The sequence below is a fragment of the Sinorhizobium sp. 7-81 genome (assembly GCF_030124405.1).
Classification (GTDB): domain Bacteria; phylum Pseudomonadota; class Alphaproteobacteria; order Rhizobiales; family Rhizobiaceae; genus Sinorhizobium; species Sinorhizobium psoraleae.
In genome coordinates, this window is record NZ_JASKLT010000005.1 from 115,344 (window position 1) to 173,014 (window position 57,671).

Annotated in this window: 38 protein-coding genes (2 of these 38 cut by a window edge); 25 read left to right on the top strand and 13 right to left on the bottom strand. The window is 63.1% G+C overall.

Annotated features, from left to right (window positions below):
* Positions 1 to 2,024, bottom strand: partial view of an NAD-glutamate dehydrogenase gene (locus QN224_RS18480; RefSeq protein ID WP_283977872.1) — the beginning only. The gene continues 2,764 nt to the left of window position 1, outside the view; 2,024 of the gene's 4,788 nt are visible here — the first part of the coding sequence; the start codon lies at positions 2,022 to 2,024; its stop codon lies beyond the left edge, outside the window.
* Between the two features lie 282 nt (positions 2,025 to 2,306).
* Between QN224_RS18480 and pdxY the strand changes: the two genes are divergently transcribed.
* Positions 2,307 to 3,188 carry a pyridoxal kinase PdxY gene (pdxY, locus tag QN224_RS18485; protein WP_173508637.1) on the top strand — a complete coding sequence of 294 codons (882 nt, stop codon included), beginning with the start codon at positions 2,307 to 2,309 and terminating at the stop codon, positions 3,186 to 3,188.
* A 73-nt stretch (positions 3,189 to 3,261) separates the two neighbouring features.
* Entirely contained in the window at positions 3,262 to 3,903 is a 642-nt protein-coding gene (locus QN224_RS18490; protein ID WP_283977873.1) for a carbonic anhydrase, read from the top strand.
* A 69-nt stretch (positions 3,904 to 3,972) separates the two neighbouring features.
* Here the strand turns inward: QN224_RS18490 and QN224_RS18495 are convergent, their stop codons facing one another.
* Together QN224_RS18495 and QN224_RS18500 are read right to left on the bottom strand one after the other, a co-directional pair.
* Positions 3,973 to 4,794, bottom strand: coding sequence for a lytic transglycosylase domain-containing protein (locus QN224_RS18495; RefSeq protein WP_173508639.1), 822 nt, complete (start codon positions 4,792 to 4,794; stop codon positions 3,973 to 3,975).
* A gap of 176 nt (positions 4,795 to 4,970) precedes the next feature.
* On the bottom strand, positions 4,971 to 6,005 hold the full coding sequence (locus QN224_RS18500; protein ID WP_283977874.1) for an aspartate-semialdehyde dehydrogenase: 1,035 nt from the start codon (positions 6,003 to 6,005) through the stop codon (positions 4,971 to 4,973).
* A 550-nt stretch (positions 6,006 to 6,555) separates the two neighbouring features.
* On the opposite strand from QN224_RS18500, the gene QN224_RS18505 reads away from it, so the two are divergent.
* Positions 6,556 to 8,445 carry an MFS transporter gene (locus QN224_RS18505; RefSeq protein ID WP_173508641.1) on the top strand — a complete coding sequence of 630 codons (1,890 nt, stop codon included), beginning with the start codon at positions 6,556 to 6,558 and terminating at the stop codon, positions 8,443 to 8,445.
* Positions 8,446 to 8,554: 109 nt separating this feature from the next.
* Here QN224_RS18505 and QN224_RS18510 read toward each other — a convergent pair whose 3' ends face one another.
* Together QN224_RS18510 and leuB are read right to left on the bottom strand one after the other, a co-directional pair.
* Positions 8,555 to 9,247 (bottom strand): phosphatase PAP2 family protein, encoded by a 693-nt coding sequence (locus tag QN224_RS18510; protein ID WP_283977875.1) that lies wholly within the window; start codon positions 9,245 to 9,247, stop codon positions 8,555 to 8,557.
* Positions 9,248 to 9,401: 154 nt separating this feature from the next.
* Positions 9,402 to 10,514, bottom strand: coding sequence for a 3-isopropylmalate dehydrogenase (leuB, locus tag QN224_RS18515; protein ID WP_283977876.1), 1,113 nt, complete (start codon positions 10,512 to 10,514; stop codon positions 9,402 to 9,404).
* A 278-nt stretch (positions 10,515 to 10,792) separates the two neighbouring features.
* Between leuB and QN224_RS18520 the strand changes: the two genes are divergently transcribed.
* Positions 10,793 to 11,434, top strand: a complete 642-nt coding sequence (locus QN224_RS18520) for a LysE family translocator (RefSeq protein ID WP_173508644.1) — start codon at positions 10,793 to 10,795, stop codon at positions 11,432 to 11,434.
* Between the two features lie 83 nt (positions 11,435 to 11,517).
* Complete coding sequence (locus tag QN224_RS18525) at positions 11,518 to 13,605, top strand: M3 family metallopeptidase (protein ID WP_283977877.1); 2,088 nt, start codon at positions 11,518 to 11,520, stop codon at positions 13,603 to 13,605.
* Between the two features lie 211 nt (positions 13,606 to 13,816).
* Here the strand turns inward: QN224_RS18525 and QN224_RS18530 are convergent, their stop codons facing one another.
* Positions 13,817 to 14,989 (bottom strand): dihydrodipicolinate synthase family protein, encoded by a 1,173-nt coding sequence (locus tag QN224_RS18530; RefSeq protein ID WP_283977878.1) that lies wholly within the window; start codon positions 14,987 to 14,989, stop codon positions 13,817 to 13,819.
* A 320-nt stretch (positions 14,990 to 15,309) separates the two neighbouring features.
* On the opposite strand from QN224_RS18530, the gene QN224_RS18535 reads away from it, so the two are divergent.
* From QN224_RS18535 to QN224_RS18555, 5 genes are read left to right on the top strand one after another with little or no spacing between them, the layout of a single operon-like run.
* Entirely contained in the window at positions 15,310 to 16,353 is a 1,044-nt protein-coding gene (locus QN224_RS18535; RefSeq protein WP_173508646.1) for a LacI family DNA-binding transcriptional regulator, read from the top strand.
* Positions 16,350 to 17,351, top strand: coding sequence for a Gfo/Idh/MocA family oxidoreductase (locus QN224_RS18540; protein WP_283977879.1), 1,002 nt, complete (start codon positions 16,350 to 16,352; stop codon positions 17,349 to 17,351). The genes QN224_RS18535 and QN224_RS18540 overlap by 4 nt, the downstream gene beginning before the upstream one ends.
* Positions 17,352 to 17,356: 5 nt before the next feature.
* On the top strand, positions 17,357 to 18,970 hold the full coding sequence (locus QN224_RS18545; RefSeq protein WP_283977880.1) for an acyl CoA:acetate/3-ketoacid CoA transferase: 1,614 nt from the start codon (positions 17,357 to 17,359) through the stop codon (positions 18,968 to 18,970).
* Entirely contained in the window at positions 18,963 to 19,742 is a 780-nt protein-coding gene (locus tag QN224_RS18550) for an enoyl-CoA hydratase/isomerase family protein (RefSeq protein WP_173508649.1), read from the top strand. Before QN224_RS18545 ends, QN224_RS18550 begins: the two co-directional genes overlap by 8 nt.
* A complete protein-coding gene (locus QN224_RS18555) occupies positions 19,742 to 21,250 on the top strand; it encodes an aldehyde dehydrogenase family protein (protein WP_283977881.1) in 1,509 nt (502 codons plus the stop codon). Before QN224_RS18550 ends, QN224_RS18555 begins: the two co-directional genes overlap by 1 nt.
* Before the next feature lie 106 nt (positions 21,251 to 21,356).
* Here QN224_RS18555 and QN224_RS18560 read toward each other — a convergent pair whose 3' ends face one another.
* On the bottom strand, positions 21,357 to 22,427 hold the full coding sequence (locus QN224_RS18560; protein WP_283977882.1) for a LacI family transcriptional regulator: 1,071 nt from the start codon (positions 22,425 to 22,427) through the stop codon (positions 21,357 to 21,359).
* Between the two features lie 343 nt (positions 22,428 to 22,770).
* On the opposite strand from QN224_RS18560, the gene QN224_RS18565 reads away from it, so the two are divergent.
* The 9 genes from QN224_RS18565 (at position 22,771) to QN224_RS18605 (ending at position 32,767) form a co-directional block, all read left to right on the top strand.
* A complete protein-coding gene (locus tag QN224_RS18565) occupies positions 22,771 to 24,003 on the top strand; it encodes an ABC transporter substrate-binding protein (protein ID WP_246299513.1) in 1,233 nt (410 codons plus the stop codon).
* A gap of 212 nt (positions 24,004 to 24,215) precedes the next feature.
* Complete coding sequence (locus QN224_RS18570) at positions 24,216 to 25,097, top strand: carbohydrate ABC transporter permease (RefSeq protein ID WP_173508653.1); 882 nt, start codon at positions 24,216 to 24,218, stop codon at positions 25,095 to 25,097.
* On the top strand, positions 25,094 to 25,975 hold the full coding sequence (locus QN224_RS18575) for a carbohydrate ABC transporter permease (protein ID WP_269280203.1): 882 nt from the start codon (positions 25,094 to 25,096) through the stop codon (positions 25,973 to 25,975). Before QN224_RS18570 ends, QN224_RS18575 begins: the two co-directional genes overlap by 4 nt.
* A gap of 4 nt (positions 25,976 to 25,979) precedes the next feature.
* A complete protein-coding gene (locus QN224_RS18580) occupies positions 25,980 to 27,092 on the top strand; it encodes an ABC transporter ATP-binding protein (RefSeq protein ID WP_173508655.1) in 1,113 nt (370 codons plus the stop codon).
* An 8-nt stretch (positions 27,093 to 27,100) separates the two neighbouring features.
* Positions 27,101 to 28,609 carry a GMC family oxidoreductase gene (locus QN224_RS18585; RefSeq protein ID WP_283978047.1) on the top strand — a complete coding sequence of 503 codons (1,509 nt, stop codon included), beginning with the start codon at positions 27,101 to 27,103 and terminating at the stop codon, positions 28,607 to 28,609.
* The gene (locus tag QN224_RS18590) at positions 28,606 to 29,379 is read left to right on the top strand and encodes a 3-ketoacyl-ACP reductase (RefSeq protein WP_283977883.1); all 774 of its coding nucleotides are present in this window, start codon (positions 28,606 to 28,608) and stop codon (positions 29,377 to 29,379) included. The genes QN224_RS18585 and QN224_RS18590 overlap by 4 nt, the downstream gene beginning before the upstream one ends.
* Positions 29,380 to 29,466: 87 nt before the next feature.
* Complete coding sequence (locus QN224_RS18595) at positions 29,467 to 31,122, top strand: GMC family oxidoreductase (RefSeq protein ID WP_283977884.1); 1,656 nt, start codon at positions 29,467 to 29,469, stop codon at positions 31,120 to 31,122.
* Between the two features lie 51 nt (positions 31,123 to 31,173).
* The gene (locus QN224_RS18600) at positions 31,174 to 31,491 is read left to right on the top strand and encodes a Dabb family protein (protein WP_283977885.1); all 318 of its coding nucleotides are present in this window, start codon (positions 31,174 to 31,176) and stop codon (positions 31,489 to 31,491) included.
* A 4-nt stretch (positions 31,492 to 31,495) separates the two neighbouring features.
* Complete coding sequence (locus tag QN224_RS18605) at positions 31,496 to 32,767, top strand: glycerate kinase (protein WP_283977886.1); 1,272 nt, start codon at positions 31,496 to 31,498, stop codon at positions 32,765 to 32,767.
* Between the two features lie 78 nt (positions 32,768 to 32,845).
* Here the strand turns inward: QN224_RS18605 and QN224_RS18610 are convergent, their stop codons facing one another.
* Entirely contained in the window at positions 32,846 to 34,183 is a 1,338-nt protein-coding gene (locus QN224_RS18610; protein WP_283977887.1) for an aspartate aminotransferase family protein, read from the bottom strand.
* A 145-nt stretch (positions 34,184 to 34,328) separates the two neighbouring features.
* Here QN224_RS18610 and QN224_RS18615 point away from each other — a divergent pair, with 145 nt between their 5' ends.
* Complete coding sequence (locus QN224_RS18615) at positions 34,329 to 34,877, top strand: cupin domain-containing protein (protein ID WP_269280225.1); 549 nt, start codon at positions 34,329 to 34,331, stop codon at positions 34,875 to 34,877.
* Between the two features lie 195 nt (positions 34,878 to 35,072).
* Here the strand turns inward: QN224_RS18615 and QN224_RS18620 are convergent, their stop codons facing one another.
* The 4 genes from QN224_RS18620 to QN224_RS18635 all read right to left on the bottom strand — a co-directional run bounded on the left by QN224_RS18620 (position 35,073) and on the right by QN224_RS18635 (position 40,772).
* A complete protein-coding gene (locus QN224_RS18620) occupies positions 35,073 to 36,305 on the bottom strand; it encodes a pyridoxal phosphate-dependent aminotransferase (RefSeq protein WP_283977888.1) in 1,233 nt (410 codons plus the stop codon).
* A gap of 16 nt (positions 36,306 to 36,321) precedes the next feature.
* Positions 36,322 to 37,854: an aldehyde dehydrogenase family protein gene (locus QN224_RS18625; RefSeq protein WP_283977889.1), complete on the bottom strand. Its 1,533-nt coding sequence runs from the start codon at positions 37,852 to 37,854 to the stop codon at positions 36,322 to 36,324.
* 85 nt (positions 37,855 to 37,939) lie between these two features.
* Positions 37,940 to 39,361: an FAD-binding oxidoreductase gene (locus QN224_RS18630; RefSeq protein WP_283977890.1), complete on the bottom strand. Its 1,422-nt coding sequence runs from the start codon at positions 39,359 to 39,361 to the stop codon at positions 37,940 to 37,942.
* Between the two features lie 10 nt (positions 39,362 to 39,371).
* Complete coding sequence (locus QN224_RS18635; RefSeq protein ID WP_283977891.1) at positions 39,372 to 40,772, bottom strand: VOC family protein; 1,401 nt, start codon at positions 40,770 to 40,772, stop codon at positions 39,372 to 39,374.
* A gap of 113 nt (positions 40,773 to 40,885) precedes the next feature.
* On the opposite strand from QN224_RS18635, the gene QN224_RS18640 reads away from it, so the two are divergent.
* The 3 genes from QN224_RS18640 to QN224_RS18650 all read left to right on the top strand — a co-directional run bounded on the left by QN224_RS18640 (position 40,886) and on the right by QN224_RS18650 (position 52,288).
* Positions 40,886 to 41,779, top strand: coding sequence for a LysR family transcriptional regulator (locus QN224_RS18640; RefSeq protein WP_173508666.1), 894 nt, complete (start codon positions 40,886 to 40,888; stop codon positions 41,777 to 41,779).
* Between the two features lie 373 nt (positions 41,780 to 42,152).
* Positions 42,153 to 50,765 (top strand): cyclic beta-(1,2)-glucan synthase, encoded by an 8,613-nt coding sequence (gene ndvB / locus QN224_RS18645; protein ID WP_283977892.1) that lies wholly within the window; start codon positions 42,153 to 42,155, stop codon positions 50,763 to 50,765.
* Between the two features lie 422 nt (positions 50,766 to 51,187).
* On the top strand, positions 51,188 to 52,288 hold the full coding sequence (locus QN224_RS18650) for an OpgC domain-containing protein (protein ID WP_283978048.1): 1,101 nt from the start codon (positions 51,188 to 51,190) through the stop codon (positions 52,286 to 52,288).
* Positions 52,289 to 52,510: 222 nt separating this feature from the next.
* Here the strand turns inward: QN224_RS18650 and QN224_RS18655 are convergent, their stop codons facing one another.
* Entirely contained in the window at positions 52,511 to 54,268 is a 1,758-nt protein-coding gene (locus QN224_RS18655) for a glucan ABC transporter ATP-binding protein/ permease (protein WP_283977893.1), read from the bottom strand.
* Positions 54,269 to 54,655: 387 nt separating this feature from the next.
* Between QN224_RS18655 and QN224_RS18660 the strand changes: the two genes are divergently transcribed.
* Together QN224_RS18660 and pyc are read left to right on the top strand one after the other, a co-directional pair.
* On the top strand, positions 54,656 to 55,396 hold the full coding sequence (locus QN224_RS18660; RefSeq protein ID WP_136505318.1) for an autoinducer binding domain-containing protein: 741 nt from the start codon (positions 54,656 to 54,658) through the stop codon (positions 55,394 to 55,396).
* A 239-nt stretch (positions 55,397 to 55,635) separates the two neighbouring features.
* Positions 55,636 to 57,671, top strand: partial view of a pyruvate carboxylase gene (gene pyc, locus QN224_RS18665; RefSeq protein ID WP_283977894.1) — the 5' portion only. Its footprint extends 1,423 nt past the window's final position; only the first 2,036 of its 3,459 coding nucleotides appear in the window; the start codon lies at positions 55,636 to 55,638; its stop codon lies beyond the right edge, outside the window.

The following is a 57,671-nucleotide window of genomic DNA, read 5'->3' on the forward strand; positions in this document are numbered from 1 at the left end:
GTGTCGGCGATATAGCCCTGCGAATAGGTAATGCCCGCCTGGCGCAGATAACGGGCATAGGCGCGCAGCACCGTGACTTCGCGCGCGGTGAGGCCGGCAAGCAGGATCAGCCGGTTGAAGGTGTCGTCCTCGATCGTGCCGTTCCAGGAAGCCAGAAACGCCTCTTCGAGCGCCACACCGGTCTTGGCGAGATTGAGCGCATGTCCATCGCGGTGGACCAACTCCATGTCGTGCAGCACGACAAGCCGCTGTTCTTCCGCATGCCCGCTGACGCCGATGTCGTAGGTCTGCTCGCTGATGACGCGGAACCCGAGATTTTCAAGGAGCGGCACCCGACGCGAGAGCGAGACGGGATCTTCCGCGTGGAAGATCTTCAGTTCGAGCGTGTCCGGCCGTTCTTTCTGCTTATGATAGAACGAGATGCGGATTGGGTCGTCGCGCCGGCAGGCGGCGATGTCCTGAAGATCGTCATAGGCTTCAGCCGGCGTGAAGGCCGCCTGATAGGCTTCGCCGACCGAGATCTCGATGCCGTCCTTGCGCGCAAGCAGGTTGAAGCGGTCGGTCCAGCGGGTGACGATGCTGCGAACCGCCTCCTCGAGCTTGGCCTGCGGAACGCGCGGCGTCTTCCCGCCATAGCGGCCGATAATGAAATGGACGCGCGCCAGCCCGCCTTCGGGGAAAGCGGGATAATAGGCAGAAACGCGACCGTCATAGACCGTTCTCAAATAGTTGCCGATCTTCTCGCGGACGTCCGAATCATATTGCTCGCGCGGCACGAAGACGAGGACCGAGACGAAACGGTCGAAATGGTCGATGCGCGGCAGCACGCGGATGCGCGGCCGGTCGCTGAGCTCGTTGATCTGCTCGCAGAACGCAGCCAGCAGCCCGACGTCGATCTGGAAAAGATCGTCACGCGGATAGGATTCCAGCGTGTTCGCCAGCATCTTGCCCGAATGGCTCTGGGGATCGTAGCCGAAATGATCGATGATCTTTTCGATCTTGTGTCTCAGCAGCGGTATTTCGGACGCCTGACGCGTATAGGCCGTCGACGTGAAGAGGCCGACGATGCGCAGTTCCCCGATCACGTTGCCGGAGGTGTCGAAGCGCTTGACGCCGATGTAGTCCATATAGGCGCGGCGGTGGACGAGGGATTTCACATTGGCCTTGGTGACGATCAGGAACTCCGGCCCTTCGAGGAAGGCGAGGATCTCTGGCGTCGTCAGCACGGCGTCCTTGCCCTGGCGCAATACCCGGACATCCGGATTGGAGAGAAGGCCGAGGCCCCTGCCCTTGCCGCGTTCGACCGTCGCCTTCTCGCCCTTGCCGGAATAGGTGTATTCCCGCATTCCGAGGAACGTGAAATTGCTGTCTCTTAGCCAGCGAAGGAAAGCGAGCGCCTCGTCACGATCGCTCTTCTTGCGCGAAGCATTGTAGTCTTCCAGTTCCTTCATGGCCTGGTTGAGCAATGTCGTCATCGCCGGCCAGTCGTGAACGGCTTGATGGACCTGGTCCAGCACGTCGGTGATGCGCTTGCTGAGCTGGCGCGCTTCGAGCGGTGCGAGCTTGTCCAGGTGAATCTGGATATGGCTCACCCGGTGCGCCGGATCGCTTTCCTCATCCGGATCGTACGCCTTGATGGGCTTGCCGGGTTCCCTGACGAGAATGGGATGGATTGCGAGATGGATGTCGCGGTGCGTGCTCGTCACCTCGCCCATGATCGAGTCGTAGAGGAAGGGCATGTTGCGTTCGGTGATGGCGATGATCGAGACGTCCGTGCCGCCGGGCGCAACGCCCGGCACGGTTTCGACCGAAACCTGCGGCTTGCCTCCGTCCCAGCGTGCGAGTTCGTTGCGTGCATGTGCGGCGGTCAATGCCAGCATGTCGGCGGTGTAAAGATCTAGGTCGTCGTTGCTCGCCCCGCCGAAGAGGATCTCGGGCGCCAGCGCCTCGGCGCCGATCTTCTCCGCAGCCGCCTTGGCCGCGTCGATATGCCTGTCCCGCTTCGGATTGTATTTCACGCCCATGAACTGTCTCCCCGTACGTGATAGATGAACCTATCAGAACCATGGCCAATGGCGACCGTTTTATGCCCGTTTTCGGCAAAATCGAGCTGAATTTTGGAGAAATTCGCGCGATTTCGACCTAAATCCATTTAAATCGAAGGCGATTTTGCAAAAATTGCTCGAAAAACGGTGGAAACGCACGAAAACGCCGAAGCCCGGTTTCGGGCATCTCTGGCATCCGCTGTTGACAGGCCGGTGACAGTCGGGCGATCACACCTCGATTCGAAGGAATGGGATTGCCCGATGCCCGAAACGCATGCCGCACCCGGCGCCGTCATCGTTATTTCAAGCCATGTGGTTCGCGGCACCGTCGGCAACCGGGCCGCGGTCTTCGCGCTGGAGACGCTCGGGCACCGCGTCTGGGCCGTGCCGACGGTGATATTGCCGTGGCATCCGGGCCACGGCCCTTCGACACGGGTGACGATCGCCGATCAGGAGTTCCAGTCGATCATCGAGGATCTCGTCAATGCGCGTTGGACCGGCGAGGTGCGGGCGGTTCTCTCCGGGTACCTGGGTTCGCCCGGCCACGTCGAAGGCGTTGCTGAGCTCGTGACGGCATTACGTCAGCGCAATCCAGATCTTGTATACGCCTGCGACCCGATCATCGGCGATGGCAACGGCCTCTATGTCTCTGCCGAGATTGCCGCCGCCGTTCGCGACCGGCTGCTGCCGCTGGCGACACTGGCGACGCCCAACCGCTTCGAGCTTTCGTGGCTTGCCGGTGCCGCGCTTGAAACGAATACGGCGATTCTCGATGCGGCACTCGGTCTCGGACCGTCACGCGTGCTGGTGACCTCGGCGATCCCGATGATGAGCGGTGGCACCGGCAATCTTTATCTGTCGGGCAGCCATGCGCTGCTCGCCGAACACCGGTTGATCGACAATCCACCGAACGGCACCGGCGATCTGCTCGCCGCCGTGTTTCTGGCGCGGCTGCTTCAGGGGCTTTCGGAAGAGCGGGCGCTGCAGATGGCGACCGCCAGCGTATTCGAGATCATCGCGCGCACGGCGAAGCGCGGCGCCGACGAGCTGACGCTCGAGCAGGATGCCTCGAGCCTCGCAACGCCCATGGCCATGGTGCAGATGCGGCGCCTCTTGCATCCAGGCCAGGTGCGGCGGAGATAAAGAAGTATTCACGCACAGCCATTGCGTGGCATCGTGGATTGATGTGTCGGCAGCATTGGGGTAACCGATCGATATGCAGCACTTTCCGGATCATCTTCTGAACGGCTACCGCAACTTCATGAGCGGTCGTTTCAACGAACAGCAACAGCGCTATCGGACACTCGCCGAAAGCGGTCAGAAGCCGAGGACGATGGTCATTGCCTGTTGCGACTCGCGGGCCGCGCCGGAAACTATCTTCGATAGTGGCCCCGGAGAACTCTTCGTCGTTCGCAACGTCGCCAACCTGATGCCGCCTTATGAGCCGGACGGGCATTATCATTCGACGTCGGCCGCCCTCGAATTTGCCGTCCAGTCGCTCCGCGTCAGCGACATCGTCGTTATGGGGCATGGGCGCTGCGGCGGCATCAAGGCGGCACTCGATCCGGACGCCGAGCCCCTATCCCCCGGCGATTTCATCGGCCGCTGGATGAACCTGCTGAAGCCGGCCGCGGAACAGATCCAGAGCAACGAATTCATGACACAGGCGGAACGGCAACGGGCGCTCGAACGGGTGTCGATCCGGAATTCGCTTGCCAACCTGCGCACCTTCCCCTGTGTCCAGATTCTCGAGGCGAAGGGCAAGCTGCAGCTTCATGGCGCCTGGTTCGATATTTCAACCGGCGAGCTTTGGCTGATGGACGCCAAGACCGGCGATTTCGCCCGACCGGGCATGTAATCGGGCCGGGCATGCAAAAAGCCCGGTCCTTTCGGACCGGGCTCGAAATCCATATTCTGTTGGTCGCGATCAGTCGCCGTCTATCTCGGCGCCGATGATGGCGATCGCCTGCTGGTACACGCTGGCGGCGTTCCATCCCTGGATCGCACCGTAGTTGACCTCGCCCGGCTGATAACCGCCGCCCGGCTGCCATCCATGGCCGCGCAGGAAGTTGGCGGTGGAGGCGAGTGCGTCCGCCTTGGAGCGGACCATGTCGACATGGCCGTTGCCGTCTCCGTCCACGCCGTATTTCAGGACGTTCAGCGGCAGAAACTGCGTCTGGCCGATCTCGCCATGGGCAGCGCCCCGCGCAGCGGGGCTCAGATCGCCGCGCTCGACAAGCTGGAGCGCTGCGTAGAGCTGGTTGGTGAAATAGTCGGAGCGGCGGCAGTCGTAGGCGAGCGTCGAGACGGCCGAGAGCGTGTGTTCCTTGCCCAAGAAGGAACCGAAGCCGGTTTCCATCCCCCAGATCGCAATCAGCGGTCCCGCCGGGACGCCGAAGCGCTGTTCGATGCTGGCAAACAGCTTGGCGTTCTGTGCCCGCATCTTCTTGCCGCGCGAGATGATCGCCTGACCGCCACGCTTCTGCATGAACTGGTCAAGCGAGAGCTTGAAGCTCTTCTGGCCGCGGTCCGCGCGGATGGTCGCCCTGTTATAGGAAACGTTGGAGAGTACCTGGTCGAGTACCGCCCTGCTGATGCCGTTGCCGGCGGCTTCCTGCTTGAACTCAGCTACCCAGGCCGCAAAGCCGCTCCCGTCATTGCCGCATTGAGCCGCCGCGGCGGCCGTGGGAAGGATTGCCGTCGAAACCAGGGCCGCAAGCCCCGCCGCTACGCACTTTGCCCTGTGCATGAAATACCCCGTCATTGCCCGAACAATCGCTTGTCTTCAATTACTGGTCCCGCGTCGCGGGATGCTAGTCATGTTTCACGTGAATCCGCCCAATACCGGCGGAAGAACCCAATGCGAAGCCCCGCGGGTCCTTGGCGGACCGGGCGGGGCTTTGCTTCAGTCCCGAGCGGGGCCGGTCAGGCGGCCTGCTTGCGGGGCTTGACCAGACCGCGATTGACGAGCAACTCGGCGATCTGGATGGCGTTGAGCGCGGCGCCCTTGCGCAGGTTGTCGGAGACCACCCACATGTTGAGGCCGTTCTCGACCGTGGCATCCTCGCGGATGCGCGAAATATAGGTCGCGTCTTCGCCAGCGCATTCGTAAGGCGTCACGTAGCCGCCGTTCTCATGCTTGTCGACGACCAGGCAACCCGGCGCTTCGCGCAGGATCTCGCGCGCCTCGTCTGCGGTGATTTCATTCTCGAATTCGATATTGACCGATTCCGAATGGCCGATGAAGACCGGGACGCGCACGGCCGTGCAGGTCACCTTGATCTTCGGATCGAGCATCTTCTTGGTTTCCGCCAGAACCTTCCACTCTTCCTTGGTGTAACCGTCTTCCATGAACACGTCGATGTGCGGGATGACGTTGAAGGCGATCCGCTTGGTGAACTTCTTGCTCTCGATCGGATCGGCAACGAAGACGGCGCGGGTCTGGTTGAAAAGCTCGTCCATGCCGTCCTTGCCGGCGCCGGAGACCGACTGATAGGTCGAAACGACGACGCGCTTGATCTTGGCGTGGTCATGCAGCGGCTTCAGCGCGACGACGAGTTGGGCCGTCGAGCAATTCGGGTTGGCGATGATGTTCTTCTTGGAGAAAAGGCCGATCGCATCCGGGTTCACTTCCGGAACGATCAGCGGAACGTCGGCGTCGTAGCGCCAGGCGGAAGAATTGTCGATGACGACGCAGCCCTGCTGGCCAATCTTCGGCGAATACTTCTGCGAAACCGCGCCGCCGGCCGACATCAGGCAGATGTCCGTATCGGAGAAATCATAAGTTTCGAGGTTGGAAACCTTCAGCGTCTTGTCGCCATAGGAAACTTCGGTGCCGATGGAGCGCGACGAGGCAAGCGCCACAACTTCATCGGCGGGAAACCCGCGTTCCGAAAGGATGTTCAGCATCTCCCGGCCGACATTGCCGGTGGCGCCTGCGACTGCAATCTTGAAACCCATGATCTAAGCTCTCTTTCTGTCTCTCCTCGTCTGGTGGAGGGGGAAGCCGCGCGGGAGGCCCGCGAGGTTTCCTGTCCCCGGCCTTACCGGGGAGAGAGCGGAGGGCCAGAGACGTCAGACGGTTTTCGTCGTCGTTTTGGCCGTTGTTTTGCTAGCGAGCGAGAAATGGCGAGCCTGCCCGGCAACTGCCGGCAAGATCGACGCAGCGATGGACGGACCGTTCGGTCGCATTGCGGTTTCCTCGTTCGCCGCTGCTCTTACGCGGTTTTCGGCAAGAGTCAAGCCGCCGCCGGCGTTTGCCGCCACCGCTGTCTGTTCGCCAGCGCCGGAAAGAGCGAAAACCGCGCCACACTTTTGCGTGATACGGCTTCGGGATCGCGCCCGATCGCCGCATTAGACGAAAGTCATACGCCCAAAGCATCTCTGCCTTGGCTGCCACTTTTCTGACATCCTTTGATCAGGCGCACCACGTCCGGGCATTCAGGGAGGAATGGCCGGACCGGGGAATGGGCGCTCCAATATGCCAATTTTGGAGTGGAGGATTATCAAAATGGCGAATGTCGCAACAGTGGACGGCGCAAAAGCCGGCCCCATGACCGGCGAGGAGAAGAAGGTCATCTTCGCTTCGTCGCTCGGTACCGTCTTCGAATGGTACGACTTTTATCTTTACGGCTCGCTTGCCCTCTATATCGGCGCGACCTTCTTCAGCCAATATCCGCCGACGACGCAGGCCATCTTTGCGTTGCTCGCCTTCGCTGCCGGCTTTCTGGTGCGCCCGTTCGGCGCGCTCGTGTTCGGCCGCCTCGGCGACCTTGTCGGCCGCAAATATACCTTCCTCGTTACGATCCTGATCATGGGCTTCTCGACGTTCCTGGTCGGCGTCCTGCCCGGCTCCGCCTCAATCGGCATCGCAGCGCCGATCATCCTGATCGGTCTACGTTTGCTGCAAGGTCTTGCGCTTGGCGGTGAATACGGCGGTGCGGCAACCTATGTGGCAGAGCATGCCCCGCATGGGCGCCGCGGCTATTTCACCTCCTGGATCCAGACGACGGCGACGCTTGGCCTGTTCTTGTCGCTGGTGGTCATCCTGGCGGTTCAATACATGGTCGGCAAGGAAGCCTTCGCCGCCTGGGGCTGGCGCGTGCCATTCCTGCTCTCCTGCGTGCTCCTCGGGGTTTCCGTCTGGATTCGCCTGAAGATGAACGAATCTCCCGCCTTCAAGCGGATGAAGGAAGAGGGCAAGGGCTCGAAAGCGCCCCTGACGGAAGCTTTTGGTCAGTGGAAGAATGCGAAGATCGCACTTCTGGCACTCTTCGGTGCGGTGGTCGGCCAGGCAGTCGTCTGGTACTCGGGCCAGTTTTACGCACTCTTCTTCCTCACGGGCGTCCTGAAGGTGGACGGGCAGTCGGCGAACCTGATGGTTGCCGCCTCGTTGCTTCTCGGCACCGGCTTCTTCGTCTTCTTCGGTTGGCTGTCGGACAAGATCGGCCGCAAGCCGATCATCATGGCGGGCCTGTTGCTTGCCATGCTCACCTACTTCCCGCTGTTCAAAGCGCTGACCTGGGCCGGCAACCCGGCGCTTGCCGAAGCGCAAGAGAACGTCCGCGCCACGGTCACTGCGGCCCCTGGGGATTGCAATTTCCAGTTCAACCCGACAGGCGTTCAGAAGTTCACGAGCTCCTGCGACATTGCGACCGCGTTCCTGACCAAAAACTCCGTTCCCTATGACGTCGTAAGCACTGCGGCGGCGGGAACGCCGGCGACCGTCAAGATCGGTGAGTCAACGATTAACAGCTACGACGCGGTTGCCGCGGGCGACAAGGCGAAGGCAGAGGATGCGGCCTTCAGCAAGCAGGTCAACATGGCGCTTCAGGCTTCCGGCTATCCGCTGGTGCGTGCGGCGGCGAAGGTTCCGGAATCCAAGCTCGACGCCTTCGTTGCAGCCAATCCGGAACTGGCGCTCGACGCCGCTGCTGTCCGAGCCGGCGAAAAGACCATGGTACCAGCCGACAAGCTGACTGCCGACAAGCTGCTGACCAAGGAAGAACTCGGCGGCGCCACGGAAATGGCAGTCTATTCGATCGACAAGGGCGGCGCCTTCACGATGGTGGCCGATCCGGCCCGCGTCAACTGGACGACGATCATCGCCGTGCTGACCGTTCTCGTCATCTATGTGACGATGGTTTACGGCCCGATCGCCGCGCTGCTGGTCGAACTCTTCCCGACCCGCATCCGCTACACCGGCATGTCGCTGCCCTACCACATCGGCAACGGCTGGTTCGGCGGCCTGCTCCCGGCAACGGCCTTCGCGATGAGCGCGGCCCAGGGCGATATCTATTATGGCCTCTGGTACCCGATCGTCTTCGCCGGCATCACGCTGGTTATCGGGCTCTTGTTCCTGCCGGAAACCAAGGACCGCGATATCCACGTAATGGACTGAGTGGGCGACCAAAATCATGACGCGGGATGCGGGCGGAGACCCCGTTCCTCATCTCGCCGAACGACCTCTCCTGACTCCGGCGCGGCCTTCCGCGCCGGCTTTTTATTTGTCAACTTGGTGGGGGGGTCGCGTTTTTCGGTGCCGGCCAGCCACCCGCGTCCAAGCGGAAGAGCCAGCCTTGCCGGGCAAAAACGAATGCGATCATCATCGCGACCCAGAGGCCGAGCAGCAGGCCGGCGGCAACATCGCTCGGATAGTGTGCGCCGACGATTACGCGCGAAACGCCGATCGCCAATGCCAGTATCAGGAACACGGGTCTCAACTGCGGCATCAGCATCGCGAAGGCGCCGAAAAGGGCGCCGGCCGCCATCGAATGGCCTGACGGGAAGCTTTCAAACAATCGTTCACCGGTAAACGGCGTCAGGCTGTAGGCGCCGTAGTCGGCGAAAAGTTCCGGCCGCGCCCGGCCGATCAGGAATTTCAGCCCATGCACCAGCACGCTTGCGGTGCCGATCGTCAGAAGAAAATAGGCGGACAGATTGCGCGCGCTTCTCGCTCGGTGCCGAACCGTGTCGTGATGCGAGTCCCGCCGGTCAACGTAGGCGACCTGCAGCAGGAAGGTAGAAGTGTAGATCATCCAGGCGAATGTGCCGAAATCGGTAATCGTCCGGTTGAAGGCGACGATTTCCTCTGGCAGGTCCTGCGCCCATTGCGACAGTTGCGGATCGAAGGGAACGAGGGCAAGCACGAGCACCAGCGTCGTCAGGAATATCCAGGCCGTGGAAGCAAGCGGTTGATTCATATTTCGTCTTTCCTTCGCATCCTTCTGCATGTGAAGCCGGACGCAACGAAATCAAGACCCAAATATAAAACACCTCCGGAACGTCTCCGGAGGTGCTTGTTCATCGGACCACATCGGCACGAGCCGAGTGAAACGTCAGATGCCGGTGCGCCGGTCAGACGGTAAGCGCCTTGAACTCGGCAAGGATCGCGTCGCCCATATCGGTGGTACCAACCTTTTGGCAGCCTTCGGCCATGATGTCGCCGGTTCGGATGCCCTTGTCGAGCACGTTGGCGATCGCCTTTTCCAGATTGTCGGCTTCCTTCACGAGGCTGAAGGAATAGCGCAGGCACATGGCGAAGGAAGCGATCATGGCGATCGGGTTGGCAATGCCCTTGCCGGCAATGTCCGGCGCCGAGCCGTGCACGGGCTCGTAGAGCGCCTTGCGCTTACCCGTCTTGGGATCAGGCGCGCCGAGCGAGGCGGAAGGCAGCATGCCGAGGGAACCGGTCAGCATGGCGGCGACGTCGGAGAGCATGTCGCCGAACAGGTTGTCGGTGACGATCACGTCGAACTGCTTCGGCTGCCGCACCAGCTGCATGCCGCCGGCATCGGCCAGCATATGCTCCAGTTGCACGTCGGCATATTTCGCCTTGTGGGTCTCGGTCACGACCTGGTTCCAGAGCACGCCGGACTTCATCACGTTGCGCTTTTCCATCGAGCAGACGCGGTTCTGGCGCGTGCGGGCGAGCTCGAAGGCTACCCCGGCGATGCGCTCGATCTCGTAGGTGTCATACACCTGCGTGTCGATGCCGCGCTTCTGGCCGTTGCCGAGATCGATGATCTCCTTCGGCTCGCCGAAATAGACGCCGCCGGTCAGCTCGCGGACGATGAGGATATCGAGGCCTTCGACCAGCTCGGTCTTCAGCGAGGAAGCATTGGCAAGCGCCGGATAGCAGATGGCCGGGCGCAGGTTGGCGAAGAGCTCCAGGTCCTTGCGCAGGCGCAGGAGACCAGCCTCCGGCCGCACCTCGTAGGGAACCGCATCCCACTTCGGTCCGCCGACGGCGCCGAAGAGCACTGCATCGGCGGCGAGCGCCTTCGTCATGTCCCCTTCCGAAATCGCCACGCCATGGGCGTCATAGGCGGAGCCGCCCACGAGGCCTTCATCCGTCACGAAGCCGGCACCGAGTTCGGCGTTCATGTAGGCGATGATTTTGCGGACTTCCGCCATGGCTTCCGGGCCGATGCCGTCGCCGGGCAGAAGGAAGAGATTGCGCGCAGTCATGGATAGTCCTTCTCAAGGGGGAAACAACTGCATGTTCGCTTAAATCCCGCCCGATTTAAGGGTGAGAACATGCAGCACTTTAAAATGCTACAGCGATCTTCGTGCGTCTGAGCAGACGCACGGTGCTGTAGGCCGCGTTCTTAGCGCAACTTCGTATCGAGGGAAATCTTTGTGACGAAAGAATTGTGCGCGCCGGCCCGCCCGCCCCTTCCCGTTTCCGCTTGACGGAATCGCGCGCTGAGGCTCGAATGGCCGGACTCAACCGGGGATTTTCCAAGATGTCCGAGACGCTTCTTGTCGGTGCCTTTCTCGCAGCACTTTCCTACACGCTGATCCCCGGCCCCGCTTTTCTGGCGCTGCTTGGCATCGGCGCCGGCCAGGGCCGCAAGGCCGGTGCGCTCTTCATGGGCGGTCATCTTGCCGGCGATATCGTCTGGTCGACGCTGGCGCTCGTCGCGATCGTCGGTGCGCGATCGATCGGCACGGCAATCTTCGACGTTCTCGGCCTATTCTGCGGCGCCTACCTCGCCTGGATAGGCTGGACTGCGCTTCGCGCCCGGCCGAAGGGTGAGAATCGCGCTTTGCTGACAGTGGAGCGGCCGCTCCGCCGCGGCCTGATTTTCGGGCTCACCAATCCCAAAGGCTATCCGGTGGCGCTGGCGACGTTCACGGCGCTGCTTGCCGGTTCCGCCAACGCGCTCGAGTTCAACGCCCTGCCGATGCTGCTCGCCGTGTCGCTGATCGGTTTCCTCGTCGCCGATGTAATTCTGATCGCGATCATCGGCGCGTCCGTCGTTCGCCGCTTCTATCGCCGTCACGAGCTGGCCATTGTGCGGCTCTCCGGCCTCCTGTTCATCGGCTTCGCCGCGCAGGCCGTCTGGCATGCGGCGCCCGGTCTCTTTGGCATGCGCAAGCCTTGACGATCCTGCCATTGCCAACCACTTCAAACATCTCCGCCGGCCAGCCGCCCGCTCCGCCGGCCCAGCATGCGAAAGGAATCCCCATGACTGCAAGCGCTTCGCTCAACCCCGCTCTTGTAAACTGGACCGGACACGAGGGTCTGCCGCGCTTCGATGCGGTCAAGGATGAGGACTTCGCACCCGCCTTCGACGCGGCGCTCGCGGCCCATGAGGCGGAAATCGATGCGATCGCCGGCAATCCGGAGCCGCCGACCTTTGAAAACACTGTCGTCGCCCTGGAAATCGGCGGAGACGAACTTTCACGTGTCTCGGCGCTTTTCTGGAACAAGGCCGGCGCGCACACCAACGACGTGATCCAGGCGCTCGAACGCGAGATCGCGCCGAAGATGTCGCGGCACTATTCGAAGATCGGCATGAATCCGGCCTTGTTCAGCCGTATCGACAGACTATGGGAGAAGCGCGAAGAGCTCGGCCTCGATCTCGAGGCGACGCGCGTCCTCGAGCGGCACTGGAAGGGCTTCGTCAAGTCCGGCGCCAAGCTCGACAAGCCGGAGCAGGAGCGGCTTGCCGCCATCAACGAAAAGCTTGCCGGCCTCGGCGCCAAGTTCGGCCAGAACGTGCTTGCCGACGAGAAGAACTGGGCGCTGTTGCTTGCGAGCGACGAGGAACTCGCCGGCCTTCCGGAATTCCTGAAGGATGCGATGGCGGCGGCGGCCCGCGACAGAGGCGAAGAGGGCAAATACGCGGTCACCCTGTCGCGCTCGATCATCGAACCGTTCCTGACCTTCTCCGATAATCGCGAGCTTCGCGAGCAGGCCTTCAGGGCCTGGACGGCCCGCGGCGAAAACGGCGGCGAGACTGACAATCTCGACATTATCGCCGAGACGCTGGCGCTCCGGGCAGAGAAGGCAAAGCTGCTCGGATACGAGAATTTTGCGTCGCTGAAGCTCGACGACACCATGGCGAAGACGCCCGAAGCCGTGAACGGCCTCTTGATGCAGGTCTGGGAGAAGGCAGTCGTGCGCGCCCGCGAGGAGGAGGCGGATCTGGCCAAGCTGATTGCCGCCGAAGGGCGCAATCACGAAGTCATGCCGTGGGATTGGCGCCATTATGCCGAAAAGCTGCGGGCGGAAAAATTCAACTTCTCCGAAAGCGAGCTGAAGCCCTATCTCCAGCTCGAGAAGATCATCGATGCCTGCTTCGATGTTGCCCAGCGTCTCTTCGGTGTAACGGCCACGGAGAAGAAGGGCATCGCGGCCTATCATCCCGATGTTCGCGTCTTCGAGATCCGCGACACCTCGGGCAAGCTGGTCGCGCTGTTCCTCGGCGATTACTTCGCCCGTTCCTCCAAGCGCTCCGGCGCATGGATGAGTTCATTCCAGTCGCAGCATAGGCTGAAGCTGAAGAATGGCGAGGAAGGTGAAATCCCGATCGTCTACAATGTCTGCAATTTCGCGAAACCGGCCGACGGCAAGCCGGCCCTGCTGTCGATCGACGATGCCCGAACACTGTTCCACGAGTTCGGCCATGCGCTGCACGGCATGCTCTCCAACGTCACCTACCCTTCCGTGGCAGGCACCGGCGTTTCGCGCGATTTCGTCGAGCTGCCGTCGCAGCTCTTTGAGCATTGGCTGACCGTGCCGGATATCCTGAAGACCTATGCCGTGCACTACCGGACGGGCGAACCGATGCCTCAGGCCTTGCTCGACAAGGTGCTGGCGGCGAGGACCTTCAATTCGGGCTTCGCCACCGTCGAATTCACCTCCTCGGCGCTGGTCGACATGGCCTATCACACGGCGGAAAGCATCACCCAACCCATGGCACTGGAAGCGGCGACGCTCGAAAGGATCGGCATGCCGAAATCGATCGTCATGCGCCACCGCAGCCCGCATTTCCTGCACGTCTTTTCCGGCGACGGCTATTCCGCAGGTTACTATTCCTACATGTGGTCGGAGGTGCTCGACGCCGACGCTTTCGCCGCTTTCGAGGAAACCGGCGATCCCTTCGACCCTGTGACCGCGCGGAAGCTCAAGGACAACATCTATTCGGTCGGCGGCGCCGTCGATCCGGAGGATGCCTACAAGGCTTTCCGTGGCAAGCTGCCAAGCCCGGACGCGATGCTGGCAAAGAAAGGGCTGGCGGCCGTAGCGCCGCCCTCGCCCGCCTCTTAGATCACGATGATTTTAGGTCGAATCGACCTAAAATCATAAACGTGCTCGATTCTAATAGTTAGAGCGGGATGCGGGCGGGAAGCCGCTCACACTTTTCTCATCCCGCTCTAAAGCGCGTCGCGTTCAATCGGACTCATGCGACGCGCTTTAGGTCCTTGTTTTCATGCATGTCGTTGCCCCAAAACCGCTGCACACTTTTGGGCGACATGCATTAGTCCGCCTGTTCGACGCCGAGGACCGCGAGAAGATTGCGCATCCGCGCCGCTGCCAGCTCCGGCTTGTCGAGCACATTGGCCCGGTCGGCGAGGCGGAAGATGTCGGCATAGTGGAGAATCCCGCGGGCGGACTGCAGGCCGGCAGGCAGGGTGAAGTGGCGCTGATGGCCGTTCAGCCAGGCGAGGAAGACGACGCCAGCCTTGTAGTATTGCGTCGGCGCCTCAAAGATCTTGCGCGACAGCGGCACGGTCGGCTCGATCACGCCGCGGAAGGTGGCGACATCGCCGTCTGCCAGGGCGGCAAGCGCCTTCGAAGCCGAGGGCGCCACGGCGTCGAAAATGCCGAGCAGCGCATGGCTGTATTTCTGGCCGTCCCCCTCGATCAGTTCCGCGTAGTTGAAATCGTCGCCGGTGAAGCAGAGAACGCCCTCCGGAAGGCCATTGCGCAGCGCCACTTCCTTGGCGTTGTCGAGCAACGAAATCTTGATGCCTTCGACCTTGGCGCTGTTCTCGGAGATAATCGACAGCACCGTTTCCAGCGCTTCCTCGAAATTCTCCGATCCCCAGTATCCCCTTAATTGCGGGTCGAACATATCGCCAAGCCAATGAAGCACGACCTTGTCCTTGGCCTGACGCAGGATGTGGCCGTAGACACGACGGTAGTCGTCGCCGGAACGCGCTACGCGGGCAAGCGCCCGGCTCGCCATCATGATCGCCCGGCCGCCCTCAGCCTCGACGAAGCCGATCTGCTCCTCATAGGCGGCGATTACGTCGTCAATCGAGCGTGCCGCGTCGGGAGAAAGATGGTCGGTGCCGGCGCCGCAGGCGAGATCGGCGCCCGCAGCGCTCTTCGCCTCGGCAAGCGAACGGCGGATCAGCTCCTGCGCGTCCGGCCAGGCAAGCCCCATGCCGCGCTGGGCGGTGTCCATTGCCTCGGCGATCCTGAAGCCGAGGCTCCAGAGGTGATGGCGAAAGGCCATCGTCGCGTCCCAGTCGATCGCCGGCCTTCCCCAAGGATCGCTATCGCGCAGCGGATCGGAGACGACATGGGCGGCCGCGTAGGCGATGCGATTGAAGGTCGGAACCTGAGCGGGCCGGGCAATGGGCGTTCCCTGCAGCCGGTAATGTTCGAGTGAGCCGTCTTGGCGCGGCAGCGTCAGCCTGGTCATCGGCATGGATCCTCCACTTATGTTGCGGTCACTGGATAATTTAGACCGTTCCAAATTTCAAGATCAAAATGGTCGAACTGCTCGGCGTTTGATCAATCAGCGACCCAGAGTCGATTATCCGAGCAGTCGTCGCGTAGGCGCCAACCCGCATCGTTTCTCAGCTAATTAACTGCACAACCTAGGCAATTTTGTAGGAACTCGTACGACCCGCATTTCCGTTGCTTCATGCGGACACGCATGAAAAAAGTGAATGGAAAGCACTTGACGGAATTGGAACGTTCCAATTATTAAGAAGGCAAGACGTGAATTGGGAGGTCATCGTGGCGAAGGAACGGGTAACGGTTATCGATATTGCGCGCGCCGCCGGCGTGTCGAAATCGACCGTGTCGCTCGTCCTGCAGGGGAGTTCCCTCGTCAATGAGGCGACGCGGGCGAAGGTGAACGCGGCGATCCGCGAGCTTGGCTATGTCTACAACCGCAGCGCCGCGAATTTGCGCCAGTCGAAGTCGAAGATCATCGGCATCGTCGTCAATGACCTGACCAACAGCTTCTTCGCGGAGCTCGCGGTCGGCGTCGATGCCGTCGTGCAGTCCGCCGGTTTCGTGCAGTTCCTCGCCAATACCAGTGAAAAAATCGAGCGCCAGCGCGAGGTGATCGCGTCCATGCGCGAGCACGGCGTGTCGGGTCTCATCATTTCGCCGGCGCGTGGAACCGAAGCCTCCGATCTGGCGCCGCTCGTCGAGAGCGGCATTCCGGTCGTGCTCGTCGTTCGCGACATTGCCGGTGCCGGCGTTTCCTCGCTGACGTCGGACAATCACGCCGGCGCTGTTGCCGCCGTCCGTCACCTGATCGAGCGCGGCCACCGCCGCATCGCCTTTCTCGGCGGCTTTGCCGATACCGCAGTCTTCGAGTCACGCGTGCGCGGCTATCGGGATGCGCTGCTAGAGGCCGGACTCGGCCCGCAAAGTGAGCTGGTCATCGGCTCCGCACCGTCGCGCGCCGGTGGCGTCACGGCGATCGAGCAGGCGATGATGCTGAAAGAACGGCCGACCGCGGCGCTCTGCTTCAATGACGCCGTCGCCTTCGGAGTTTGCGACGGCTTGCGGGCACGGCGACTGGAGCCGGGGGCGGATTTTGCCGTGATCGGCTTCGACGACGTGATCGAGGCGAAGACGGCGGTGCCGGCGCTCACCACGGTTTCCGTCGATCCGCAGGGCATGGGCGAGCGCGCGGCGGAATTGCTTTTGAAGCAGATCAAGGCGGGCCGCGCGGAACCGGAAGCGATCGTCAGCTCGGTGCGGCTTGTCGTCCGCCAGAGCTGCGGCGCAGCGGCCGAACGAAGAATGAAGGAGGTCTCGTCATGATTCGCTGGGGACTGATCGGCGCGAGCACGATCGCGCGCGAGTGGGTAATCGGCGCCATCCGCGCCACGGGCGGAGAGGTCGTCTCGGTGATGAGTTCGAGCGCGGAGCGGGGCCAGGCTTACGCGGCGGAAAACGGTATCGCCAAGGCCGTGACGAGCCTCGACGAGCTCGTCGGCGACCCGAATATCGATGCCGTCTACATCTCGACAACCAACGAGTTGCACCACGATCAGGCGCTGGCGGCGATCCGTGCCGGCAAGCACGTTCTCTGTGAGAAGCCGCTGGCGATGAACCTCAACGACGGCTGCGAAATGGTGCTGACGGCGTGTGAGGCCGGCGTCGTGCTCGGCACGAATCATCATCTACGCAATGCCGCCACGCATCGCGCCATGCGCGAAGCGATCGCCGCGGGCCGGATCGGCAGGCCGATTGCGGCGCGGGTGTTCCACGCCGTCTATCTGCCGCCGCATCTGCAGGGCTGGCGGCTCGACAAGCCGGAGGCCGGCGGTGGCGTCATCCTCGACATCACCGTGCACGACGCCGACACGCTGCGTTTCATCCTTAATGACGACCCGATCGAGGCAGTGGCGATCAGCCATAGCGCCGGCATGGGCAAGGAGGGACTGGAGGATGGCGTCATGGGGGTCTTACGCTTCCGTTCGGGCGTGATCGCCCAGTTCCACGATGCCTTTACGACGAAATATGCCGAGACCGGCCTCGAAGTGCACGGCACCGAAGGCTCGCTGATCGGTCGCAACGTGATGACGCAGCGGCCCATCGGCACCGTCGTTCTGCGCAATGAAGAGGGCGAGAGCGAACTGCCTCTCGACCACCGCAATCTCTACGAGACGGCGCTTACGGCCTTCCACGCCGCGGTCGAGGGGAACGGCGCGCCCTCCGCCACCGGCGAAGACGGAGTTTGGTCGCTGGCGGCCGGCATCGCGGTGCTGAAGGCGGCGGCCACCGGCATGGCCGTCCAGATCGAAACGGGACTTTGAACTCCATGAGCAAGCACATTTCACCGGCGGAAGCGGCGGCCCTGATACCTGACGGCGCGGTCGTTTCCGTCTCCTCCTCCAGCGGCCTCGGCTGCCCGGACCTGATGCTGAAGGCTATCGGCGAGCGCTTCGACGCGACCGGCCATCCGCGCGACCTGACGACCCTGCATCCGATCGCGGCCGGTGACATGAGCGGGATCAAGGGTGTCGACTACATCGCCAGGAAGGGCCTCCTGAAGAAGATCATCGGAGGGTCCTATCCCTCCGGTCCGTCCAGCGCCGAACCGCCGCTGATCTGGCAGATGATCGGTGCCGACGAAGTGGCGGCGTACAACATTCCTTCCGGCATTCTCTTCGACATGCATCGCGAGGCGGCGGCGAAACGCCCGGGCGTCATGACCAAGGTCGGGCTCGATACCTTCGTCGACCCGTCACGCGAAGGCTGTGCCATGAACGCGTCCGCCGCAGCCGAGCCTGTCGTGAAGAAGGTCACCTTCGAGGGCGAGGACTGGCTCTATTTCAAGGCGATCACGCCTCAGGTGGCGATCATCCGGGCAACGACGGCGGACGAGCGCGGCAATCTCACTTATGAGCATGAGGGCGCCTATCTCGGCGGGCTGGACCAAGCGCTTGCCGCACGCAACAACGGCGGAATCGTGATTGCCCAGGTCAAGCGCATCACCAAGGAAGGGTCGCTGAGACCGCATGACGTCCGCGTGCCAGGCGTGCTGGTCGACTATGTGGTCGTCGATCCGGACCAGAAGCAGACGACCCAGACGCTTTACGATCCCGCCATCTCCGGCGAGATCTTCCGCCCGCTCGACAGCTTCCGCGTTCCCGAATTCAGCATCCAGAAGGTGATTGCCCGCCGCGTCGCGCAGGAGCTCGAAGCGGGCAGTGCGGTCAATCTCGGTTTCGGAATTTCCGCCAACGTGCCGCGGATCCTGCTGGAGGAAGGTCTGCACGGCGCGGTCACCTGGGTGATCGAGCAGGGGGCGGTTGGCGGCGTGCCGCTCCTCGATTTCGCCTTCGGCTGCGCGTCGAATGCCGACGCCTTCATGCCGTCGCCCTACCAGTTCACCTATTTCCAGGGCGCGGGCTTCGATGCCTCGCTGCTTTCGTTCCTGGAAATCGACCGCACCGGATCGGTCAACGTGTCGAAGCTCAGCTTCCGCCCGCATGTGACGGCGGGTGCGGGCGGCTTCGTCGACATCACCGCGCGGGCGAAAAAGATCGTCTTCTCGGGCATGTTCAATGCCGGCGCAAAACTCGCGGTCGCCGACGGCAGGCTTGTCATAGAGAGGGAAGGCAAGCTGAAAAAGCTTGTCGATCAGGTCGAGCACGTGACTTTCTCCGGCCGCCGCGCGGTCGAGCAGGGGCAGGACGTCACCTATGTGACTGAGCGTTGCGTGATGAAGCTGACGCCCGACGGCATCGTGCTCACCGAAATCGCGCCCGGCGCGGACCTGCAGGAACATATCCTCGACCAGTCGGAATTTCCGTTGATCGTGTCCGACCAGCTGAAGCAGATGGATAGCGCGCTGTTCAACGAGGCGCCGCTCGGTCTGACTTTGCCGGCGAAGGCCGCGCGGAGCATCGCGGGAGGCACCCATGGCTGACGAACGCATGCGGGTCGAGGTCGAGGACGCCGTCGCGATCATGACCGTGTCCAGGCCTGAAAAGCTCAACGCCTTCGACATCGATATGCTGAAGGCCCTCGCTGCCGCCTGCGACACGGTCGAGGCGAACCGCGATGTGCGCGTCGCGATCCTGACCGGCGAGGGCAAGGCCTTCTCTGCTGGCGGCGACATCAAGGCCTGGGGCGGCATGGACGCGGCCGAATTCGGTCACGACTGGGTGCGCTTCGGCCATCGTGTCTTCGAACGGCTGGCGACGCTCCGCATGCCGGTGATCGCAGCCTTGAACGGCCACGCGCTCGGCGGTGGGCTGGAACTGGCGGCGGCGGCCGACATCCGCATCGCCGAAAAGCAGGTAAAGATCGGACTTCCCGAAACGAGCCTCGGCATGGTGCCCGGCTGGTCGGGCACACAACGGCTCGTCTCCCGCTTCGGTGCGCAGATCGTGCGGCGCATGGTGCTCGGCGGCGAGATGTTCTCGGCGGAAGGGGCGAAGGCCGAAGGGCTGGTCGATGCCGTCGTCGAGACGGGCACGGTCATGCAGGCTGCGCGGGACTATGCCGCCCGCATCGCAAGCCGCGGGCCCGCGGCGCTGGAAATATCGAAACTGATGATCGCCTCGGCGAACGGCGAGGACAAGGGCGCGGCAGTCGAGGCGCTGGGCTCGATCCTTGTCGCCAAGACCGGCGATCTCAAGGAGGGCGTCGCGGCCTTCAGCGAAAAGCGCGAAGCGCGCTTCAAGGGAGAATGGTGATGACGGTTCTGGTGAAACCCAAGGCGCTCGGCGATTACAAGGTTCGCGAATTCCGGATGCTGATCGACGGCAAGTGGGTCGATGGCGCCGAAGGCCGCACGATCGAGCGGGTGGCGCCCGGCCATGGCGTGACCGTCAGCCGTTACCAGGCGGCGACGAAGGTCGATGCCGAACGCGCGATCGCGGCGGCAAGACGTGCGTTCGACGACGGTCGCTGGCCGCGCATGACGGCGTCCGAACGCTCCTTGATTCTGTTGCGCGCCGCCGACATGATCGCCGCGCGCACCGATGAACTCGCCTTTCTCGATGCGATCGAATCGGGCAAGCCGATCAGCCAGGCCAAAGGCGAATTGGCAGGGGCGGCCGACATCTGGCGTTATGCCGCTGCACTCGCCCGCGATCTCTCCGGCGAAAGCTACAATACGCTCGGCGACGGTACGCTCGGGGTCGTGCTCCGCGAAGCGATCGGCGTGGTTTCGATCATCACGCCCTGGAATTTCCCCTTCCTGATCGTCAGCCAAAAGCTGCCCTTCGCACTTGCCGCCGGCTGCACGACGGTGGTGAAACCGTCGGAACTGACGTCCGGCTCGACCCTCGTTCTCGGCGAAATTCTCGAGGCGGCTGGTGTGCCGGCCGGCGTCGTCAACATCATCGTCGGCACGGGGCCGGAGGCCGGCGCACCGCTCACGAGCCACCCGGATGTCGACATGGTTTCCTTCACCGGCTCGACCGGTGTCGGCCGGCTTACCATGGCGAACGCCGCGCAAACGCTTAAGAAGGTTTCGCTCGAACTCGGCGGCAAGAACCCGCAGATCGTCTTCCCGGACGCCAACCTCGACGAGTTCATCGATGCCGCCGTCTTCGGTGCCTATTTCAATGCCGGCGAATGCTGCAATGCCGGCTCGCGGCTGATTCTCCACCGCGACATCGCCGACGAGGTTACGGCGCGCATCGCCAGCCTCTCGGCCAAGGTGAAGGTCGGCGATCCACTCGACCCTGAAACGCAGGTTGGTGCAATCATCACGCCCCAGCATCTCGAAAAGATCGCCGGCTATGTTTCTTCGGCCTCGAGTGATGGCGCGACCGTTGCCCATGGCGGTGCGGCGCTCGATCTCGGCATGGGGCAGTTCATGGCGCCGACCATCCTCTCGGCCGTCCGGCCGGAAATGGCGGTGGCCCGGGAAGAGGTGTTCGGTCCGGTCCTCTCCGTCCTCACCTTCGAGACGACCGAGGAGGCGATCCGTATCGCCAACTCCATCGACTACGGGCTCTCGGCCGGCGTCTGGAGTCGCGATTTCGACACGTGTCTCACGATCGGACGGCGCGTGCGCGCCGGAACGATCTGGATGAACACGTTCATGGACGGCGCGTCCGAACTGCCCTTCGGCGGCTACCGGCAATCCGGTCTCGGCCGCGAGCTCGGGCGCCATGCAGTGGAGGACTATACCGAGACCAAGACGCTCAACATGCATATCGGCCAGCGCACCAGCTGGTGGATGCCGCGCTGAGATCGGATCCGGAGGAGGCTGAAAAGTGCAGACGCCGACGGCAAGCGAGGAAAAGATCGGGAGGCGCTATCCGCACCCCCGTGCGCGCCGGCCTGTCGCCTCGGCTTCAGCTCGCAGCGCCCGCGGCTTGCGTCTCGAAGGGAAGCTCGGGACTCAGCAGCAATTGCAGTTCATTGATGTCCGTGCTGCCGGCGATGCGGCGCAGGAGGATGCGGCCCATATGCTCGCCGGTCGCGGTCAGATCCTCGTAGATCGTGTCGACCCGCGGCTGGATCGCGCCCAGCAACTGCGATGTCTGCTTGGCAACGATGTCGTATTCGAGCCCAAGCGTCAGGCCGCAATCGGTCATGCCGGTGATGGTTGCGAGCGCGCATACCTCGCCGCCGCAGGCGAAACCGTCCGGAGGGTCCTTCTCCAAGTAACGCTGACGGATGCGGTCCCGGATCGCGCCCGCCGGGCTGTCCAGATCGATGTCGGAAAGGATTTCATAGGCGCAGCCGGCCTCGCGCACGGCGGTCATGAAGCCGTGCTGGATGTGGCCGGCGAAGGTGTAGCCCGCAGGCCCGCTGATCAGCGCCAGCCTGCGCCGTCCCTTTGCGATCAGCCGGCGCGTCGCTTCGTAGGCGAAAGTGAAGTTGTCATAGTCGACGAAGGCATGCGCCGTCGCGAGTTCGGTGCGGCCATGCGTGACGAAAGGGAAGCCGTTTTCGGAGAGCAGCATGACCCGCGGATCGAGCGGTTCGGTGCGCGAGAAGATCAGGCCGTCCGCCATGCTGTTGCGGATGATATAGTTGATCGCATCGATATTCGCCGCGTTCAGGAAATTCGGCATGACGATCAGGTGGTACGACGTGCCTTGGAGCGCCTTGGCGATGCCGGCCATGACGGAGGTTCCGTAACCCAGGATTTCCTCGTGCGGCTCGAGCAGGACGGCGATGACGTTGGTGCGACCGGTCTTCAGGCGCTGGGCGGCGCGGTCCGGCGAATAACCGATGTCGAGCGCCACCTGGCGGACGCGGTTGCGCGTGTCGATCGATATCTGCGGGGCGTTGGCCAGCGCCCGCGACACGGTGGTGACGGCAAGACCGGTGATGTCCGCGATGGTGCGCAGCGTCGGCTTGCCGCGGCTGTTTGCCGGACCGTTGCCGGACTTGGCGGGTTTGGAGCGAGCGGCCAATGGTTCTTTCCTGCGAGCGATCAAGAGCGGTTTTGTAACGTGACGCGAACCGTTAGGCAATCGTATGATGAAAACGTTTTAAATGGACGAACGGAGCCGATTTTATTGCGCTGCACCATGCCCGCGATGTCGTATAATCCAGCAAATTCAGGCCGTTTAGGTGACAAGACTGCGGAACGATCCCGAGCGCTTGACTTGGCGGTATTTGTAACGTTTTAAATTGGCCGGGCGGCGCATGCCGCAGGCCCATTGCCGTCCGGTGAAGACGGGCGGCATTCAAAAAAGGCGGGAGGAGATTCCGCTTCGGTAACTTGCAAACGGGAGGATAACGATGCGCAAGTTGATGACGACGACAGCTGTTGCAGCACTGATGTTGGCGGCGACAGCCGCGCGCGCAGCAGAGAACGTGGAAGTGTTGCATTGGTGGACGTCCGGTGGCGAAGCTGCGGCACTCGATGTTCTCAAAAAGGATCTGGAAGGCAAGGGCATCGGCTGGACCGATATGCCGGTCGCCGGCGGCGGCGGCACCGAAGCGATGACCGTGCTTCGCGCCCGCGTCACCTCCGGTAATGCTCCGACGGCGGTGCAGATGCTCGGCTTCGACATTCTTGACTGGGCAAAGGAAGGCGCGCTCGGCAACCTCGACGACATTGCCGCCAAGGAGGGCTGGGACAAGGTGGTTCCGACCGCCCTGCAGCAATTCTCGAAATACGACGGCCACTGGATCGCCGCTCCGGTCAACGTCCATTCGACGAACTGGGTCTGGATCAACAAGGCTGCACTCGACAAGGCCGGCGGCAAGGAGCCGGCGAACTGGGATGAGCTGATCGCGCTGCTCGACAAGTTCAAGGAGCAGGGCATCACGCCGGTCGCCCATGGCGGTCAGCCCTGGCAGGATGCGACGATCTTCGACGCCGTCGTGCTCTCGCTCGGCAACGACTTCTACAAGCAGGCCTTCATCGACCTCGATCCGGCGGCGCTCGGCGGCGACAAGATGAAGGAAGCCTTCGACCGCATGACGAAGCTGCGTTCCTATGTCGACGACAACTTCTCCGGCCGCGACTGGAATCTCGCTTCGGCCATGGTCATCGAAAATAAGGCCGGCCTGCAGTTCATGGGCGACTGGGCAAAGGGCGAGTTCCTGAAGGCGAAGAAGGTGCCAGGCACCGATTTCGTCTGCATGCGCTTCCCGGGAACGCAAGGCTCGGTCACCTTCAACTCCGACCAGTTCGCCATGTTCAAGGTCTCGGAAGACAAGGTTCCGGCACAATTGCAGATGGCCTCTGCCATCGAAAGCCCGACCTTCCAGTCGGCTTTCAACGTCGTCAAGGGATCCGTTCCGGCCCGTACCGACGTTCCGGACACCGACTTCGACGCCTGCGGCAAGAAGGGCATCAAGGATCTCGCGGAAGCCAACGCAAACGGCACGCTCTTCGGCTCCATGGCCCATGGTCACGCCAACCCGGCCTCCGTCAAGAACGCGATCTACGACGTCGTGACCCGCCAATTCAACGGCGAACTCAGCTCGGAAGACGCGGTGAAGGAACTTGCCGCGGCGGTCGAGGCCGCGAAGTAAGCGGGACCGAGGGATTGCCCCTCATCCGCCTGCCGGCACCTTCTCCCCGCTCGCGGGGAGAAGGGACGAGGGCGGTCCGCTCCGGCGTTCCCTTTTCCCCTTGTTGGGGCGAGCTGGTGCACCTGCGTCCCTCTCCGCGCAAATGGGGAGGGTTAGGGTGAGGAGCAGACGCGCGGAACGAACGAAACGATACGTCAACGGTGGTAACGATCATGGATAGCCGCACCCGGCTGCAGGAGCTTTTGCCCAAGCTCGTGCTCGCCCCCAGCTTTCTCATAGTCCTGGTGTTCGTCTACGGCTTCATTGCCTATACCGGCTTCCTCTCGATGACGGACAGCAAGATGCTGCCGTCCTACAATTTCGTCGGTCTGCTGAATTACAGCCGGCTCTGGGCTCTGCCGCACTGGTGGCGGGCGGTCAGCAACCTCGCGATCTTCGCGACGCTTTATATCGCCATCTGCTCGGTGCTGGGGCTGGCGCTCGCCATCCTGCTCGACCAGAAGATCAGGGCCGAGGGGTTCCTTCGACCGATCTATCTCTACCCGATGGCGCTTTCCTTCATCGTCACCGGAACGGCGTGGAAGTGGTTCCTCGATCCCGGCATCGGGCTTGAGAACACCATGCATCTCTGGGGCTGGGAAAGCTTCTCCTTCAACTGGATCAAGGACCGCAACTTCGCGATCTACTGCGTCGTCATTGCCGCCGTCTGGCAATCGACCGGTTTCATCATGGCGATGTTCCTGGCTGGCCTGCGCGGCGTCGACAATGAAATCATCAAGGCCGCCCAGATCGACGGGGCGAAGACGTCCACCATCTATCGTCGGATCATCATTCCACTGATGCGGCCCGTCTTCCTCTCGGCCTTCGTCGTCCTCGCCCACCTTGCGATCAAAGCTTATGACCTGATCATCGCCTTGACCGGCGGCGGGCCGGGCCAGGCGACCGAACTGCCCGCGACGTTCATGTATTCCTACACCTTCACCCGCAACCAGATGGGTATCGGCGCATCCTCGGCGATCATCATGCTGGTGATGATCTTCTCGATCATCATTCCCTACCTCTATTCCGAAATCCGGGGAGGAAAACGCCAATGAGAGCCCCCAGTCCAGACAATGTCATCTCGCACAACCGCCTGGCGCGGGCACTGATCTACACGGCGCTGATCCTCTTTGCGCTCTATTCGCTGCTGCCGCTCTATGTGATGGTGGTGAATTCGCTGAAGCCGCTCGACGAAATCCGCCAGGGCGGCATGCTGAACCTGCCTGAGACCTGGACGGTCGAGCCCTGGCTTTCGGCCTGGTCAACGGCGCAGATCGGCGTTCAGCCGACCGGCCTTCGTCCCTTCTTCATCAATTCGATCCTGATGGTCGTCCCGGCGGTCGCCATCTCGACGATCATTGGCGCGCTCAACGGCTACGTGCTGACCAAGTGGCGTTTTCCGGGAGCAAACATCTTCTTCGGGATGCTGCTGCTCTCCTGCTTCATCCCGTTCCAGATCGTGCTGATCCCGATGGCGCGCATTCTCGGCGTGCTAGGCATTGCCGGATCGATCTGGGGGCTGATCCTCGTGCATGTGGTTTACGGCATCGGCTTCACGACGCTTTATTTCCGCAACTACTACGAGGCATTTCCGACCGAACTGGTGCGCGCGGCGCAGATCGACGGCGCGAGCTTCTTCCAGATCTTCCGACGCATCATGCTGCCGTCTTCCGGGCCGATCATTGTCGTATCGGTCATCTGGCAGTTCACCAATATCTGGAACGACTTCTTGTTCGGTGCCTCGTTCTCGGGACCATTTTCGACGCCGATGACGGTCGCGCTCAACAACCTGGTTTCGTCGTCCACGGGGGTCAAGGAATACAACGTTCACTTCGCGGGCGCGATCCTCGCCGCCCTGCCAACGCTCATCGTCTACATCGTGTCCGGCCGCTACTTCGTCCGCGGGCTGATGTCCGGCGCCGTGAAAGGATAAGCTCATGTCTTTCTTGAAAATCAGCAACCTGCGCAAGTCCTACGGCTCTCTTGAAATCCTCAAGGACATCAACCTGGAGATCGAGAAGGGCGGGTTCCTCGTCCTCGTCGGTCCGTCAGGCTGCGGCAAGTCGACCCTCCTGAACACGATCGCGGGCCTGGAACCGATCACCTCGGGGGACATCGCGATCAACGGCCGGTCGGTCTCGGGGCTTCACCCGTCGAAGCGCGATATCGCCATGGTGTTCCAGTCCTACGCGCTCTACCCGAACATGACGGTCGCCGGAAACATCGCCTTCGGCATGGAAATCCGCGGCGTGCCGAAGGAGGAGCGCGAGAAGGCGATCAAGCAGGTTGCCGACATGCTGCAGATCGGTCATCTGCTCGACCGCAAGCCGAGCCAGCTTTCCGGTGGCCAGCGCCAGCGCGTCGCCATGGGCCGCGCGCTCGTGCGCAATCCGCAGGTTTTCCTCTTCGATGAGCCGCTGTCGAACCTCGACGCGAAGCTCCGCGTCGACATGCGCACCGAGATCAAGCGCCTGCATCACCGGATGAAGACGACGATCGTCTACGTGACGCACGATCAGATCGAGGCGATGACGCTCGCCACCAAGATCGCCGTCTTGAGGGATGGGGTGCTGCAGCAGTTCGGCTCGCCGGCCGAGATCTACAACAACCCGGCCAACATGTTCGTCGCCGACTTCATGGGATCGCCGGCGATGAACCTGCTGACCGCCCGCATCGAAAAGACTGGCGCCGATGTTGCAGTCACGCTGGCGCGGCCGAACGCCGAACCATTGAAGCTTGCCGTGCCGCATAACGGCGCGCTATCCGCCTATGCCGGCAAGGATGTCGTGTTCGGCATCCGGCCGGAGGCGCTGACGGACCCCGACGGTGCCGACCGCAACGCGAAATATGTCGCGGAAGGCGAGTGCCTGATCGAGGTGGTCGAGCCGGCCGGCTCCGACACCTTTGCGGTTACGCGTCTCGGTGGCAAGGAAATCGTCGCCCGACTGCGCGCCGACGCGCGCATCGCACCCGGTCAAACGTCGCGGCTCGCCTTCAACCTCGACAAGGCGGTGTTCTTCGATCCGCAAAGCCAGATGCGGATCGCATGAGCATGGCGATGCGGACTGAGCCGGATATCGTCATCATCGGATCGGGGATCGGTGGAGCGACCGTGGCGGCGGGTCTCGCGCCGTCGGGCGCCGAGATCCTGATCCTCGAAGCAGGCGGTCACATCGAGGATCGCCCGGAAAACCGTGACCAGCGGGCGATCTTCCAGCGCGGCCATTTCCGGCCGAAGGAAACCTGGTACGAGGCGGGCGGCGTCGGCTTCAATCCCGGCAATTACTACAATGTCGGCGGCAACTCGAAATTCTACGGCGCGGTGCTGACCCGCTACCGCCGGGAGGACTTCGAGGAGATGCAGCATCTCGACGGCGTTTCGCCCGCTTGGCCGTTTGCTTACGACGAGCTGGAGCCGTGGTATTCCAAGGCAGAGGCGCTCTATCAGGTGCGCGGCAGGCTCGGTGAAGATCCGACCGAGCCGGCGCACTCGCACGATTATCCTCATGGCCCCGTTGCGGACGAACCGGCGATCGCCAGGGTTCGCAAGCGCATGGCGGAGATCGGCCTGCACCCCTATTCGCTGCCGCTCGGCATCGACATCGAGCGCTGGCTCGCCAAGGGCAAGACCCCTTGGGATGCGCATCCGAACAGCTTCGACGGCAAGATGGATGCGGAGACGGCGGCGCTGGCCGCAGCACTCGAATATCCGAACGTCCGGCTGCAGACCGGTTCGCGCGTGACGCGGCTGGCGACGGCCCCGGACGGGAAGGCGATTGCGACCGTTCACTACGTCAAGGAGGGGGCGGAGCACAGCGTTTCGCCGAAGTTTGTCATCCTCTCGGCCGGGGCCGTGCAATCGGCTGTCCTGCTGTTGCGCTCCGCCGATGACCGCAATCCGGCCGGGCTCGCAAACCGATCCGACCAGGTGGGCCGCAATTTCATGAATCACAATTCGAGTGCGGTGATTGCGCTCAGCCCCTGGTACCGCAACGACTCCATCTATCAGAAGACCTTCGGTCTCAACGACTTCTATCTTTCGGATGGGGCAGGGGGGCCGCCGCTCGGCAATATCCAGCTGCTCGGCCGCGTCTCCGGCGCGATCCTGAAGGCGAACATGCCGGCCATGCCGGAATGGCTCCTGAACCAGGTCTCGGCCCGCGGCATCGACTTCTACGCCATGAGCGAGGACCTGCCGTCACCGGATAGCCGGGTCATGGTCGATGGCGACCGCGTGGTACTGAAATGGGTGCGCACCAATTGGCAGGCGCATCTCGATCTCGTCGCTAAGTTGAAGGCGGTGCTGAGAAAGGCCGGCTTCCCGGTCGTTCTCGCGCGGGCCTTCGACAAGCGCACGCCGTCGCATCAGTGCGGCACCGTCAGGATCGGCAAGGATCCGGATGAGGCGCCACTCGACGTCTACTGCCGCGCATTCGATCACCCGAACCTTTTCGTCGTCGATGCCGGCTTCCTGCCGACCTCGGCGGCAGTAAATCCGGCACTGACGGTCGCGGCGCAGGCACTACGCGTCGCGGATCACATTATTAAAGAGGACCTTCGGTCATGACGGAGAAAACACGTCCCGTCGCGATCGTCACCGGTGGCCGACGTGGCATCGGCCTCGGCATCGCGCGGGCGCTCGCGGCAAGCGGCTTCGACATCGCCATCACAGGCATCGGCGATGCCGATGGTGTAGCACCGGTGCTCGCGGAACTCGGAACATACGGCGTGCGGGCGACCTTTCTCCAGGCCGATCTCGCCGATCTCTCCACCCATCAGGCGACCGTGGACGCGGTAATCGACGCGTTCGGCAGGATCGATTGCCTCGTCAACAATGCCGGGATCGCTTCCGTCGTGCGCGGCGATTTCCTCGATCTGAAGCCCGAGAACTTCGACACGATCGTCGGCATCAACCTGCGCGGCACAGTCTTCTTCACCCAAGCGGTGTCGAGGGCGATGCTCGGGACAAAGGCGGCTGGTCCGCGCTCCATCATCAACATCACCTCGGTCTCTGCGGCGATGACATCGCCGGAACGGCTCGACTACTGCATGAGCAAGGCGGGACTTGCCGCCTTCAGCCAGGGCCTGGCGCTGAGATTGGCCGAGACCGGTGTCTCTGTCTTCGAAGTCCGGCCCGGCATCATCCGCTCGGACATGACCGCAACGGTATCGGGCAAATACGATGCCCTGATTGCGGATGGTCTGGTGCCGATGCGGCGATGGGGAGAGCCCGACGACATCGGCAGGATCGTCGCCGGGCTCGCCGGCGGGCAGTTCGGCTTCGCCACGGGCTCGGTCATCCAGGCCGATGGCGGGCTTTCCATCAGCCGTCTTTGAAGGAGTAGGCGGGAGATGCGCATCGGAGTCGTTTTGTGTTTGTAATTTGGAACGATCCAAATCACAAACTCTGGAGGAAAATAGCGAATGACCTACGACTACATCATCACCGGCGCCGGCCCCGCGGGCTGTGTTCTTGCCAACCGCTTGAGTGAGGACCCGACGGTCAAGGTGCTGCTGCTTGAAGCCGGTGGCGGTGACTGGAATCCGCTGTTCCATATGCCGGCCGGCTTCGCCAAGATGACCAAAGGCGTCGCGAGCTGGGGCTGGCAGACGGTGCCGCAGAAGCACATGAAGGGCAGGGTGCTGCGCTACACCCAGGCGAAGGTGATTGGCGGCGGCTCGTCGATCAATGCGCAGCTCTATACGCGCGGCAATGCCGTCGACTATGACCTTTGGGCGCGCGAAGACGGTTGCACCGGCTGGGACTACCGAAGCGTGCTGCCCTATTTCAAGCGGGCCGAAGACAACCAGCGCTTTGCCGACGACTATCACTCCTATGGCGGACCGCTCGGGGTCTCGATGCCCGTCTCGGCGTTGCCGATCTGCGACGCCTATATCCGCGCGGGCCAGGAGCTCGGCATCCCCTACAATCACGATTTCAACGGGAAACAGCAGGCGGGGGTCGGTTTCTATCAACTGACGCAACGAAACCGCCGGCGCTCTTCCGCGTCGCTTGCCTATCTCTCGCCGATCAAGGACCGAAAAAACCTGACGGTGCGCGCCGGTGCGCGCGTCGCCCGCATCGTGCTCGAAGGCAGGCGAGCGGTCGGTGTGGAGGTGGTGACGTCCAGGGGCAGCGAAACGATCCGGGCGGACCGCGAGGTGCTCATCTCTTCGGGCGCGATCGGATCGCCGAAGCTGCTGCTGCAATCGGGTATCGGCCCGGCCGACCACCTGCGCGCGGTCGGCGTCGAGGTTCGCCACGATCTCCCGGGCGTCGGCGGCAATCTTCAGGACCACCTTGATCTCTTCGTCATATCGGAATGCACCGGCGATCACACCTACGACAACGTCGCCAAGCTGCACCGCACGCTCTGGGCGGGCCTGCAATACGTGCTCTTCCGCACCGGCCCCGTCGCCTCGTCGCTGTTCGAGACCGGCGGCTTCTGGTATGCCGACCCGGATGCGCGCTCGCCGGACATCCAGTTCCATCTCGGTCTCGGCTCCGGCATCGAGGCCGGCGTCGCGCGCCTCAAGAATGCAGGGGTCACGCTCAACTCCGCCTATCTGCATCCGCGCTCGCGCGGCACCGTCCGGCTTTCCTCCTCCGATCCGGCCGCCGCTCCGCTCATCGACCCGAACTATTGGGAAGATCCGCACGACCGCAAGATCTCGCTCGAGGGTCTCAGGATCGCCCGCGAAATCATGCAGCAGCCGGCGCTGAAGCCCTTCGTGCTCGCGGAACGTTTGCCGGGTAACGACGTCCGGACCGAAGAGCAGCTCTTCGAATACGGTTGCGCCAACGCCAAGACCGATCACCATCCCGTCGGCACCTGCAAGATGGGTACGGATGCGACGGCGGTGGTCGATCTGGAGCTCAAGGTACGCGGTCTCGACGGTTTGCGGGTCTGCGACAGTTCGGTGATGCCGCGCGTGCCGTCCTGCAACACCAACGGGCCGACGATCATGATGGGTGAGAAGGGGGCGGACATCATCCGCGGCCTGCCGGCGCTGCCGCCCGCGATTTTCCAGCACGAGCGCAACGACACGCGCCCGCGGGCGCGTGCCGAGGTTCGCTAGAGGCGGACGGAAACCGCTACTTTCCTGCAATCGCTCACGTCGGGAGGAAACATGATCCGACACTGTGTCTTCATCCGCTTCCGCCCGGCGGTGACGAATGCCGAGAAGACGGCGCTCTTCGACGAGATTGCCGCGCTGAAAGACTGCCTTCCGGGTCTGCTGGCCGTGCACATCGGCGCGAATGTCAGCCCAGAGCTTGGCATGGACAAGGGTTACGGCGAAGGCTTCATCGTCGATTTCGCCGATGCGGCCGCGCGTGACACCTATCTCGATGATCCGGAACATCGCAAGACCGGTGGAAAAATCGTTGCGGCGGCGGAAGGCGGCGTCCAAGGTGTCTTCGTCTATGATCTAGAGATACCGGACTGATTCCATGGCATCGATCGAGCCGCGCTCCTTCCTGACCTCCCTCTTCGAGGCTGCCGTCGCCGCCGCCGATCCTTATGCCGCGATCCGCGCTCATCTGCCGGAGAGACCGAAGGGGCGCACGATCGTCATCGGCGCCGGCAAGGCCGCAAGCCAGATGGCGGCCGCCTTCGAGCGGCTTTGGGATGGTCCGCTTGATGGTGCCGTCGTCGCCCGCCATGGGCCGGTCGAAAAATGCGAGCGCATCGAGGTCCTGCAATCCGCGCATCCCGTGCCGGACGAGGCCGGGCTTGCGGCATCCTCCGCGCTCCTCAAGCTGGTCGAGGGACTGACGGCGGACGATCTGGTGGTGGCGCTGATTTCCGGCGGCGGCTCGGCGCTTCTGCCGGCGCCACCCGATGGCCTGACGCTCGAGGACGAGATCGCGGTCAACAGGGCACTGCTCGCCTCCGGCGCGCCGATCTCGGCGATGAACGTGGTGCGCAAGCATGTCTCGCGGATCAAGGGAGGGCGGCTTGCCCTTGCTGCCACGCCGGCACGCGTCGTAAGCCTCGTCGTCTCGGATGTTCCGGGCGACAATCCCGCCTTCGTTGCCTCAGGCCCGACGGTACCGGATTGGTCGAGCCTCGAGGACGCGCGGGAGATCGTTGCCCGCTATGGCATGGTCTTGCCAGAGCGCGTGATGGCGCACCTTGCGTCGGATGCCGCACGTGCCCCGAGTCCCGACGGCCCTGGCTTTGCCGACAACGAGGTTCACGTGATCGCCTCGGCGAGCGTTTCATTGGAGGCTGCGGCCGCCCGCGCGCGGGAAGTCGGCATCCAGGCGGCAATCCTCTCGGACGCGATCGAAGGCGAGGCGCGCGACATCGGTCGTATGCATGCGGCGCTCGCCCGCGAGGTGGCGTTGCGAAATCGACCCTTCGCAAAGCCTGTCGTGCTGCTCTCCGGCGGCGAGACGACCGTGACGATTTCCGGCAACAACTACGGCAAGGGCGGGCGCAACAGCGAGTTCCTCTTGTCGCTGGCGCTCGACATCGATGGCGCTACCGGCATTGATGCGCTTGCCGCCGATACCGACGGTATAGACGGCTCGGAAGACAATGCCGGCGCCTTTGCCAACGGAGAGAGTGTCGCCCGCATGCGCGGGGCGGGCGTCGATCCTCGTGCACATCTCGCCCGCCACGACGCCTGGTCGGCCTTCTCGGCCAGCGGCGACCTTTTCGTGCCCGGCCCGACCGGCACGAACGTCAACGATTTCCGTGCGATACTGATACGCTGAAGCGCTGCGGCCGGACGCAATACAACGCCGTGCGTCTTTTCAGACGCACGGCGTTGTAGCATTTTGAGTTGCTGTCGCTTATCTCACCCGCTTCAGCGCGTCGGCGAGAGTCGAGACGATCTCGCCGAAATGCTTCTTTTCGGCGATCAGCGGCGGTGAGAAGGCGATGATGTCGCCGGTGACACGGATCAAAAGGCCCCTCTCGAAACAATCGACGAAGACCTCGTAGGCGCGCGTGCCGGGTGCGCCGTCACGTGATTGCAGTTCGATGCCGGCGATGAGACCGATGGTGCGGATGTCGATGACATGCGGCAGGCCCGTCAGGGAATGCATCGCCTCGTGCCAGTCCTGCTGCAGCTCGGCAGCGCGGGTCATCAGGCCCTCGTCGCGATAGATGTCGAGCGTGGCGATGCCGGCGGCGCAGGCGGCCGGATGGCCGGAATAGGTGTAGCCGTGGAAGAGTTCGATCTGGCCTTCCGGGCCGTGCATCAGCGCGTCGTGCACCTTGCGGCTCGCAAAGACCGCGCCCATCGGGATCGCGCCGTTGGTGAGGCCCTTGGCGGTGGTGACGAGATCCGGAGTGACACCGAAATAATCGGTCGCGAAGGCGGCGCCGAGGCGCCCGAAGCCGGTGATCACTTCGTCGAAGATCAGGAGGATGCCGTGCGTGTCGCAGATCGCGCGCAGCCGCTCCAGATAGCCCTTCGGCGGGATCAGCACGCCGGTCGAGCCGGCAACCGGCTCGACGATGCAGGCGGCGATCGTCTCCGCCCCGTGCAGTGCGACGAGCCTTTCGAGGTCGTCGGCAAGCTCGGCGCCATGTTCTGGCTGGCCCTTCACGAAAGCGTTCTTTGCCGGGTCATGGGTATGGCGCAGATGGTCGGAGCCCGGGAGTTGCGGGAAGACGCGGCGGTTGTTGACGATGCCGCCGACAGAGATGCCGCCGAAGCCGACACCATGATAGCCGCGCTCGCGGCCGATGAGGCGCGTGCGCGTGCCCTGGCCGATCGACCGCTGGTAGGCAAGAGCGATCTTCAACGCGGTGTCGACGGATTCCGAACCCGAGCCGGTGAAGAACACCCGGTCGAGTTTGGCGCCGGCCGGGCCGGGCGCGATCTCGGCCAGCCGCTCGGCGAAGTCGAAGGCGATCGGATGGCCCATCTGGAAGGAAGGAGCAAAATCCATGGTCGAAAGCTGCCGCTCGACCGCGGCGGCGATCTGCCGACGGCCATGGCCGGCATTGACGCACCAGAGGCCGGCGGTGCCGTCCAGGATCGTGCGGCCGTCGACGCTGGTATAGTGCATGCCCTCGGCCGAGGCGAGCAGGCGGGGCGCGGCCTTGAACTGGCGGTTGGCGGTAAACGGCATCCAGTAGCTGTCGAGAACCGGGGCGTTGGGCTTGTTGTGGGCGTCCATGGCATCCTCCTGTGGTGTTCGCGATTGACGCCATGATTTGGATTGCCGAACAAGTCCTTTTCTTCGCTCAGCTAAGCCACTGTATTTTATGCAAACTGCTTGCTAGAGTTTCGATATACCGAACAACGTCAACACGGGATCTGCGATGACCGTCGATATCGGCAACCGGCTGCGCCATGTCCGACTGATGCACAATCTCTCCCAGCGTGAACTTGCCAAGAAGGCGGGCGTCACCAACTCCACCATCTCGCTGATCGAGTCCAATGCTTCGAACCCGTCGGTCGGCGCCCTGAAGCGCATTCTCGATGGCATTCCGATCGGGCTTGCCGAGTTTTTCTCCTTCGAACCGGAAAAGCCGCGCAAGGCCTTCTACGCGGCGGAGGAACTGGTGGAGATCGGCAAGGGGCCGATTTCCTATCGCCAGATCGGCGACAATCTCTTCGGCCGCAGCCTGCAGATATTGAAGGAGTGCTACCAGCCGGGGGCGGATACCGGCAAGGTGCCGCTGGTGCATGAAGGCGAGGAGGGCGGGATCGTGCTTTCCGGACGGCTGGAAGTGACGGTCGATGACGAGCGGCGCATCCTTGGGCCGGGCGACGCCTATTATTTCGAGAGCCGCCGGCCGCATCGGTTCCGCTGCGTCGGGCCGGTACCGTGCGAAGTGATCAGCGCCTGCACGCCGCCGACGTTTTGAGGGAGGAGAGGAGCGCGAAGTGCCCCTCATCCCGCTGCCGCGACCTTCTCCCCGCAGGCGGGGAGAAGGGACTCGCGGGACCCCCTCGCGGCCTTCTCAAGCGGCGTCTTACAGGGCACGTCCCCTCTCCCCGCGTGCGGGGAGAGGGTTAGGGTGAGGGGCAGTTCGAAAGTCTGTGAGGGCCAGTCAACGACCTCACGACAGCCGCGCGCAGGCGGCGGCGATGCGCTCCAGCGCTTCCTTCAGCTCCGCTTCCGAGGTCGCATAGGAAATGCGGAAGAAGGGCGAAAGGCCGAAAGCCGAGCCCGGAACGACGGCGACATGGACGTCTTCGAGCAGATAGGCGCAGAAGTCCGTATCGGTTTCGATCGTCTTGCCCGATGGCGTCACCTTGCCGAGCATGCCGGCGCAGCCGGAGAAGGTGTAGAAGGCGCCTTCCGGGACGCGACAATCGAGACCGTCGATCGCGTTCAGCCCGTTGACGACGAGGTCGCGGCGGCGCTGAAAGCTCGCGGTGCGCTCATTCAGGAAGTCCTGCGGGCCGGTCAGCGCCGCGACGGAGGCCGCCTGGCTGACCGACGAAGGGCAGGAGGTCGCCTGGCTTTGGACGACGGCCATCGCCTTGATCAGTTCGCGCGGGCCGCCGGCATAGCCGATGCGCCAGCCGGTCATCGCATAGGCCTTCGACACGCCGTTGACGCTGAGCGTACGCTCTTTGAGGCGAGGCTCGAGCTGTGCCGGGGTGACGAAGCGGAAACCGTCGTAGACGATGTGCTCGTACATGTCGTCGACGAGCAGCCAGACATGCGGATGCTTGATGAGAACGTCGAGCAGCGGCCGGTAGTCCGCGGCGCTGTAGGCGGCGCCCGATGGGTTCGAGGGCGAGTTCAAGAGCACCCAGCGTGTCTTCGGCGTGATTGCCGCTTCGAGCTTGTCGGCGGTCAGGCGGAAACCCGATGCTGCATCGCATGCGATCAAGACCGGCTTGCCTTCGCAGATCTGGACGATGTCCGAATAGGACGTCCAGTAGGGCGTCGGGATGATCACCTCGTCGCCGGGATTGATCGACGCCATCATGGCGTTGAAGAGGATTTGCTTGGCGCCCGTGGCGACCGTGATCTCGTCCAGCTCGTAGGCGAGGCCGTTTTCGCGCTGGAACTTCTCGCGGATCGCCTTCTTCAGCTCCGGCGTGCCGTCGAGCGCCGTGTATTTCGTCTCACCGCGCTGGATTGCTTCTGAGGCTGCTTGCTTGATGTGGTCCGGCGTGTCGAAGTCCGGCTCGCCGGCGCCGAGGATGATCACCGGCTTGCCTTCGCGCTTCATCGCGTTGGCGCGGGCGCCGATCTTCAGGATTTCCGAAACGCCGATCGAGGAAATCCGCGAGGCGGGCAGAAAGCCCGCCTCCTTCACACTCGCGTTGATGGTCATGGTCGATCCTATTCGATTATTCGATGTCGAACGAGACGCCCTGCGCCAGCGGCAGAGCCTTCGAATAGTTGATCGTGTTGGTTGCCCGGCGCATATAGGCCTTCCAGGCGTCGGAGCCCGATTCACGGCCGCCGCCGGTCTCCTTCTCGCCGCCGAACGCGCCGCCGATTTCCGCACCCGACGTGCCGATGTTGACGTTAGCGATGCCGCAGTCCGAACCGTCGGCCGCGAGGAAGCGCTCCGATTCCTGCATGTCGCGGGTGAAGATCGAGGACGAAAGACCGGCCGCGACGGCATTGTGTTCCGCGAGTACCGCATCGAAGTCGCTATACTTGATGACGTAGAGGATCGGCGCGAAGGTTTCTTCGAGGACCGGACCCGCCTGCTTCGGCATTTCGACGAGCGCGGGCTTCACGTAATAGCCGTTCTCATGGCCGAGTTCGACGCGCTCGCCGCCGGTGACGGCGCCGCCATGGGCCTTCGCCTCCGTGATCGCCTTCTGCATGTTGTCGAAGGCGGCCTTGTCGACGAGCGGGCCAACCAGCGCCGTGCTTTCGAGCGGGTTGCCGACGGAAACCGACTGGTAGGCTTTCTTCAGGCGCGGAACGAGTTGATCGTAGACGCTTTCATGGACGAAGAGACGGCGCAGCGTCGTGCAACGCTGGCCGGCGGTGCCCATCGCGCCGAAGGCGATGGCGCGGAGCGCCATGTCGAGATCGGCCGACGGGCAGACGATGCCGGCATTGTTGCCGCCGAGCTCCAGAATGGCGCGGGCGAAGCGCTTCGCAAGGCGCGGGCCGACTTCGCGGCCCATGCGGGTCGAGCCGGTGGCCGAAACGAGCGGGACCTTCGGGTGATCGACGAGCACTTCGCCGATTGCGCGGTCGCCGATCAGGACCTGCGACAGGCCTTCCGGCGCATCGCCGAAGCGGGCGAGCGCGCGTTCAAGGATCGCCTGCGATGCAAGGGCGGTGAGCGGCGTCTTTTCCGACGGCTTCCAGACGACCGCGTTGCCGCAGACGAGCGCCAGCGCTGCGTTCCACGACCAGACGGCGACCGGAAAGTTGAAGGCCGAAATGATGCCGACGACGCCGAGCGGGTGCCAGGTTTCCATCATGCGGTGGCCCGGCCGTTCGGTGGCGATCGTCAGGCCGTAGAGCTGGCGTGAGAGACCGACGGCGAAATCGCAGATGTCGATCATCTCTTGCACTTCCCCGAGGCCTTCCGATGGGATCTTGCCGGCTTCGAGTGAGACCAGACGGCCGAGGTCCGCCTTGAAGGCGCGCAGCTCTTCGCCGAGCAAGCGGACGAGTTCGCCGCGCTTCGGCGCCGGCACGAGCCGCCAGGCACGGAAGGCCTCGTTGGCCCGTTCGATCCGGGCCGCGGCTTCGGCGGCCGAGACGGTCTTGAGGCTCGCGATCTGTTCGCCGGTGACCGGGCTGTAAGAGGGCATGTCGCCGCCCACATAGAGTTCGCGCGCGACGCCCATCTTGTCGAGGAGGGCGGCGGCCTCCTTGGCGACGTCGACTTTCTTGGTTGCAATGTTCATCTCAACTGACTCCCGTTTTGTCTCATTTATTGGTTGCGCGGGATGCGGGCGGAAAACCGCTTCACACTTTTCCGCATCCCGCGGCTCAACCGAAAAGCACGCTGCCGAGCTTTCCCGGCGATGTAAGTGCTTTCAGGCCGCCGGCCATCTCTTTCAGTTTTTCCGGCGTGTAGAAATCGTAGTAGGCCTGGTTCCGACGGCCGATCGCATGCTCGGCGCTGAAGCTGCCGCCATATTGCTCGACAGCCACCGCGAAGACCCAATCGCGCAGGCGTTGTTCCAAGTTCGCCTCGGTCAATAGCGGGCTATCCTTTGCCACGACAAGATTGAAATGCACGCCACCGTCGCCGACATGGCCAAAATCGCAGACGGTAACGCCGGGAAACTTGTCCGGCATCTCGGCCTTCATATGGTCGCAGAAAGCCATGATATCACCTCTGCGGAAGGAAAGATCGAAGGCGATCAGCTTGCCGAGGTGCTTCACGCCTTCGGAAAGCGCGTGGCGAAGTGCCCAGATCTCGTGTGGCGGACCGACGAAGGCGTCGGCGAGCGGCGCCTCTTCCATCTCCCAGATTTCCGCCAGCACGCTTTCGAGAACGGCGTCGAGCGACTGTTCGCCCTCGCGCGGCTCCCAGGTGCGGGAGATTTCCGCTAGGATCACATAGTCCGGCACGTTGCCGCCCTGGAAGGGATTTTTCAGCGACGGCACGTGGGCCAGAGCCGCGGCGATCGCGTTCTTCGACATGCCCTCGAAGGCGGAAAGATAGGCGCCGAGCCTTTCTTCCATGGCGTTCAGCAGCGGGAGCACATGGGCGCCGCCTGCCGGAACGAGGAAAGCCGTCGCCGTCTGTTTCGGCACCCGCTCGAGATTGAGCACGCATTCGGTGACGATGCCGAAGGCGCCGGAGGTGCCGACGAAGATCTGCTTCCAGTCGACGCCGGTATTGTTCTTGCGCAGGTCGCAGTCAAGGTCCAGAACGGTACCATCCTCGTCGGCGAGCACGACCTTCAAGCCCAACGTGTTGTGGCGCACGTCGCCGTACTTCAGGAAGCGCGAACCGCCGGTGTTGGTCGCGATCATGCCGCCGAGCCGCGGATCGGCGCCAAGGTCGATCGGAAAGAACAGGTCGTATTCCTCCAATCGGCGGTTGAGATCGGAGAGCCGAAAGCCGGCATCGACGCGGACCGAGCGGTTGTCGCTATCGAGCTCGAACTGCCTGTTGAGCCGATCGAGACTGAGAACGACCTCGCTGCCGGTGCCGTCCGGCGTCGAGCCGGAGACAAGGCCGGTATTGCCGGACTGCGGGATGACTGCAAGACCATTACGGACGCAGTAGGCGATCGCAGCCGAGACTTCCGCCGTCGTCGCCGGGCGCAGCACGGCCGCTGCGCGGCCCTGGTCGTAGCGTGCGCCGATCTCGTATGCTTGCATGTCTTCCTGACGCGTGACGACACCCTTGTCGCCAAGGATCTTCGTCAGCGCGTCGATATGTTCCTGTCCAATCATTGCTGGCGTATCATTCCGCTGCCATTGCCGCGCTCAGTGCCCGAAGGCAGCTTTCGATCGATGCCTGTTCGATACCGGCATAGTGGTCGAATTCGTTGAGAACGGCGACACCCAGATCGGTCTCGAAGCGCTTCTGGTTCGGGCTTGCGACAAACTCCTGCTGGGCGCCGTCGCCGAGGTTCGACTGGAAGATACCGGCGGCGCTGACCGGAAGGAAGTCCTCGTAGACGATCGGATCGAACTCAACGAGGCCGTCGCTGATCAACGAATCCAGGTCACGGCTGCCGGTGAGTTTGGTCCGTCGGCCCCTTTCGGTCAAAGAATAGCTGAAATAGCCGAGCCCCGCCTCACGGATTTCAGCCCAGCTGTCCGGGAAGGCTTCAAAGGCCTGGGCGAGGGCCGCTTCATACTGCTTCGCGTTGGAGCCGTCGGCGGCGGGCCGCACGATCTTGCGCGATTCATCGAGCAGCCGGTCGTAAAGGCCGCGTCCCTTCGGCGTCAGCGCAATGCCGCGCTGTTCGATTTCGCCGAAACGGGCGGTGTGCGAGCCCGCCTTCCAGCCGCCGTCGGCGTCGCGGAAGGAGACGGGCTCTTCCAGGGCCTTGAACGACGTCTGGCGCAGCAGGATCGGGCATTTGCGTGTCGGCGGACCTTCGACGACGGCCTTGGGGGCAATGCCGTATTCGGGCATCAGCGCCTGGATCTCATCGATATCGAGCGTGCGCGGCGTCAGGTGATTGATGTGCGGCCCCTTGAAGGAGACGACATCGGCGATCAGCCGATGCGCGTCATGCAGTCGCTTGTACATGTCGGCGCTGACATTGGCCTTGTCATGCCAGCGGAAGGTCTCGAGCACTTCAGCGACGAAGCGTTCCGCATCCGCCTTGTCGAGCCCGCCGTCGCGCTCCGCCTTCTCGGTGAGTTCGATCGCGCCTGCCGTGAAGATCCGGCGTTCGCGGAGGATCGCTTCCGCCTCGGCGCGAAGGGTCTCGTCGGCGATCAGGTCCAGCCTCAGGAGCGAGGTGAAGACGCGGAAGGGGTTGCGCTTCAGCGCCGCGTCGCCGACCGGCCGGAAGGCGGTGGAATGCACCGGCACGCCGGCGGTCGAAAGATCGTAGTAGCCGACCGGATACATGCCCATGACGGCAAAGACGCGGCGCATCATCGAGAGCTCGGCCGGAGTGCCGAGACGGATCGCCCCGTGGCGTTCCTCCGAGATGCGGTCAAGCGTATCGGTCGCTTCGAGGCGATCCTTCAAGGTGGCGTCCGCCGCCAGCGTGTCGGCATTGACCTTGGCCACCAGTTCCATCAGCGTGCCGTAGGCGGGAACCTCTTCACGGTACATGACCGACATGGCAGCGGAGAAGGCCGAACGGATCTCGTCGGCGGATACGAAACTATTCTCTTTCACTGTGGCTCGCCTCGCGCTAAGGGTGAAGGACAAGGTCATTCTTATTTCTGATCATATCCGAGCAACGCAGCCTTGGATCGCGCTGCTTCTGACTATGTTGATGCGAGGCTGGAATGAAGTTAAGCCGACGACTGGTTCCTGACGTGACGACGCTGCAGGCCTTCGAATGCGCGGCGCGGCACGGCAGCTTCACCCAGGCCGCAGCGGAGCTCAACCTCACGCAAAGCGCCGTCAGCCGGCAGATCAAGGATCTCGAAACCCAGCTCGGTGTCCTGCTTTTCGAGCGGGTACGCCAGCGGGTCATCCTTTCCGAAGCCGGACAGAAGTTTCTGCCGGAAGTCCGCCGGCTGCTGCACCAGACCGAGGAGCTTATGGTGCGCGCCATGGCTTCGGCGCGCGCCGACTCCACTCTCTCCATTGCATCGCTGCCGACCTTCGGCAGCCGCTGGCTGGTGCCGCGCCTGCCCGATTTCCTGAAGCGCCATCCGGGCACCGTTCTCAACATTGCCTCTCGTTCGGCACCGTTCGATTTCGACGAGCAGAATTTCGATCTGGCGATCCACTACGGCCAGCCCGTCTGGGCGCGGGCAACCTGCAGCTACCTCTGCAGCGAAGTCATCGTTCCGGCCGCCAGTCCGACACTGCTCAAGGCCAATCCAGTCGAAACGCCCGAGGATATCGGCGGCGGACCGCTTCTCCACCTCGCCACGCGTCCCAAGCTCTGGGCGCAGTGGTTCGAAGCGAACGGGATGGACGGGCATGGCGCCTATCGCGGCAACCGGTTCGACCAGTTCTCGATGGTCATCGAGGCGGCAACCGCAGGTCTCGGTTTTGCCCTTTTGCCTCGCTATTTGATCGAGCAGGAACTCGCCGCAGGCACGCTGCGGATCGTTCTCGACCGACCTATGCAGACCGAAAACAGCTATTATCTCGCCGTTCCGGAGGGCAAGCGTGAGAACCCGATCAGCCTCGCCTTCAGGGAATGGATCACCGAACAGGTCGGTTGAGTTCGAGCCGCTGCGGACCGCCTGAAGCGGACCTTGGCCACTGCGCCACGTTTCGTGCCGCCACGCTGCAACACATGTCATGCTGCAAAACACCAGGAAGGGGCTGATTTGACACGAACGTTCAACGAACCGGCGGGAGTGTGCGCAATGGCACGCTTTCTTCCGTTCCGGACTTGCTCAATTCGTCCGAACCTGCGCTCGCAATCCTTGCAAGCTGCTGACACTGCGGCTAAAAAATGCCACTTTCATGCATCACGCGGCCGTGAAATCCAACGCGCCGCCGGCTTTGCGATCTCCGATGCCCAAATCCCAGGCGGCGCCCGTTTCCGGCGCTTTCCCGGCTTCGGGAGGATGACGGCGGATGGGAGGACACATGACCGTGTCTAAAAACGCGCCGGCGAAGCTTGAATCATCAGGGCCGCAATCGACCCGGCCGAACAACGAAAGCCGGGCCGCTCAACCCCGGTTGGAATCAGAAACCGCAGCCATGCTCCTTCAGAACAAGCCGTCCACTTCACCGCGCGACCCGGAAGCGAAACAAATCGATTATAACGATTCGATTCGCTCGACCTACTTTTCGATCGAAGACCTTCGGCAATGCGGTGAAGACCTCGCGCTGAACGGCGCCTCCTCGCTGCCCGGTTTCTTTTCGTTCGATTTCCGCGCCCGGCATCGCGAAAACGAGAAGGAAATCTTCCGCGTTTATCGCGCGACGGCGGCCGACGTCGAGGCCGGCGCGTCTATCACGCCGGCGGCCGAGTGGCTCCTCGACAACAACCATGTCGTCGAGGAGGCGATCCAGGAAGTCCGGCGCGATTTTCCGCGCAGGTTCTATCGGCAGCTGCCGACGCTTTCCGTGTCGGATGTCGTCATCCCGCGCACGATGGCGCTGGCCTGGCTCTATGTCGCTCACACCCACAGCACCGTGTCGCGGGAAAACATCACCGCGATGGTCGAGGGCTTTCAGCAGCATGACACCTTCAAGATCGGCGAGCTGTGGGCGCTGCCGTCGATCCTGCGTTTCGTGCTCATCGAAAATCTGCGCCGGATCGCGATCCGCGTGGAGCGCTCGCGCGGCATGCGGCAGAAGGCGAACGAGGTCGCTGACCAGATCGTGCGCCTCAACGATCCGGAGAGGTGCCGGGCGCTGCTCGCGGAATCCGAGGCGCTTGCCGCGGACAATACGTTCATCGCGCAGCTTCTCTATCGCATGCGCGACGGTTCCCAGACCTCTGGCGTGGTGATCGGCTGGATCGAGGAAAGGCTTGAAAGGCGCGGCACCGACGTCGAGGAGGCGCTCGTTGCGGAACAGAATCGCCTCTCGTCGGGCAACGCGACGATGAGCAACATCATTCGCAGCCTGCGCGAAATCGACGACACCGACTGGGCCGTTTGGTTCGAGAGCGTCAGCAAGATCGACGCGACGCTTCGCGACGGCTCCGATTATGCCGCCCTCGATTTCGGCTCTCGCAACAAATACCGCGACACGATCGAGAAGCTGGCGCGCCGCTCCGGTCACAGCGAGCATGAAGTGACGCAGATCGCGATCGCGATGGTCGAGGAATCAAGGGCGGCAGCGGCTGTCGAAGCGCCCCTGCAGGAACCGAATGTCGGCTCTTTCCTGGTCGGCAAGCAGCACCTGGAGCTGGAGAAGAGGATCGGCTATTCGCCGTCGCCGCTTCAGCGCATCATCCGCTTCGGCCGCAGGCTCGATTGGTTCGCGATTGCCGGACCGAACATTCTCCTCACCATCCTGGCGATGGTCGCCGTCTACGCCTTCGTCAGCCCGATGGAGATCCCGAGCGGTGCCAAACTGATCATGTTGCTGCTCTTTGCGCTGCCCGCCTCGGAAGGCGCGATGGGGCTGTTCAACACGCTCGTCACGCTCGTTGTCCGGCCGTCGCGGCTCGTCGGCTACGAGTTCATCAACGGCATCCCGGAAGATGCGCGCACGCTCGTCGTCGTCCCTTGTCTGATCGCCAAGCGCGACCATGTTGATGAACTGGTGCGCAATCTGGAGGTCCACTATCTCGCCAACCCGCGCGGCGAAATCTATTTCGCTCTGCTCAGCGACTGGGCCGATAGCAAGTTCGAGGAAACGCCCGCGGATATGGATGTCCTCGAATATGCGAAGCGCGAAATCGCCTCGCTTTCGGCCCGCTACGCCTATGACGGCAGGACCCGCTTCTTCCTGCTGCACCGCCGTCGGCTCTTGAACGAGGCCGAGGGTGTCTGGATGGGCTGGGAGCGCAAGCGCGGCAAGCTCCACGAGCTCAACCTTCTTCTGCGCGGGGATCGCGACACCTCGTTCCTCCAGGGCGCCAACATGGTTCCGGACGGCGTCCAGTACGTGATGACGCTCGATTCCGACACGCGCCTGATGCGCGACGCGGTGACGAAGCTGGTCGGCAAGCTCTATCACCCGATCAACCGGCCGGTCGTGAACACCGCGAAGCAGGAAGTGCTCACCGGCTACAGCCTGCTGCAGCCGCGTGTGACGCCGTCGCTCACCACCGGCAGCGAGGCCTCAGCCTTCCAGCGCATCTTCTCGATCAATCGCGGCATCGATCCCTACGTCTTCACGGTCTCCGACGTCTATCAGGACATCGTCGGCGAAGGCAGTTTCACCGGGAAGGGTCTCTATCATGTCGACGCCTTCGAGGCGGCCCTCAAGGGCAGGATCGAAGAAAACGCAGTGCTCAGTCACGACCTGCTCGAAGGTTCCTATGCGCGCTGCGCGCTCGTCACCGACGTCGAGCTCGTAGAGGATTTCCCGACCCGCTACGAGGTGGAAATGTCGCGCCAGCACCGCTGGGCGCGCGGCGACTGGCAGCTCCTGCCTTATATCTTCAATCCGGCGAACGGCCTGTCGATGCTCGGCCGCTGGAAGATGTACGACAACCTGCGCCGGTCGCTCATCCCCGTTGCCTGGCTCGTCGCCTCGGTCATGGGCTGGTACTACATGGAGCCGACCGAGGCGCTGATCTGGCAGATCGTGCTGATCTTCAGCTTGTTCGTGGCGCCGACGCTCTCGCTGATCTCTGGCCTGATGCCGCGCCGCAACGACATCGTCGCACGGGCGCATCTGCACACGGTGCTTTCGGAAATTCGCGCCGCCAACGCCCAGGTCGCGCTGCGCATCGTCTTTATCGCCCACAACGCGGCGATGATGGCGGATGCAACCGTTCGTTCGGTTTACCGCACCTTCGTCAGCCGCAAGCTGATGCTTGAGTGGCGCACCGCCGCGCAGGTTCAGAGTGCCGGCCACGGCTCGATCGGAGATTATTTCCGCGCGATGTGGACCGCGCCGGCTCTGTCCGTCGTTTCGCTGGCACTCGCCGCGGTATCCGATACCGGCCTGCCCTTCATCGGCATCCCCTTCGCGCTCCTTTGGGCGGTTTCGCCCGCAGTTGCCTGGTTTGTCAGCCAGTCGGCCGAGACCGAGGACCAGCTGGTCGTTTCGGATGAAGCGATCGATGAGATGCGCAAGATCGCCCGGCGCACTTGGCGCTATTTCGAGACCTTCGTGACGGCCGAGCAGAACTTCCTGCCGCCGGACAATTTCCAGGAAACGCCGCAGCCGGTGCTGGCGGAGCGCACCTCGCCCACCAATATCGGCGTCTATCTCCTGTCGGTGATGTCGGCCCGCGATTTCGGCTGGATCGGTTTCGAAGACACGATCACGCGGCTCGAGCAGACCATCGCCACGATCGACCGCATGCCGAAATTCCGCGGCCATCTTTTCAACTGGTACCGGACGAGATCGCTCGAAACGATGGAGCCGCGCTATGTCTCGTCGGTCGATAGCGGTAATCTTGCCGGCCATCTGATCGCGGTGTCGTCCATGTGCCGGGAATGGGCCGAGGCACCTTCCGCCCATGTCCAGGGCAGTCTCGACGGTATCGGCGACGTCGCCGCCATTCTCTCGGAAACGCTGAAGGAGCTGCCCGACGACCGCAAGACCGTGCGGCCGTTGCGCCGCCTGATCGAAGAGCGCATCGTCGGCTTCCAGAACGCACTGGCCGCCATCAAGCGCGAGCGTGAATTCGCGTCGATTCGCGTGATCAATCTGGCGGTGCTTGCACGCGACATGCACAAGCTCGCTGCCAACCTCGATCACGAAGTCCGCACCAGCCAGAGCGCCGAGGTGGCGAAGTGGGCGGGTTCACTGGTGTCCACCTGCGAGGCGCATATCGCCGACGGCGTCTTCGACCTTGGCGCGATCGAGTCGCTGCGCCAGCGTCTCCTCGTGCTCAAGGAGCGCGCACGCGATATCGCCTTCTCGATGGATTTCGGCTTCCTTTTCCGGCCGGAACGGCGGCTGCTTTCAATCGGCTACCGCGTCAACGCCAACGAGCTCGACGAGGCCTGCTACGATCTTCTCGCCTCCGAAGCGCGCCTGACGAGCCTTTTTGCGATCGCCAAGGGCGATCTGCCGACGGAGCACTGGTACAAGCTCGGGCGTCCGATCGTGCCGATCGGCGCGCGCGGCGCGCTCGTCTCCTGGTCCGGCTCGATGTTCGAGTATCTGATGCCGCCGCTGGTCATGCAGGAGCGGCAGGGCGGCATTCTCAATCAGACGAACAATCTGGTCGTGCAGGAGCAGATCAATCACGGCCGCCGTCTCGGAACACCGTGGGGCATCTCCGAAGCGGCATTCAACGCGCGCGACCATGAACTGACCTATCAGTACACGAACTTCGGCGTGCCGACCCTCGGGCTGAAGCGCGGCCTTGGCCAGAATGCGGTGATCGCGCCCTATGCGTCGATTCTCGCCTGCATGTACGATCCAAAGTCGGCGCTCGCCAACCTGGCGCGGCTGAGAGAGGTCGGCGCTCTCGGTGCCTACGGTTTCCACGATGCTGTCGATTTCACGCCGACGCGTGTCCCCGAAGGGCAGAAATGCGCCGTCGTGCGCAACTACTATGCGCACCATCACGGCATGTCGGTCGCGGCCGTCGCGAACGTCGTGTTCAACGGGCGTCTGCGCGAGTGGTTCCATGCCGACCCGGTGATCGAAGCGGCCGAACTGCTGCTGCAGGAGAAGGCGCCGCGCGACATTCCGGTGATGACCGCCAAGCGTGAGCCGGAATCGCTCGGCAAGGGCCAGGCCGAGCTTCTGCGTCCGGAAGTCCGTGTCATCGAGGATCCGCTGACGCAGGACCGGGAAACGGTCTTCCTGTCGAACGGGCATTATTCGATCATGCTGACCGCGACCGGCGCCGGCTATGCGCGCTGGAACGGCCAATCGGTCACGCGATGGAAACCGGACCCGGTCGAAGACAGGACGGGCACGTTCATCTTCCTGCGCGACACCGTCAGCGGCGACTGGTGGTCGGCCACGGCCGAACCGCGTCGCGCGCCAGGCGAAAAGACCATGACCCGCTTCGGCGACGACAAGGCGGAGTTCGTCAAGACCGTCGGCGATCTCACGAGCGAAGTCGAATGCATCGTTGCGACCGAGCACGATGCGGAAGGCCGCCGCGTAATCCTGCTCAACACCGGTACGGAAGATCGCTTCATCGAAGTGACCTCCTATGCCGAGCCGGTGCTCGCCACGGACGAGGCCGACAGCGCGCATCTCGCCTTCTCCAAGATGTTCCTGCGGACCGAGATCAGCCGCCAGGGCGACGTTATCCGGGTGTCGCGCAACAAGCGCAGCCCCGGCGATCCAGACATGGAGGTCGCGCACCTCATCACCGACAATGCCGGCAGCGAGCGCCACACCCAGGCGGAAACGGACCGCCGCCGCTTCATCGGCCAAGGGCGCACGCTTGCGGAAGCCGCCGCCTTCGATCCCGGCGTGGCGCTTTCGGGAACCGACGGCTTCACGCTCGATCCGGTGATGGCGCTTCGTCGCGTCGTGCGCGTCCCGGCGGGCAAGAAAGTGAGCGTCATCTTCTGGACGATCGCAGCGCCGAACCGCGAAGCTGTCGATCGGGCGATCGACCGTTATCGCCACCCGGAAACCTTCAATCACGAACTGATCCATGCCTGGACGCGCAGCCAGGTGCAGATGCGCCATGTCGGCGTGACATCCCAGGAGGCGGCAAGCTTCCAGATGCTCGGCCGCTATCTGGTCTATCCCGACATGCACCTTCGCGCCGACACGGCGACGCTCAAGGCGGGACTTGCCTCCCAGTCCGCGCTGTGGCCGTTGGCGATCTCGGGCGATTTCCCGATCTTCTGCCTGAGGATCAACGACGACGGCGACCTCGGCATCGCCCGCGAGGCGCTGCGTGCGCAGGAATATCTGAGAGCGCGCGGCATCACTGCGGATCTCGTCATCATCAACGAGCGAGCGTCCTCCTATGCGCAGGACCTGCAGCACACGCTCGATTCGATGTGCGAAAACCTGCGGTTGCGCGGGCTTTCCGACGGCCCGCGGCAGCATATCTTCGCAGTGCGCCGCGATTTGATGGAGACCGAGACCTGGTCGACGCTGCTTTCTGCTTCGCGCGCCGTCTTCCATGCCCGAAACGGCACAATCTCCGATCAGATCGCGCGCGCCACCGCGCTCTACGCGAAACCTGCGGCAAAGACGGTCGAGGGCAAACAGCGGTTGCTGGCGGTGATCGAGGAGGCGGGCGAGCCTGCCGCCGCCGAGATCAGCGGCGACGGGCTCGAGTTCTGGAACGGCTTCGGCGGCTTCGCGGATGAGGGGCGTGAGTATGTCGTGCGGCTGCGTGGCGGCGAGGCCACACCGCATCCGTGGATCAACGTCATATCCAACCAACAGTTCGGCTTCCATGTCTCCGCCGAGGGCTCGGCGTTCTCCTGGAGCCGCAATTCGCGCGACTACCAGCTCACGCCGTGGACGAACGATGCCGTGGTCAACCGCCCGGGCGAGGCGATCTTCGTCCGCGATATGGCGAGCGGCTCGATCCTGACGCCTTATGCCGCGCTCTCGCGACGCAAGTCGGTCGTGTTCGAAGCCCGCCACGGGCTTGGATATTCGAGCTTCGCAAGCACACAGGACGAACTCGAGATCGAGGCGGTGCACACCGTGCACGCGACCTTGCCGGCGAGGCTGGTGCGGCTCTCGATCCGCAACCGCGGTGCGTCCGCGCGGCAGTTGCGGATCTACGGCTATGCCGAATGGGTCCTCGGCAACAATCGCGGCCGCACGGCCCCCTTCGTCCTGTCCGAATGGCATGACGGCGCGCAGGCGCTCGTCGCGACCAATCCGTACAGCATCGACTATGCCGGCCGTTCGGCGTTCCTCGCCATCGACGCGCGGGTCGACTCCTTCACGGTCAGCCGCCGGGAATTCCTTGGCCAGGCGGGCGGGATCCTGGCGCCGCGAGCGGTCATCGCTGGCGCTGCATTGACCGGTTTCGCGGAGGCCGATGGCGACGCCTGCGCGGCGCTTTCGACCGATCTCGTCATCGAACCGGGTGCCGAGCGGCAAATCACCTTCTTCCTCGGAGACGCCGACAACGGCGACCAGGTGCAGTCGATCGTCACCGAATTGCGAGCGACTGCCTTCGACACCACGCTCAAGGCGGCGAAGGCATTCTGGAGCGAATTCACCGGCGTCGTGAAGGTCGAAACGCCCGACAGGGCCTTCAACCACATGGTCAATCATTGGCTGCCTTATCAGAGCCTCGGGTGCCGGATAATGGCGCGTTCGGCCTTCTATCAGGCAAGCGGCGCCTACGGTTTCCGCGACCAGCTGCAGGATACGCTTGCCTTTCTCGTGCATCGGCCGGAGCTTGCGCGGGCGCAGATCCTCAATGCGGCCTCTCGGCAGTTCGTCGAGGGCGACGTGCAGCATTGGTGGCTGCCCGGCACCGGTGCCGGTGTTCGCACGATGATTTCCGACGACGTCGTCTGGCTCGCCTATGCGGTTGCGCATTACTGCGCGGTCACCGGCACGTCCGATATTCTTGCGGAGAAGGCTCCCTTCATTGTCGGCCCTGCTCTCGAGGAGGGCGAGCATGACAGCTTCTACACGCCGGAGATCGCCGACGAGACCGCCGACATATACGAGCATTGCGCGCGTGCGCTCGATCTCGCGATCAGGCGGACGGGGGCCAACGGCCTGCCGCTCATCCTCGGCGGTGACTGGAACGACGGCATGAACCGCGTCGGCATCGCCGGCGAGGGCACGAGCGTCTGGCTCGGCTGGTTCCTTGCAGGCGCGCTGCGTGCTTTCCTGCCCCATGCCCGGGAGCGGAAGGACAAACCGCGCGCCACGCTTTGGGAGGCGCATCTCGAAATGCTGAAAGAGGCGCTCGACGGCGCCGGCTGGGACGGCGATTACTATCGCCGCGGCTACTACGATGACGGCACCCCACTCGGGTCCGCCAACAACGGCGAGTGCCGGATCGATTCCATCGCCCAGTCTTGGAGTGCGCTCTCAGGCGAGGGCGAGGCGGACCGCTCCAAGTACGCGATGGACGCGGTGATGGCGGAGCTCGTCGATCCGGAAAAACGGATCGTTCGGCTCTTCACGCCGCCGCTTGAGAAGACCAAGCAGGACCCCGGCTACATCAAGGCCTATCCCCCGGGCGTGCGCGAAAACGGCGGCCAGTATACCCATGCGGCCACCTGGGTCGTGCTGGCCTTTGCCGCTCAGGGGCGGGCGGAAGAGGCGTGGCGGACCTTCCAGATGCTCAACCCCGTATCGCATGCGCTCAGCCGCGACGATGCCGAGCACTACAGGGTGGAGCCCTATGTCGTCGCCGCCGACGTCTATGGCGAGGGCGAACTCGCGGGACGGGGCGGCTGGACCTGGTACACGGGCTCGGCCGGTTGGCTCTATCGCGCCGGCGTCGAGGGCATACTCGGCATTCGCCAGAAGGGTAAGAAGCTGGTGATTCGGCCCGTGCTGCCGGCGGAATGGACTGGCTATTCCGCCGAGGTCAGGGTGAATGGCGCGACACACCGGATTTCCGTCCATCGCGATGAAAAAACCGGTGAACCAATCGTCAGCGTAAATAATAGTGTCACAAAAAACGCGCATGAAGGCATTTTGCTGTAACTGCCGGAATTGAGCATGAGAGGAACCGGCTTTGTACCCCGCACGGACAAGGCCGGTTTTTCATTGCCCGCTCAGTTGCAGCCGCGATCCAAACGTTCCACAGCGCCGCGCGTCTTATCGGACGGGTAGAGGACGCTGTAGCACTTTGAATTGCTGCGTGTTTTGTCCTTAAATCGGCTCCGATTTAACGAAACATGCCGTAGATCGCGCTTCATCAACGATGCCGGACGCGTCTCGGATATGGCCGGATCGCGCTCTCGGCATCCTCTTCCAACAGGGGTGGGGCGGGGCGCCAAACCCGGATACCAGACCGCATGCTGCAAACGACATTCGGCAAGGACGCGATCAAGGTTGCCGGCTCGGATCACAACGATCCGGGCTCCAATCAACACAAGATCAGCGTTCCTCGTCCTGTGCCGGTTATCACGGAACGCGATACGCGCCTCGACGTCTTTCGCGCTCTCTGCCTGTTGACGATCTTCATTAACCACGTCCCGGGCCAATATCTCGAATATCTGACACACAAGAACATCGGCTTTTCCGATTCAGCCGAGGCCTTCGTGCTGATTTCCGGCTTGGCGGTCGGCGCAGCCTATAGCGGAAAATTCGTCGCGGGCGCAAGGCTCGCCCTGACTTTGAAGATATGGCGGCGCGCGCTGACGCTCTATGTCGCGCATATCATGACGAGCGTCGTCACGCTGGCGATCTTCGCGGGCGGCGCGCTCTATTTCGGCCGCCAGGACCTGATCGGCGAGATCAACATCCGGCCCATCGTCGAGCAGGCCGAGCAAGGCATCGTCGCGATGGTGCTGCTCGGCCACCAGCTCGGCTACAACAACATCCTGTCGCTCTATGCGGCGCTGTTCCTGATGCTGCCCGGTATCCTGTGGCTGAACGCGGTGGGGCGATGGCTCCTCCTTGCACTGTCAGCCGTGCTGTGGCTCGCCGCCGGTTGGTTCAAGCTGGTGCCGTCCAACTTCCTGGACGAGGGCTACTGGTTCCTCAATCCCTGGTCCTGGCAGTTCCTTTTCGTCATCGGCATTCTTTGCATGAGCCACGTTCGGGCCGGCGGCAGCCTGCCGCGAAACCGGTGGCTCATGGGGGTTTCTGCCGCCTATCTGCTTGTCTCCGCCTTCTGGGTCCTGTTTTCCTGGTGGAACATCGACTTCTCCTTCGGGCTGCCGGCGGTGCTCACCGGCTTCGACAAGACGTTCCTGTCGCTGACGCGGTTTCTGCACGTGCTGGCGCTCGCCTATCTCCTCGCCATCACCCCGCTCGTCAGCCGGTTGACCAGGCTTCAGCGCAATCATCCGCTGGTGATGATCGGGCGCCATTCGCTCGCGGTTTTCATCTTCGGGACCATCCTTGCGATGGCGGGCCAAGTCCTACTTTTCGTCACCGGCCGGAACCCGATCATCGGCTCGCTCTTCGTCATCGCCGGCATCGGCCTGCACTTCGTCTACGCCTATTACCTCGAATGGCTGAAAGAGGTGGCGGTCGCGAAACCGCTCAGGGCCGCATGAGAGCGTTCTGGAACGCCGTGGCCCCTGTTGAGCAGAGCCGACCGGCTTGCAACGGCGGAAATCGAGGGTTGATACTCCCCTCTGTCCTGCCGGGCAGAGGGGGTGCCAGGCTGGCGGCTCGGAGATGTTGCTGACGAGCGGCGCTGTAGGCCCGATGAAATAAAAAACGCCCCGGAGCAGGCGCTCCAGGGCGTTTCTCGATTGCAGGACGCTGTGGCGAACTCACGCCGCCGTATGGCTCTTGCGAACATCCTCGTCGGTCAGGATACCGCTTGCCCGCAGCAAGGCGGCGAAGCGCCCGTTGCTGTGGCTGAGCTCGTTGAAGCCGCCCATCTCGACGACCCGGCCATGATCCATGAAGATCACCAGGTCGGCCTCGCGCACCGTCGAAAGGCGGTGGGCGATGATGAAGGTGGTGCGGTCCTTGCGCAGTGCATCGATCGCATCCTTGACGCGGGCTTCGGTCTCGACGTCGAGCGCGCTCGTCGCCTCGTCGAGCACCAGGATCGGCGAGTTCTTGAGGATGGCGCGGGCGATGGCGACACGCTGGCGCTCGCCACCCGACAGGCGGTTTCCGCGTTCGCCGACGACGGTGTCGTAGCCGTTCATGCGGCTTTCGATGAAGTCGCTTGCGGCTGCGGCTTCCGCGGCGGCCATGATCTCTTCGAGCGAAGCGTCGTCTCGGCCAAGGCGGATGTTGTCGCCGATCGAGCGGTTCATGAGACCGGCATCCTGGAAGACGGTGGCGATCGACCGGCGCAGCGACTTGCGCGTGACGGTAGAGATGTCGACGCCGTCGATCAGGATCTGGCCGTGCTTCGGATCGTGGACCCGCTGCAGGAGATTGACGAGCGTCGTCTTGCCGGCGCCGGTCGGGCCGACGATGGCGACCGTCTGGCCGGCCTTCGCCTTGAACGAGACGTTGCGCACGCCCTGATTCGTGTTGGCGAAGTCGAAGGACACGTCGCGGAATTCCACCTCGCCGACGACGCCGGTCAGTTCCTGCGCCCCGGCCGGCTCTTCGCGTTCGCGGACCGAATCCTCGAGCTGGAAGAAGTCTTCAAGCTTGGCGCGTGCCTCGAAGATCTGCGTGACGAAGGCTTTCATCTGGTCGAGGCGGCCGATGAGCAGGTTGGCGAAGCCGATAAAGGCAACGACCTCGCCGACGCCGAGCTCGCCGCGCTGCACCAGCACCGTGCCGATGATGAGGATCGCCATCATCGAGATGGTCGAAGCAATGCGGTTCAGCGCGCTTGCCAGCGCCCACCAGTCGAGCACGGGGAACTGCGCCGAGATCAGCCGCTCGGTGAATTTCTTCAGCTCGCGCGTTTCCGCTTCGATGCGGTTGTAGCTATGAACGACCGAAACGTTGCTGATCGCGTCGGAGACGTGGGAGAAAACCGTATGATAGTGGTTCTCGACCGAAGCCTGACCTTCCTTCGTACGGTTCATCACGGCCTTGCTGATCAATACATAGGCCGCGCCGAGGATGACGAGAACGATCGAAAGGCGCATGTCCATTACGAAGGCGGTCGGCACGAGCAGGACGAGGGCCACGGCCGTCGCCAAGTGCTGCCGCATGAATTCGAGCCAAAGGCCGAAAAGGGTTTCGCAGGCGCGCAGCAGCGTGTGCAGCGCGTTGGATGTGCCGCGCTGGCTGTGCCAGGATAGCGGCATGGACACGATTCGCCCGAACGCTTCGGTCAGGAGCGTTGCGCGGCGTCCGTGTGCGAGGCGGTCGGCCTCACGGGCGACGAGGACAAAGGCCACCGTGTTGAAGACACCGAACCCCGCCCACATGAGCAGCATCGGCGTGACTTCCCCCTTGGAGGAAATCGCATCGATGATGCGGCCAAAGAGGATCGGTTCGGCAATCGTGATGATGGCGAGCACGACGTTGGCGATGACGATCGCCCCGACGCGGAATTTGTGAACGGCAAGATACTGGAGGGCTCTTGCATACACCTGGAACAAAGACACTGTCTCACCCCTTCTGGGCATCGGATGTTGCGCCGCAGCAACGCTTCGATGCGGCGAGTGCATTTGTGCCCCTTGGCGGCCCGGGTGGCAGACTTTCGCCACCGTGCCAGGCCCCAAGGCCCCGCTGGGCGGCCTTGCGACATTCCTGCGGAAAAGGTGGAGGCTAAACCCTGCGGGCTCTGGGAGCATCCGGTGCCAAGGGAGGATTGGCGGGATAATCCATAGTCCGCTATCTTGTGCCTCCACTCCGATATTTTGCAGGTTTCGTGCAAGACCGGGCGTGATAAGAAGAATTATCGCGGTTGCAACATGAATGGCTTCTGAACGGCGCGTTCATGGAGGCTTTTCAAGCGCTGCGCCCGTGCATTCCCGACCTGAAGGTGCTCTATGAATATCACGTTGCTCGTACAGTTTCTGGCGCTCTTGGAAGAGATGAAGACGCGCGAGGAGATCCTGCCCGAGTTCGAACGACTGCTCGATCGTTGCGGTTTCGACTTCTACGGTGTCGTGCGCCAACCGAAGCCCAACGAGAACCCGCTGAGGCTGCTGCTTGCCGGCCGCTGGCCGGACGGGTGGCCGCAAATCTACATCCGCAAGAAGTATGTCGTCATAGATCCGACGATCCGCTATCTCGGCCATGCGCAACGCGGTTTCCGCTGGCGCGACACGCTCGCGGCCTTCCGCTCGGACCCGCACCGCAAGCGCATGGAAAGCATGATGGTCGAGGCGCGCAATCACGGCCTTTTCGACGGCTATATCTTCCCGGTGCACGGCCGGCGCGGGCTGATGGGCAATCTCACCGTCGGCGGGCGCGTGGTCGATCTCAGCCCCGTCGAACTCAGCCTTTTCGACGCGATCGCGAAGAGGCTCTTCTGGAAGCTGCTGGAGCTCACCGATCCGGAGATCATGGCCGAGCTCGTCTCGCGTGTCGAAGTGCAGATGACGCGGCGCGAAATGGAGGCGCTGAACTATCTCGCCGACGGCATGACGTCGAACGACATCGGAAAGGTCCTAGACATTTCGAGCCACACCGTCGACTGGTACATGAACGGCATCCAGGAGAAGCTGAAAGCGAAGAATCGCCATCACGTTGTCGCCATCGCCTTCCGTCTTGGCCTCATTTCCTGAGGTCAAATCCGTCCGTGTGATCGATTCCAGCCAGAAACCGCTCACACCTTTCCTCATCCCGCTCTACCGCTTGTTCCCTTAAAATAACACTTCAAAAGTGCTGCAGCGTCCCCTGCGCGTCCGATTGGATGCGCGGCGCTGTAGTGTCGCATCTGAAATTGCACTTCATTCATTGACTCGCTAAAACTTCATTTCGCGGGTGCAGCATTCCCGCGTTTTCAAGTCTTGAGGAGTCCGACTTGCCTATCTCTAAGATCCTTGTCGCCAACCGTTCCGAAATTGCCATCCGTGTGTTCCGCGCGGCCAACGAACTGGGTTTGAAAACGGTCGCGATATGGGCTGAGGAGGACAAACTGGCACTGCACCGCTTCAAGGCGGACGAGAGTTATCAGGTCGGACGCGGGCCGCATCTTGCCCGCGATCTCGGCCCGATCGAAAGCTATCTGTCGATCGACGAGGTGATCCGCGTCGCCAAGCTGTCGGGCGCCGACGCCATTCATCCGGGCTACGGCCTGCTTTCCGAAAGCCCGGAATTCGCCGAAGCCTGCGCGGTAAACGGCATCACCTTCATCGGCCCGAAGCCGGAGACGATGCGCCAGCTCGGCAACAAGGTGGCCGCGCGCAATCTGGCGATCTCGATCGGCGTGCCGGTCGTGCCGGCGACGGATCCGCTGCCGGATGACCCGACGGAGATCGCGAAACTCGCTGAGGAGATCGGCTATCCGGTGATGCTGAAGGCCTCCTGGGGCGGGGGCGGCCGCGGCATGCGGGCGATCCGCGACCCCAAGGACCTGATCCGCGAAGTGACCGAGGCGAAGCGCGAGGCCAAGGCCGCTTTCGGCAAGGACGAGGTCTATCTGGAGAAGCTGGTCGAGCGCGCCCGCCATGTCGAAAGCCAGATCCTTGGCGACACCCATGGCAATGTCGTGCATCTCTTCGAGCGCGATTGTTCGATCCAGCGGCGCAACCAGAAGGTCGTCGAGCGCGCACCCGCGCCTTACCTCAATGCCGCGCAGCGCGAGGAGCTTGCCGCCTACTCGAAGCGGATCGCCGAGGCGACAAACTATGTCGGCGCCGGCACCGTCGAGTACCTGATGGATGCCGATACCGGCAAGTTCTACTTCATCGAGGTCAATCCGCGCATCCAGGTCGAGCACACGGTGACCGAAGTCGTCACCGGCATCGACATCGTCAAGGCGCAGATCCACATCCTCGACGGCCATGCCATCGGCACGCCGGAATCGGGCGTCCCTTCACAGGAAAATATCCGGCTGAACGGCCATGCGCTGCAGTGCCGCATCACGACCGAAGATCCCGAGCAGAACTTTATTCCCGACTACGGTCGTATCACCGCCTATCGCGGCGCTACTGGCTTTGGCATCCGTCTCGACGGCGGCACGGCCTATTCCGGCGCTGTGATCACCCGCTACTACGATCCGTTGCTGGAAAAGGTGACGGCCTGGGCGCCGAACCCGGATGAGGCGATCAAGCGGATGATCCGCGCGCTGAGAGAATTCCGCATCCGCGGTGTCGCAACCAACCTCACCTTCCTAGAAGCGATCATCAGCCATCCGAAATTCCAGGACAACAGCTACACGACCCGCTTCATCGACACGACGCCGGAACTGTTCCAGCAGGTCAAGCGCCAGGACCGCGCCACCAAGTTGCTCACCTATCTCGCCGACGTCACCGTCAACGGCCATCCGGAAGCCAAGGGCCGGCCGCGGCCGTCCGACGACATTGCCGCGCCCGTGGTGCCGTTCATCGGCGGCGAGGTGCAGCCCGGGACCAAACAGCGTCTCGACGCGCTTGGACCGAAGAAGTTCGCCGAATGGGTCAAGGCGCAGCCTCAGGCGCTGATCACCGACACGACGATGCGCGACGGCCATCAGTCGCTGCTTGCGACACGCATGCGCACCTACGACATCGCGCGCATCGCCGGCACCTACGCGCGGGCGCTGCCGAATTTGTTTTCGCTCGAATGCTGGGGCGGCGCGACCTTCGACGTGTCGATGCGCTTCCTGACGGAAGACCCGTGGGAGCGGCTGGCAATGGTGCGCGAGGGCGCGCCGAACCTGCTTCTCCAGATGCTTCTGCGCGGCGCCAACGGCGTCGGCTACAAGAACTATCCCGACAACGTCGTCAAATACTTCGTCCGCCAGGCGGCAAAGGGCGGCATCGACGTCTTCCGCGTCTTCGACTGCCTGAACTGGGTGGAGAACATGCGCGTATCGATGGACGCGGTCGCCGAAGAGAACAGGATCTGCGAGGCGGC

Bases quoted from the DNA above. Each gene is read 5' to 3' on its own strand.
- pdxY (WP_173508637.1), top strand. From the start codon at position 2,307: ATGCCCGAAACGCATGCCGCACCCGGCGCCGTCATCGTTATTTCAAGC.
- QN224_RS18490 (WP_283977873.1), top strand. From the start codon at position 3,262: ATGCAGCACTTTCCGGATCATCTTCTGAACGGCTACCGCAACTTCATG.
- QN224_RS18495 (WP_173508639.1), bottom strand. From the start codon at position 4,794: ATGCACAGGGCAAAGTGCGTAGCGGCGGGGCTTGCGGCCCTGGTTTCG.
- QN224_RS18500 (WP_283977874.1), bottom strand. From the start codon at position 6,005: ATGGGTTTCAAGATTGCAGTCGCAGGCGCCACCGGCAATGTCGGCCGG.
- QN224_RS18505 (WP_173508641.1), top strand. From the start codon at position 6,556: ATGGCGAATGTCGCAACAGTGGACGGCGCAAAAGCCGGCCCCATGACC.
- QN224_RS18510 (WP_283977875.1), bottom strand. From the start codon at position 9,247: ATGAATCAACCGCTTGCTTCCACGGCCTGGATATTCCTGACGACGCTG.
- leuB (WP_283977876.1), bottom strand. From the start codon at position 10,514: ATGACTGCGCGCAATCTCTTCCTTCTGCCCGGCGACGGCATCGGCCCG.
- QN224_RS18520 (WP_173508644.1), top strand. From the start codon at position 10,793: ATGTCCGAGACGCTTCTTGTCGGTGCCTTTCTCGCAGCACTTTCCTAC.
- QN224_RS18525 (WP_283977877.1), top strand. From the start codon at position 11,518: ATGACTGCAAGCGCTTCGCTCAACCCCGCTCTTGTAAACTGGACCGGA.
- QN224_RS18530 (WP_283977878.1), bottom strand. From the start codon at position 14,989: ATGACCAGGCTGACGCTGCCGCGCCAAGACGGCTCACTCGAACATTAC.
- QN224_RS18540 (WP_283977879.1), top strand. From the start codon at position 16,350: ATGATTCGCTGGGGACTGATCGGCGCGAGCACGATCGCGCGCGAGTGG.
- QN224_RS18545 (WP_283977880.1), top strand. From the start codon at position 17,357: ATGAGCAAGCACATTTCACCGGCGGAAGCGGCGGCCCTGATACCTGAC.
- QN224_RS18550 (WP_173508649.1), top strand. From the start codon at position 18,963: ATGGCTGACGAACGCATGCGGGTCGAGGTCGAGGACGCCGTCGCGATC.
- QN224_RS18555 (WP_283977881.1), top strand. From the start codon at position 19,742: ATGACGGTTCTGGTGAAACCCAAGGCGCTCGGCGATTACAAGGTTCGC.
- QN224_RS18565 (WP_246299513.1), top strand. From the start codon at position 22,771: ATGACGACGACAGCTGTTGCAGCACTGATGTTGGCGGCGACAGCCGCG.
- QN224_RS18570 (WP_173508653.1), top strand. From the start codon at position 24,216: ATGGATAGCCGCACCCGGCTGCAGGAGCTTTTGCCCAAGCTCGTGCTC.
- QN224_RS18575 (WP_269280203.1), top strand. From the start codon at position 25,094: ATGAGAGCCCCCAGTCCAGACAATGTCATCTCGCACAACCGCCTGGCG.
- QN224_RS18580 (WP_173508655.1), top strand. From the start codon at position 25,980: ATGTCTTTCTTGAAAATCAGCAACCTGCGCAAGTCCTACGGCTCTCTT.
- QN224_RS18585 (WP_283978047.1), top strand. From the start codon at position 27,101: ATGCGGACTGAGCCGGATATCGTCATCATCGGATCGGGGATCGGTGGA.
- QN224_RS18590 (WP_283977883.1), top strand. From the start codon at position 28,606: ATGACGGAGAAAACACGTCCCGTCGCGATCGTCACCGGTGGCCGACGT.
- QN224_RS18595 (WP_283977884.1), top strand. From the start codon at position 29,467: ATGACCTACGACTACATCATCACCGGCGCCGGCCCCGCGGGCTGTGTT.
- QN224_RS18600 (WP_283977885.1), top strand. From the start codon at position 31,174: ATGATCCGACACTGTGTCTTCATCCGCTTCCGCCCGGCGGTGACGAAT.
- QN224_RS18605 (WP_283977886.1), top strand. From the start codon at position 31,496: ATGGCATCGATCGAGCCGCGCTCCTTCCTGACCTCCCTCTTCGAGGCT.
- QN224_RS18610 (WP_283977887.1), bottom strand. From the start codon at position 34,183: ATGGACGCCCACAACAAGCCCAACGCCCCGGTTCTCGACAGCTACTGG.
- QN224_RS18615 (WP_269280225.1), top strand. From the start codon at position 34,329: ATGACCGTCGATATCGGCAACCGGCTGCGCCATGTCCGACTGATGCAC.
- QN224_RS18620 (WP_283977888.1), bottom strand. From the start codon at position 36,305: ATGACCATCAACGCGAGTGTGAAGGAGGCGGGCTTTCTGCCCGCCTCG.
- QN224_RS18625 (WP_283977889.1), bottom strand. From the start codon at position 37,854: ATGAACATTGCAACCAAGAAAGTCGACGTCGCCAAGGAGGCCGCCGCC.
- QN224_RS18630 (WP_283977890.1), bottom strand. From the start codon at position 39,361: ATGATTGGACAGGAACATATCGACGCGCTGACGAAGATCCTTGGCGAC.
- QN224_RS18640 (WP_173508666.1), top strand. From the start codon at position 40,886: ATGAAGTTAAGCCGACGACTGGTTCCTGACGTGACGACGCTGCAGGCC.
- ndvB (WP_283977892.1), top strand. From the start codon at position 42,153: ATGACCGTGTCTAAAAACGCGCCGGCGAAGCTTGAATCATCAGGGCCG.
- QN224_RS18660 (WP_136505318.1), top strand. From the start codon at position 54,656: ATGAATATCACGTTGCTCGTACAGTTTCTGGCGCTCTTGGAAGAGATG.